Raw genomic sequence first — 46,676 nt, 5'->3', positions numbered from 1 at the left:
GGCGCCGAGCAGGCAGACGAACTCACCGGGGGCGACGGTCAGGTCGATGCCGTCGAGCACCGGGGCACCGCCCCGGAAGGTCTTGCCGACCCCGGTGAGACGGACAGCCGGCGAGAACGTGCCACTCTCGCCGGAAACGGTGGTGTCGAGGGTGGCCGTGGCGGTGCTCTCGACTGTTGCAGCGGTCATGGCTCTCTCTCCTTAGCTTTCTGGCGGCTGCTTGGCAGCTGACTGGTGGCTGATTAGCGGCTGGTTGGCGGTTACTTGGCGGCCAGGCCGCCGTCGGACGCCGTGGCCAGGCCGTCCTTGGCCAGTTCGGTGTTCAGCAGCGTCAGGTCGAAGATGCCGTGCAGATCGGTCTTCTTCAGAAGGCTGACAGCCACGGCGTGGTCGGACGAGGCCTGCAACGTGGACGCGTTCGGATCGTCGGTGACCTGCTGCTCGGTGAAGGCGCGCTGGATCTCGGCGGCGGACAGGGCCTTGCCGGTGAGCGCCTTCAGCTGGTCGTTGACCAGCTTCTGGGCGTCGGCGGGATCGGCGGTGATCCACTGGTTGGCCGCGATCTGCCCGTCGATCAGGGCCTTGACGGTGTCCGGGTGCGCGTTCAGGAAGGTCGTGGACACCACCAGGTTGGTGGTGGCGAACTGCCCGTTCGGCCACAGGCTGCGCTCGTCGACGAGCACCTTCGCCCCGGCCTCCAGCACCATCCGCGAGGCCCACGGCTCCGGCAGCCAGGCACCGTCGATGTGCCCGGCCTTGAACTGGTCCAGGGTGGTCGCGTTGTCCTGCGGGTCCACCGAGACGTCGCCGGTGCCGTCGGCGTTGGCGGTCAGGCCGTTCTGCTTGAGCCAGTAGCGCAGCGCGACGTCCTGGGTGTTGCCCTTCTGCGGCGTGGCCAGCACCTTGCCCTTCAGATCGGCTGCCGAGCCGATGGACGGCTTGACCACCAGCTCCGCACCCCCGGTCGTGGCCCCGGCGACGATGCGCAGCGCCTGGCCGTGCGACGTCACGAACGCCGACAGCGCCGAGGACGGTCCGACATAAGCCGCATCCAGCTGGCCGCCGAGCAGCGCGGTCATCTCCGCGGGGCCGGCGTTGTAGAGCTGTGTGGTGAGCTTGGTGGAGCCCAGGGCCTTGGCGAAGTCGCCGTGGGCGACCCCGACCACCGCGGAGGCGTGCGTGACGTTCGCGAAGTAGCCGAGCCGCAGTTCGTCGGCCGCCGTGGATGTGGTGGTCGAGGACGTGGTGGTCGAGGACGCGGCCGATCCAGACGAGTGGCCGGAGGCCGAGACGTACGCGGCGAGCACGATCACCAGCGACACGGCCATCCAGCCGGCAGCGACCGTGGCGAGGATCGCGGAGAGGGCCTTACGCATCAGCACATTCTCCAAACGGGATCGAGAAGACTCCCAGCGGATCGCCGGACATCCCGGCGGTGAGCGTGTCGCCGCTGGCGGGGTCGATCAGCAGGAAGCTGCCGGTCTCGCGGTCGGCGGCGTAGGGCTCGAGCAGGATCGGCGAAGCCGTGCGCAGGACCACGCGGCCGATGTCGTTGGCGTGCAGGATGTGCGCGGCAGTCTCGGAGGGAGCGGAGGCGGCGACTCCGGCGGCGGCAGCAGTGGCGGTCGCGGCGGTCGCGGCGGTCATGGCGGTCATGGCGGTCGTGGCGGTCGTGGCGGTCGTGGCGGTCATGGCGGTCATGGCGGTCATGGCGGCGTCAGCATCGTGTGCGTCGAGCGGGTTGGAGATGTCCAGCTTCGCCGAGATCTCCTTCACAACAGCCTTGACCGTGCGAGTGGTGTGCTTGAGCAGGACCCTGTCTCCCGCAGCCAGCGGCTTCTCCGACAAGTGGCACACCGTGGCCACCACGTCCTGCACCGCAGCCGGTACATCATCGACCGGGGCGATCAAATCGCCGCGGGAGACGTCGAGTGCGTCGGCAAGCAGGATGGTGGCGGCTTCGCCGGCGGCGGCGCGTTGGGCGGGGCAGCCAAGGAGGTCGATACCCGCGATGGTCGAGCGCTGACCGGACGGCAACACCACAATCTCCTCGCCGACTTGCAGGTGGCCGGAGGCGATGGTGCCGGCATAGCCCCGGTAGTCCGCGGACTGGTGCCGGATCACGTACTGCACCGGAAACCGGCCGGCCGGACGCCGCTCGGCCTCCACCGGCACGTTCTCCAGATACTCCAGCAGTGTGGGACCTTCGAACCAGGCCAGATCCGCCGACGGCTCCACGACGTTGTCGCCGCGTAGGGCTGAGACGGGTAGCGCGGCACAATGCTCGATGCCGAGTGCGGTGGTGTAGGCGGCGAAGTCGGCCTCGATCTCGCCGAAGCGGTCCTTGTCGAAGTCGACCAGGTCCATCTTGTTCACCGCCAACAGCACCCGCGGCACCCGCAGCAGCGCCGAAACAGCAGTGTGCCGGCGGGTCTGCTCGGCAAGGCCCTTGCGAGCATCGACCAGGATCACCGCCAGTTCGGCAGTGGAGGCACCGGTGACCATGTTCCGCGTGTACTGCACATGCCCCGGCGTGTCGGCCAGGATGAACCGGCGACGCGGCGTGGCGAAATAGCGGTAGGCCACATCGATGGTGATGCCCTGCTCCCGCTCCGAGCGCAGGCCATCGGTCAGCAGCGCCAGGTCCGCCTGCTCCAGGCCACGGTCGCGCGAGGTGCGCTCCACAGCCTCGAACTGATCGGCCAGCACCGACTTGGTGTCATACAACAGCCGGCCCACCAACGTGGACTTGCCGTCGTCCACCGAACCGGCGGTGGCCAACCGCAGCAGTCCTGCCGTCCGGGTGTCCTTCGCGGTCGGCGCATCCAGCAACGCGGTCATCTAGAAATACCCCTCTCGCTTGCGGTCCTCCATCGCGGCCTCCGACATGCGGTCGTCGGCGCGGGAGGCGCCCCGCTCGGTGATCCGCGACGCCGTGATCTCCTCGATGACCGCACCGACATCGGCGGCAGAAGAGTCCACCGCCCCCGTGCACGACATGTCCCCGACGGTGCGGTAGCGCACCACCCGGGTCTGCAACGCCTCGCCCTCGCGCGGGCCGCCCCAATCACCGGGGGACAGCCACATACCGCCGCGGGCGAACACCTGCCGCTCATGCGCGTAGTAGATCTCCGGCAGCTCGATCTCCTGCTCGTCGATGTACTGCCACACATCCAACTCGGTCCAGTTCGACAGCGGAAACACCCGCACATGCTCACCCGGGCGATGCCGGCCGTTGTACAACCGCCACAACTCCGGACGCTGCCGCTTCGGATCCCACTGCCCGAAATCATCACGCAGCGAGAAGACCCGCTCTTTCGCGCGGGCCTTCTCCTCATCACGCCGACCGCCACCAAAGACCGCATCGAACCTGTGCGATTGGATCGCATCCACCAACGGCACCGTCTGCAACGGATTCCGCGTCCCATCCGGACGCTCCACCAAACGGCCGTCATCGATGTAGTCCTGCACATGCGCCACATACAGCCGCAACCCGTGCTCGGCCACCGTCCGATCCCGCGTAGCCAGAACCTCCGGGAAGTTGTGCCCGGTGTCCACATGCAACAGACCGAACGGCACCGGCGCCGGCGCGAACGCCTTCAACGCCAGATGCAACATGACGATCGAGTCCTTGCCGCCGGAGAACAACAACACCGGCCGCTCGAACTCCGCCGCCACCTCGCGAATGATGTGGACCGCCTCAGCCTCCAGCCTCCGCAGAGTCATCACGGGATCATCCGAGGACATCTGTACGAGCTGCATTACCGAACCTCACCTCTGACTCGCCAGGGGCCGACGGCTGATAGCCGGCCGGCCCCTGCGAATGTCTCGTCTCGTGGACTGCGTGCCGAGGATTCAGATCATTGACACCTCATTTATCAGAATTCTGATAGTGCTGATCGAAAATCATATGCAGAACCCGGCATTCGGGCCACAGCGCGGGGCGAGCGTGTGTGTCCAAGTGTGCCCAAGGCACGGTTGAACGGAAGCGGCGGAATCAGTACTTGTCCAGGAACTCGATCATCGCTGCGTTGACTTCGTCGGGTCGTTCCAGATAGCCGAGGTGCCCGCAGGAGGCGACCTCCACGTAGTCGCAGTCCGGAATCGCGTCGGCCACCTCCTCGCCCAGATGCGGCGGCGTGATGCGGTCGTCGGCGAAGGCGATGACGCGGCAGGGCGCGGTGATGCCCTTCAGCGCTGCGCGGCGGTCCTCCTCCGGGGTGGCCCAGGCCTGGCCGCCGGCGGCGCCACCGCTGCCCGACAGCTCGAACAGGTCCAGCCACACCTCGACCGCGCGATCGTCGTCCAGCGTCGCCGGCGAGAACATCCGCACCACCTCGCCCACCGCACCGTACAGCGGCGGCAGGCCGAGGCCGGCCTCGGCCAGGGCGCGGTCGGCCATCGTCATGGCCCTGCGAAAGGCGTCGGAGCGAGCCCGGGTGGCGATCAGCACGGCGCTGCGCACCAGATCCGGCCGGACGACCGCCAGTTCCTGGGCGATCATCGCCCCCAGCGACGTCCCGACGATCCGGCACGGTCCCAGCTCCAGCGCCTCGATCAGTCCGATGGTGTCGCCGACCAGATCGGCCGCCGAGTAGCGGCCGGGCGGGGCGTCCGACGGCGCGATGCCGCGGTTGTCGAACGTGACGGTCTCATAGCCGGCCCGCTGCAGCGCGGGCGTCTGGTACATGGTCCAGACCCGGCCGGCCGCGCCGGATCCCATGATCAGCAGGACCGGTTCGCCCGAGCCCGCCCGCTCGTAGGCCAGCCGGATTCCGCGGACGTTCAGCATCGGCATGACAGCTCCACAGATCGGGTTCCCATCAGAGTTCTCATCAGGGTTCGATGTCAGTGGGCGAAGACCCGGCTAGGTACCGGACGACCGTGGCCGTCCGCGGGGGTTCAGGCCCACGCCGCGCCACTATGGCCGAGTCCGCCCCGCCCCATCAATACTCGATTCCGATCTCGGAGTCCGCGCACCGATGGTGCGAGCGCGGCTGTTCAACCGCGTCCCGGGCCCAGTTGAACATTCACCACTTGTCAAGGAGAGAGATCGGATGCGAGCCAAGCAGGTACCGCCATGTCGATAGGCGCCTTCCAGATGCGGCCACGCCTGGACGAACCCCTGACCCGGCAGCAGATCCGGCCGGGCACCGTCCGCCGCATCCTGCCGTACACCGCCCCGTATCGCTGGGCCCTGATTCTGCTGGTGGCGACCTCGGTGGTGGACGCCCTCATCACCGCTGCGACCCCGCTGATCCTGAAGTGGGTGGTCGACGACGGCATCGCGCACCGCCGCCCCGGCGTCCTGCTGGGCTGGTCGGCGACCCTGGCCGGCCTGGCCTTCCTCGACGCCGGCGCGGTCTACGTGCAGGCCTGGTTCTCCGGCCGGGTCGGGCAGGGCATCGTCTACGACCTGCGCACGCGGGTCTTCGACCACGTGCAGCGCCAGCCCCTGGCGTTCTTCAGCCGGGCCCAGACCGGCGCGCTGGTCAACCGGCTGAACGCGGACGTCAACGGGGCCCAGCAGGTGGTCGGCACCGCGCTGACGCAGACCGCGTCCACCGTGCTCACCCTGGTGTTCACGCTGGCGATGATGTTCTACCTGTCCTGGCAGCTCAGCGTGATCATGCTGGTGCTGCTGCCGGCGTTCTTCGTCCCGGGCAAGCTCGTCAGCCGCCGGATCGCCCGGCTGGCCCGCCAGGAGATGCAGCTCGGCGCCGAGATCGGCACGCAGATGAACGAGCGGTTCAACGTGGCCGGCGCCATGCTCGTCAAGCTCTACGGCCGCCCGGCGCAGGAGTCCGGGGCCTTCGCCGACCGGGCCGGCCGGGTACGCGACATCGCGGTGGTCACCGGCGTCGTCGGGCGCATCTTCGTCATCATCATCTCCCTGCTCATCGCGCTCACCTCCGCGATCGTCTACGGGGTCGGCGGCGAGCTGGTCATCCACGGCGTCGTGCCGATCGGCACGCTGGTGGCGATGGCGGCCCTGCTGCTGCGCTTCTACGCGCCGCTGAACCAGCTCACCAGCCTGCAGGTGAACATCACCTCGGCCCTGGTCAGCTTCGACCGCGTCTTCGAGGTCCTGGACCTGGAGCCGCTGATCACCGAGCGGCCCGGGGCGATCGCCCTGCCGCCGGCCGGGCCCGGGCAGCCCGCGCCCGAGGTCGAGTTCGACCGGGTCTGCTTCCGCTATCCGGCGGCTTCGGAGGTGTCGCTGGCGTCCCTGGAGTCGATCGCCCGGCCCGGCGTCGAGCGCGCCTCCCAGGCCTGGACGCTCACCGACGTCAGCTTCCGGGTCCCGGCCGGCGCCATGGTCGCGCTGGTGGGACCGTCCGGCGCCGGGAAGACGACCCTGATCCACCTGGTGCCGCGGCTGTACGACGCGGTCACCGGGACGGTGCGGATCGGCGGCGAGGACATCAGGGACCTGACGTTGGACTCGGTCCACGACACCGTCGGCGTGGTGACGCAGGACGCGCACATGTTCCACGACACGATCCGCGCCAACCTGCTGTTCGCCCGCCCGCAGGCCACCGAGCAGGACCTGGAGCAGGCCTGCCGCGCGGCCATGATCTGGGAGACGATCGCGGCCCTGCCCGACGGCCTGGACACCGTGGTCGGCGACCGCGGCTACCGGCTCTCGGGCGGCGAGAAGCAGCGGGTCGCGCTGGCCCGCCTACTGCTGAAGTCCCCGCCGGTCGTCGTCCTGGACGAGGCCACGGCCCACCTGGACTCCGAGTCGGAATTGGCGATCCAGCAGGCGCTGAAGGCCGCGCTGGCCGGCCGCACCTCGCTGGTGATCGCCCACCGGCTGTCCACCATCCGCGACGCGGACCTGATCGTGGTGATCGAGGCCGGACAAGTCCGCGAACGTGGCACGCACACCGAACTGCTCGCCGCCGAAGGGCTCTACGCGGACTTGTACCGGACGCAATTCTCGGCGCACGACATGGCCGAAGCAGCACGATGAGCGGCGCCGGTGGCGCCACCGGAATAGCAAGACCCAATCCCTTTCCCACGCCTCGTGATTTCCTTGACGTTTCGCAGAGCACAGATATCTACTGGGCCTCCGATCAGGGTTTATTGGTATTCACGGGAAGGCATTCCATGAGTCTGCAGACTTCGCTCAGCGTCACAGAACAACTGCACGAACATTTCGACTCACCCGCATTCCGGGAACTCGTTCCGGCACTGGCCGAACGATTCAAGGAAGACGATTACGTGGAGCTCGAATCCTTCCTCCCGCCGGCCCTGGCACACCGGGCCCAGCAGGAACTGGCCGACCTGTACGACACCCGCAGCCGACGGCGCGACATCCTCGTGCCCTCGACCGGCAACACGCCCCGGAACTTCTCGAACCTCGACCGGGACGTCCTGCTGGCGGGCAGCTCGGTCATCCCGGCGGTCTTCGACTGTCCGGCACTGCTCAAGCGGCTGTCGGAGATAGCCGGCCAGGAGGTGCTGCCGGTGCCCTACGTGCCCGAGGAGTACATCTCGGCACGGATGGACCGCCCCGGGGACGTCCACGGCTGGCACTGGGACGACTACTCCTTCGCCGTGGTCTGGGTGGTCAAGTCGACCCCCGAGGGCTGCGGCGGCGACGTCGAGTACATCCCCGACACCTTCTGGGACAAGGAGAACCCGCGCCTGGAGCACTACCTGGCCACCCGCGAGATCCGCCGGCGGCACCCGGCCTCCGGCACCGCCTACCTGATGCGCACCGACACCTCCCTGCACCACGTGACCCCCATCGCCGAGGGGGTGGAGCGCATCATGGTGTGCTTCAGCTACTGCTCGCTGGAGGACCTCGACCGCGAGGTCACCCACGACACGATGGACCTGCTGCACCCCAACGCCTGACCGGCAGTCGGGCGTACGTTCAGGAGCCCTTTAGCAGGACACGGATAGGCCCGCCGCGCAAAGTGCGGCGGGCCTATCGGCGCTCCTGGTGCGGTTTGTTCGGGGGTGACAGGCACAGGCGTCTCTTGACGGCTTCGCGCAGGGTTTGCGGGATCCGTTGGTGGCGCGGGTCGGGGTGCCGCTGGTTTCGCGGGGCGGCGGTGGTGTGGGTAGGTGGGCGGTTCTACTGCGACAGTCAAGATCAACTGCGACAGTCAGAGGCGACAGTCAAGAGCGCCTCCGGCGGCGCCTGCGCGGCGAGCGGCCTCGCTCCGGGGAGTGGGAGCCGCGCTGCTAGGCGGCGGACGCTGCTTGTGGTCGCCTTCGTCCCGGATTCCCCGCCGCATCGTCGCCTTACGGAAGCAGGCCGAAGCGACGGGGAATCCGGGACAAACCCGCCTGTGGTGTGGACGGGGTCCACTTGGTGAGGCACAGCGGCGGCCAGGCGGTGTGTGCGTGTGGTGCGGGAACCCTTCCCACAGACCGGGGTTGTCCCGGATTCCCCGTCGCTTCGGCGGTGCTTGCACAACCATCCCGGACTGGGCGGTGTCCAGCCGAACCAAACCGGTGGCCAGCAACAGCGATCCGGCTTGACACCGCCCAGGCCGGGATGGTTCCCTCCGGGCGACGAAGCGACGGGGAATCCGGGACAGAGGCGACCACAAGCAACAACCGGCAGCGAGCAGCGCGACCCCCACTCCCCGGAGCGAGGCCGCTCGCCGCGCAGGCGCCGCCGGAGGCGCCCTTGACTGTCGCCCTTGACTGTCGCCCTTGACTGTCGCCCTTGACTGCCGCTTTTTGCTCTTGACTGTCGCAGTAGAGCCGACCAACTGCCCACACCACCGCCGCCCCCCGAAACCAGCACCACCCCCGACCCGCGCCACCAACGGATCCCGCCAACCCTGCGCGAAGCCGTCAGAAAACGCTTGTCGCCTGTCAACCAACGAACAAACCGACCCCCGCCACGTATCAGCCCCCCGCCTCCAGCCACGGCGCGATGGCGGCCCAGACATCGGCCAGGTTCTCCGGCCGCATCATCTCCGCGTGGCCGCAGGGCATCCGGACCGCCGTGAGCTCGCCGCCGATGTAGGGCCGCCAGCCCGCGGCGGGGTCGAAGCCCGCGGCCTTCTCCGCTGTCGAGGCGATCAGCAGTGCGGGGCCCTGGAAGCGGCCGAACTCGTGCGCGTCGAGGATCCGGCCGCTGTTGGCGTAGACGCGGACCATGACCTCCAGTTCCTCGTCGGAGATGACCGGCAGGACCTGGTCCCGTGCGACACGGGCGCCGGCGAGCAGTTGCTCCCACCTGTCCGGGGCGGGCTCGGAGTCCGGGGCGGCGGCATCGGTGTCGTCCGCGTCCTGCTCGGGCGACCGCGGGTAGGTGTCCATGACGATCAGCGACGTGCGTTCGCCGGCCGCCTGCAACTGGACCGCCATCTCGTGGACGACGATCCCGCCGAAGGACCACCCCAGCAGGTGGTACGGGCCGGTCGGCTGCACGGCGCGGATCTGCGCGACGTACTCCGCCGCCATGTCCGGCAGCGAGGCGAACAGCTCGCTGCCGGCCTGCAGGCCGCGGTCCTGGAGCGCGTACAGCGGACGGTCCTCCGGCACCAGCCGCGCCAGGGGCATGTAGCCCCAGCTCATACCGCCTGCCGGGTGGACGCAGAACAGCGGCGGGCGATCGCCCTGGATCCGGATCGGGAGCAGGACGTTTAGTGCGTCCTGCACCGCCGACATGTCCAGCCGGTTCACGAGCGCGGCGACGGTCGGGGCCTCGTACAAGGTCCGGAGCGCGATCCGCACCCCCCACGCCCGCAGCCGCTCAACGAGCGTCATCGCGAGCAGCGAGTGGCCGCCGAGCTCGAAGAAGTTGTCCTCGACCCCGACCCGCTCCAGCCCCAGGACCTCGGCGAACGCCAGGCAGACGGCCTCCTCGACGCGCGTCTCAGGATCCTGGTCCGATCCCGACGCCGCGGCCGACGGCGCCGGCAGGGCGGCCCGGTCCAGCTTGCCGTTGGTGGTGAGCGGCAGCGCGGCGAGCACCACGACCGCCGAGGGGACCATGTACTCCGGCAGGCGTTCCGCGACGAAGGTGCGGACGGCGGCCGAGAGCGCTGCGGCGTCGGTTCCGGCGACCGCGCGCACATCGGCAACGCCGCCAACGGCAGCGACCTCGTCCACACCGACACCGGCGACCGCGTCAGCACCGGCACGAGCACAGGCACTGGCGACCGCGTCCGCACTGGCTCCGGCGACCGCGTCAGCGGTGTCCCCCTCGCCCCCGGCCGGAACCACATAAGCCACCAACCGTCGCCCGCCGGGCCCGTCGTCCCGGACGACCAGGGCCGCCCGGCCGACTCCCGGATGCGCGGCCACGACGGTCTCGATCTCCTGCGGCTCGATCCGGAACCCGCGGATCTTCACCTGGTCGTCGGCGCGGCCGGCGAAGGCCAGTTCCCCGCCGGGCGTCCAGCGCACCAGGTCCCCGGTCCGGTACATCCGCTCCCCCGGCTCGAACGGGCACGCGACGAAGCGCTGCGCCGAGAGCCCGGCCCGCCTCAGGTACCCGCGCGCCAGCCCGGATCCGGCGACGTACAACTCCCCGTCCACGCCGACCGGCACCGGCCGCAGCCGGTCATCGAGCACGTAGACGCGGGTGTTGCCGGTCGGGGAGCCGATCAGGATCTCGGGGGCGTCCGGACGGTACCGCCACACGGTCGCGTCGACCGTCGTCTCCGTCGGACCGTAGCCGTTGAACAGAACTCTGCCCTCGGCCCAGCGCGCCATCAGCTCCGGCGGACACGCCTCGCCGCCGATCTCAAGGACCACCCCCGGTGCGATCGACCCCGGCTCCAGCGTCGCCAGCACCGCCGGGGGCACCGTGGCATGCGTGACCCGGCGCTCGGCGAACACCGCCGCGAGGTCGCGCCCCAGCCGGCGCTCGGCCGGCACGACGACCAGCGCCGCCCCGGACAGCAGCGCCGCCGACCAGTCCGAGCAGAACTGGTCGAAGCTCGCCGACGCGAACTGCGCCACCCGGTCCCCGGCCCCGGCCTCGAAGCGCCGTTGGACCGCCGCCACGAGGTTCACGAAGCCGCCGTGAGACACCACGACGCCCTTTGCCGTGCCGGTGGAGCCCGACGTGTAGACGACGTAGGCGGGGTGCTGGAGCGTCAGCGGACCCGTCAGCTCCGCGTCGTCCAGGTCCTGGGAAACATTGAAGTCGAGGGCCGACGCGTCAACAGAGCTCTGATGATCGACGGCCACGACCGGCGCATCACCGACCCCTGACAAACCCGCCACAGACTCCGCCAGGGTGAGCACACAAGCCGGTCGCGCGTCACCCAGCATGAAGGCGATGCGCTCAGCCGGGTACTCCGGGTCCAGCGACACGTACGCGCCTCCGGACTTGAGCACCGCCAGCAGCCCGACGATGAGCTCGACACCGCGCGGCAGACACAGCGCCACGACGGTCTCCGGCCCGACGCCGAGCCCCACCAGATGGCGCGCCAGGCGGTTGGCCCGGGCGTTCAACTCGCCGTAGGTGATGGTCGCGTCCTCGAACAGCAACGCCGCCGCGTCCGGACGTCCCGCCGCCTGCTCCTCGAACAGGCGCGCCACACTGACCTTCCGTCCCTCGACCGCCGTGGCGTTCCACTCCCCGAGCACCCGCGCCAGCTCGGCGCCGTCGAGGACCTCCACGTCCGCCAGCGGCATATCCGGGTTCTGCTCCAGCGCCGCGGTCAGTCCGTCCAGAGCCGTGCGCAGCAGCGCGCAGATCCGCTCCGGGCCAACCGCGGCCACCGTCTCGACGGTGAGGGAGAACACCGTGCCGGTGTCGTCGACCGCCACGTCGAGCGGGTAGTTGGTGCGGTCGTGCGCGTACTCGGTCCGGATGCCCTCGATGCGGTCGGACCCGGTTCCCTCCGGCGCGGTCCGCCGCTGTTGACCGGCGCGGCGGCTGTGGCGGAAGTTCAGGATCGAGGTGAACAGCGGGGCCGGCGCGACCACGCCGCTGGCCTGCTGCGCGACCGCCAGCGGCGCGTGCTCGTGGACCAGCAGATCAGCAAGTTGCGACTGCATCCCCGACACGGCGTCGGCGACCTCGGCGGCCCCGACCCGGACCCGCACCGGCAGGGTGTTCATGAACATGCCGGGGGTGCGGGCCGCGTCGGCGCCGGCGTTCATCCGGCCGAACAGCACCGTGCCGAAGACGACATCGTCACGCCCGGACGCCGCCGCCAGAACCCGGGCCCACGCGACGTGGAACAGCGTCGCGGCGGACACCCCGAGCAGGCGTGCCTGTTCCCTGACACGCTCGGACAGCTCCTCGTCCAACGCCATCCGGACCTGCGCGGCGGCGGTCCCGTCGCCGTGCACGTCGAGCAGACCGAACGGTGCGGTCGTCTCGGTCACGTCGCCCAGCGCCTCGGCGAAGAACCGGGTGTGTTCCTCGCGCGACACCCCAAACCGTGCGTGCGCCACGAAATCGCGGAAGGGCAACGGCTCGGGCAGCCGGTCGGCCTCGCCGCGCAGGATCGCCGCGATCTCGTCCTGGACGACCTCCCAGCCGGTGTGGTCCTGCTGCATGTGATGGATCTCCAGCAGCGCCAGCCACCGCGGGCCGCCGGGCTCCTGGGCGATGTGGACGCGGATGAGCGGGGCCCGGTCCAGGGGCATCGGCGTACCGGCCGCCGCCCGGAGGAGCCGGGCTGTCACGTCGGAAGCGTCCTGCGGTCCGATGACGGCCTCCGTCACCGGCAGGTCCGCCCGACGCCAGACCACTTGCACCGGCTCGCGCAGGCCTTCCCAGACGACCGCGGTCCGGTAGACGTCGTGCCGGTCCACCACCTGCTGCAACGCCGACAGCACCGCGTCGAGCCGGTCGCGGGAGTCGAAGCCCAGCACCATCGGGCGGACGTAGACATCGACGCCGTCGCCGGCCATCAGGTGGTGGAAGAACATGCCTTCCTGCAGCGGCGCCAAGGGATAGATGTCGGCGACGTTCGCCGCGCCACCGGGCACGGTCGCGACGATCAGGTCCAGTTCGGCCTGGGAGAGGTCGGCGAGCGTGACCATGTCCGGGGTGATGGCCTGCGCGTCGGCGGGGATCCGGTTCGGCGGCACCACCACCTGCGGGACCCCGGCCACCGCCGCGATCCCGGCCGGGGTCGGCGAGGCGAACAGGGCCCTGACACTGGCCGAGACACCGCGCTTGGCCAGCCGTTCCAACAAGGTCACGGCCAGGAGCGAGTGACCGCCGAGTTCGAAGAAGTTGTCATCGACACCGACGCGGTCCAGGCCCAGGACGTCCGCGAACACCGCGCACAGGATCTCCTCGACCACTGTGGAGGGTCCGCGTCCGAGGGTTCGCGACGCGGCGTAGTCCGGGGCGGGCAAGGCCTTGCGGTCCAGCTTGCCGTTCACGGTCAGCGGCAGGGCGTCCAGCACCACGACCGCCGACGGGACCATGTAGTCGGGAAGACGCTCGGCGACTGCCGTCTTCACCGAGGCGGCCACGTCCTCATCGCCGCTGTCGGCCGGGATGACGTAGGCGACCAGGCGCTTGTCCCCGGGCTGGTCCTCGCGGACCAGAACCACGGACTGGGAGACGGCTTCGTGATCGGCGACCACGGCTTCGATCTCACCGAGTTCGATCCGGAAGCCGCGGATCTTCACCTGCTCATCGGCACGGCCCACGAACTCCAGCAACCCGTCGCTGGACCACCGCGCCACATCCCCGGTGCGGTACATCCGCGACTCGAACTCGAACGGACAGGCCACGAACCGCTCCGCGGTCAGAGCTGCCCGGCCCAGATAGCCGCGCGCCAACTGCGCACCAGAGACATACAACTCCCCGGCCACGCCTGCCGGAACCGGCCGCAGGAAACCATCGAGCACATACACCCGGACGTTGGCCATCGGTGTCCCGATCGGCACGACGCCGTCCTCGCCGGTAGTGGTCTGGTAGTCCACACAGCCGACCGTGACCTCGGTCGGGCCATAGTGGTTCACCACCGGAACGCCGCCGGACCAGGCCCGCCACCGCTCCAAACCCTGCGCCGTCAACGCCTCCCCGCCAACCATCAACCGGCCGGCAGGCGCCACAGCAGGCAGAGTCTCCAGCACCGGCAGGTGGCTCGGGGTCGCCTTCACGAACCCCAGACGCTCACCACCCAGCAGACGCGGCAGATCCTCATCCAGCCCGGCGACCACCACCCGGCCGCCAGAGGTCAAACCACCGAACAGACCCGTCACACCGGCATCGAACGACAGCGAAGCATGCAGCAAACTACTGATACCGATCTCCGGATACGCCTGCCGGCACCAGCCCACGTAGTTCGCCAGGCCACCATGCGTAACCTGCACACCCTTCGGACGACCGGTCGAACCCGACGTATAGATCACATACGCCACATGACCAGCGCTCATCGACACCGCGGGCAGGGAGGAGATCAGATCTGGCTGCGACAGCACCCCAGCCACCACCTCAGGCGTGAGCACACACACCGGACCGGCATCAGCAACCATGTAGTCCAGACGGTCCGCCGGATACTCCGGATCCAGCGGAAGATAAGCGCCACCGGCCATCCACACACCAAGCAAGGCCACCACCGCGTCAACACCACGCGGCATCCGCACCCCGACGACACTCTCCGCGTCGACGCCCACGCCGCGCAGATACCGCGCCACACACGCGGCCCGCACCTCCAGCTCCCCATACGTCAGCACCGTGTCCGCCGACACCAACGCCACCGCGTCCGGACGCTGCGACACCCGATGCGCGATCAGCTCCGGCACCAGCGCCGACGACACGACAGCCGCCGTGTCGTTCCACTCGACGACCACGCGCTGCCGCTCCCCGGCGTCCAGCACGTCCACCTGGCCGAGCCGCAGCCCGGGATCGTCCGAGACCGCTGCCAGCACGCGCATCAGACGTCGGGTGATCATCTCAGCGCTCTGCGGCTCGAACAGCGCCGCGGCGACGGTGACGGCCGTCCGCAGCCCCGCCGGGGCGCCGGCCGCGTCGAAGGTCTCGCCGGCGGTCACCCGCACGTCGAACCTGGCCGAGGACTCCCCCGCCGCCACGCCGGACGCCCGCAGGCCCGGCAGTTCCAGCACGCCGGCCTCGGTGTTCTGGAAGGTCAGCAGCACCTGGAACAGGGGGTGGCGAGCCATGGAGCGGGCCGGGGACAGTGCCTCGACCAGGCGCTCGAACGGCACGTCCTGGTTGGCGAACGCCGACAAGCCGGTCTCGCGGACGCGGTCCAGCAGCTCGGCGAAGGTCGGGTCGCCGGTGAGGTCGGTCCGCAGGACCAGGTTGTTGACGAAGAAGCCGACGAGGTCGTCCAGCGCTTCGTCGGTGCGGCCGGCGATCGGCGTGCCGATGGGGATGTCGGTGCCCGCGCCGAGCTTCGAGAGCGTCATAGCCAGCGCCGCCTGCACCACCATGAACAGCGTCACGCCCTGGTCTTTGGCGATGTCGGCCAGGCGGGCGTGGACGTCGGCGGGCACGTCCAGTCCGAACGTGTGGCCGCGGTGGTCCGCCGCCGGCGGACGCGGATGGTCCGTCGGCAGCGCCAGTTCCTCGGGGATCCCCGCAAGGGTGTCCTGCCAGTACGCCAGCTGCTGGGACAGCAGGCTGCCGGCGTCTTCCTCCGAGCCGAGCAGTTCCCGTTGCCACAGCGCGTAATCCGCGTACTGCACCGGCAGCGGCTGCCACACCGGGGCCTCGCCCTGGCATCGGGCGGCATAGGCCTCGGACACGTCGCGGGCCAGCGGGGCCATCGACCAGCCGTCCGTGGCGATGTGATGGACGACCACCAGCAGCGCGTGGTGATCGACGCCGGTCTTGAACAGGCGTGCCCGGATGGGGATCTCGGTCGTCAGGTCGAAGACCTGGCGCGCCGCCTCCTGGATCGCCGCGGAGACCTCGGCCTCGGAGACCTGAAGCACGGGCAGCGTCCAGTCCAGGGCGTCCGCCGATATCACCTGCTGATGCGGGACGCCGTCCACGGCCGGGAAGACCGTGCGCAGGACTTCGTGACGTCCGAGGACGTCGCGCAGCGCCGCTTGCAGGGCACCGGCATCCAGGTCGCCTGCCAGGCGGACTGCGACGGTGTTCACGTAGGTGGTGCTCGGACCTTGGAGCCGGTCCAGGAACCAGAGTCGTTGTTGGGCGAAGGACAGCGGCACCTGGTCCGGACGCGTCCGCGCCGCAAGCCCCATGCGCGCCGGACCGGCCAGAGCCAGCCGGCCCGCCAAGGCAGCAACCGTTGGGGACTCGAACACCGACCGCACCGACACCTCGACGTCGAACACCGAACGAACCCGACTGACCAGACGCACCGCCAGCAACGAATGCCCGCCGAGCACGAAGAAGCCATCATCGACCCCGACACGGTCCAAACCCAGCACCTCGGCGAACACCGAACACAGGATCTCCTCCACCACCGAGGACGGACCCCGACCCGAAGACGCCGACCCCGAGGACGCGAAATCCGGTATAGGCAGGGCCCTGCGATCAAGCTTGCCGTTCACCGTCAGCGGCAACGCATCCAGCACCACCACCGCCGAGGGAACCATGTAGTCGGGAAGACGCTCAGCAAGCGACGCCTTCACCGAGGCAGCAATGTCTCCATCGCTGCTGTCGGCCGGGATGACGTAGGCGACCAGCCGCTTGTCCCCCGGCTGATCCTCACGAACCACCACCACGGCCTGAGACACCAGCGCATGCCCGGCCAGGGCGGCTTCGATCTCACCGAGTTCGATCCGGAAGCCGCGGATCTTCACCTGCTCATCGGCGCGGCCGACGAATTCCAACTGGCCGTCGGCGGTCCAGCGCGCGACGTCCCCTGTGCGGTACATCCGAGACTCGAACTCGAACGGACACGCCACGAACCGCTCTGCGGTCAGAGCTGCCCGGCCAAGGTAGCCACGTGCCAACTGCGCACCAGAGACGTAGAGCTCCCCGGCAACACCTGCCGGAACCGGCCGCAGGAAACCATCGAGCACATACACCCGCACGTTGGCCATCGGTGTCCCGATCGGGACGACGCCGTCCTCGCCGGTGGTGGTCTGGTAGTCGACACAGCCGACCGTGACCTCGGTCGGGCCGTAGTGGTTCACCACCGGAACGCCGTCAGACCAGGCGCGCCACCGCTCCAAACCCTGCGCCGTCAACGCCTCCCCGCCAACCATCAACCGGCCGGAAGGCGCCACAGCAGGCAGAGTCTCCAGCACCGGCAGGTGGCTCGGGGTCGCCTTCACGAACCCCAGACGCCCACCACCCAGCAGACACGGCAGATCCTCATCCAGCCCGGCGACCACCACCCGGCCGCCAGAGGTCAAACCACCGAACAGACCCGTCACACCGGCGTCGAACGACAGCGAGGCGTGCAACAGACTGCTGGCACCGACTTCGGGATACGCCTGCCGGCACCACGCGACATAGTTCGCCAAGCCGCCGTGCGTGACCTGCACACCCTTGGGACGACCCGTCGAACCCGATGTGTAAATCACATAGGCCACATGCTCAGCGAGCACCTGCATCGGCGTCACCGGGTCCGGCCACGCCAAAGCCTCCGCCATCACCTCCGGCGTCAGCACGCACACCGGCCCCGCGTCCTGAATCATGAACTCCAGCCGGTCCGCCGGATACTCCGGATCCAGCGGAAGGTAGGCGCCGCCGGCCTTCCACACCGCCAGCAGCGCGACCACCGCATCGACGCCGCGCGGCATCCGCACCCCGACCAGCGACTCCGGTCCCACACCGGCGGCGATCAAGTAGCCCGCCACACGCGCGGCGGAGGCTTCCAGCTCTCCGTAGGTCAGCACGGCGTCCGTCGACACCAGCGCCACCGCATCCGGATGCTGCGACGCCTGGTCCGCGATCAGCTCCGGCACCGATGCCGACGGCACCACGGCCACCGTGTCGTTCCACTCCCGCAGGACCCGGGTCAGCTCGGCGTCGTCCACCACGGGCACGACACCGAGCGGCGTGTCAGGAGCCTGCTCCAGCGCGGACACCAACTCCCGCATCGCCGTCCCGACCAGACCGGCGACTTGCTCCGAATCCACCGGGGCGATGGCATCGACCGTGATTCCGAAGCCCTGTCCGAGATCGTCGACCGCTATGCCGAGCGGGTAGTTGGTGCGGTTGTGGGAGTAGACCGTGCGGATGCCCCGGACCTGCGCGTCCTGGCTCGGGTCGGGGATGTCGTCGAGGTCCCGGTGGTTGTGGCGGAAGTTCAGGATCGAGGTGAACAGCGGAGCCGGTGCGACCACACCGCTGGCCTGCTGCGCCACCGCCAACGGCGCATGCTCGTGGACCAGCAGATCAGCAAGCTGCGACTGCATCCCGGCGACCGCAGCCGCCACATTCGACCCGCCGACCCGGACCCGCACCGGCAAGGTGTTCATGAACGGACCCGGCACTCGATCCGCGCCCGCACCGGCATTCATCCGGCCGAACAACACCGTGCCGAACACCACGTCCTCGCGGCCCGACACCGACGCCAGCACCCGAGCCCACGCCACATGGAACAACGTCGCCGCCGACACCCCCGACAGCCGTGCCTGCTCCCGAACCCGGGCTGCGAGATCATCGTCCAGCGGCACGCGGGTGCGGACCACCGCAGACCCGTCGCCGTGCACGTCCAGCAAGCCGAACGGCGCGGTCGTCTCGGTCACGTCGCCCAACAGCTCGGCGAAGAACCGGGCGTGCTCCTCGCGCGGGACGCCGAGTCGGGCGTGCGCGACGAAGTCCCGGAACGGCCGTGCGGCCGGCAGCAGATGCCCCTCGCCGCGCAGGATCGCCGCGAGCTCCTCCAGGACGACCTCCTGACTGGTGTGGTCCTGCTGCATGTGGTGCATCTGCAGCAGCGCCAGCCAGCGTCCTGGGGCTGCGGGCTTCTCGGCCACCGACACCCGGATCAGCGGTGCGCGGTCCAGGCTCATGCGCGGTCCCGCCGAGGCCAGCAGCTGCGCGACCTCGTCGGTGCCGGAGTCGGGATCAGTGCCGGAGTCGGGGTCAGTGCCGGAGTCGGGGTCGAGGACCGTCTCGACCACCGGCAGCTCCGCGCGCCTGCTGACGACTTGGACCGGTTCGGGCAGGCCTTCCCACATGACGGCGGTGCGGTAGATGTCGTGGCGGTCCACCACCTGCTGCAACGCCGACAGCATCGCATTCAGGCGATCACGGGAGTCGAACTCGACGACCATCGGCTGCACATAGGCGTCGCCGTCGTCCTCGGCCATCAGGTGGTGGAAGAACATGCCTTCCTGCAACGGAGCCAGGGGATAGATATCGGCGACATTCGCCGCGCCCCCGGGCACCTGCACCACGATGCGGTCGATCTCGGCCTGGGTGAGGTCGATCAGGGTCACCATGTCCGGGGTGATCGCCGCGGCGTCGGCAGGGATCCCGTTCGGCGGCACGACCACCTGCGGCCCGCCGGCCACCGACGCGATACCCGCCGGGGTCGGGGTGCCGAACAGGGCCCTGACGCTCACCGAGACGCCGCGTGCCCGCAGTCGTTCGACGAGCGAGACGGCCAGGAGGGAGTGGCCGCCGAGTTCGAAGAAGTTGTCATCGACCCCGACCCGCTCCAGGCCCAACACCTCGGCGAAGACCGAACACAGCACCTCCTCCACCACCGTGGACGGAGCCCGACCACTCGAGTTCGCCGCATAGTCGGGCGCCGGCAGAGCCTTGCGGTCCAGCTTGCCATTCACCGACAACGGAAGGACGTCAAGCACCACGACGGCCGACGGGACCATGTACTCCGGCAGCCGCTCAGCAGCGGAAACACGCAGGACCGCGACCAGATCGGCGGTCGATGTCTCGCCGTCCGTCGGGACGACGTAGGCGACCAGGCGCTTGTCGCCCGGGACGTCTTGGCGCGCGATGACAGCAGCCTGCGACACCAGCGGGGACGCCGCGATGACCGACTCGATCTCGCCGAGTTCGATCCGGAACCCGCGGATCTTCACTTGATCGTCGGCGCGGCCCAGGTACTCCAGAGCACCCGAGGTCCATCGCACCACGTCGCCGGTCCGGTACATCCGCGACGACGCGTCGAAGGGATTGGCCACGAACCGCTCAGCGGTCAGCCCCGGACGCCCCACATAGCCACGGGCCAACTGGACACCGGCCAGATACAGCTCACCGGCCACCCCAGGCGGCACCGGATTGAGCGAACCGTCAAGCACGAACACCTGCGTGTTCCACACCGGCCGCCCGATCCACACCGGACCGTCGTCCGACACGCAGCGGGAAGCGGTCACGTCGATGGACGCCTCGGTCGGCCCGTACAAGTTCAGCAGCGGCGCCCCGACCACCTCGGCGAAACAGTCCCGCACCAGCGGCGGCAGCGCCTCGCCGGAGCAGAACACCCAGCGAAGTCCGGAGCAGTCCGCGGCTGCGGGCTCCCGCAGGAACACCTCCAGCATCGACGGCACAAAGTGCGCCACCGACACCTGCTCGCGGCGCATCAGATCGGCCAGATACCCGGGATCCCGATGGCCTCCGGGGCGGGCGACCACAATGCCGGCACCCGCGATCAACGGCCAGAAGAACTCCCACACCGACACGTCGAACCCGAACGGCGTCTTCTGCACCACCCGATCCGAGGCGGTCAGCCCATACTGCCCCTGCATCCACAGCAGACGATTCACCACACCGGCCTGCGGAACCATCACCCCCTTCGGACGCCCCGTCGACCCCGACGTGAAAATCACATACGCCGGATGCGAAGACATCACCGGAACCGTCAACGACGCCGCATCCGAACCAGCGAAACCGTCGAGCACCACCACCGGGACGTCGTCCGAGGCCGGCAGGACGCCCCTGAGCGCCTCGACCGTCAGCACACACACCGCGTCGGCATCGGCGACCATGTATCCGAGACGCTCCGCCGGATGCTCGGGGTCCAACGGAAGATAGGCGCCGCCGGCCTTCTGCACGGCCAGCAGAGACACCACCATCTCCACCGACCGCTCCAGGCACACCCCGACCACCGACTCCGGACCGACACCCAGCCCGACCAAGCGCCGGGCCAAACCGCTCGCCCAAGCATCCAGCCGGCCGTAGGTGACAGCAGAGTCCTCACACACGATGGCTATCGCGTCCGGACGCTGCGACACCTGCTCGGCGAACAACTCCGCCAATGACGCGAACGGCACCTCGACCGCCGTGTCGTTCCACTCTCGAAGGACCTGGTCCGCCTCGGCGTCGGTCAAGACCGCGACCTGGCTCAGCCGCAGCGCGGGATCCGCACCGACCGCCGTCAGCACCCGGACCAGACGCCGCGCCAGCAGCTCGGCGCTCTCCGCGTCGAACAGATCCGCCGCAGCGGTCACTGAGGTATGCAATCCGGCGGGAACACCGGCGGCGTCGAAGACCTCACCGACGCCGACCTCCAGGTCGAAACGCGCCGCCAACTCCCCGGACGCCAACCCCGACGCCCGCAGACCCGGCAGTTCCAGCACCCCGGCCTCGGTGTTCTGGAGAGTCAGCAGCACTTGGAACAGGGGGTGGCGAGCCATGGAGCGGGCCGGGGACAGCGCCTCGACCAGGCGCTCGAACGGCACGTCCTGGTTGGCGAACGCCGACAAGCCCGTCTCCCGGACGCGATCGAGCAGTTCGGCGAAGGTCGGGTCGCCGGAGACGTCGGTACGCAGAACCAGAGTGTTGACGAAGAACCCGATCAGATCATCGAGGGCTTCGTCGGTGCGGCCGGCCACCGGCGATCCGATGGGGATGTCAGTACCCGCGCCCAGCTTGGAGAGGGTGATCGCCAGGGCGGCCTGAACCACCATGAACAGCGTCACGCCTCGGTCCCGGGCGATCTCGGCCAGCCGCTGATGCACCTCGGGCGGGACGACCGCGCCAGCCGTGTGACCACGATGGCCGGCCACCGCCGGACGCGCATGATCCGTCGGCAGCGCCAACTCCTCCGGAATCCCCGCCAGAGCCTGTCGCCAATAGTCGATCTCCTGAGACAGGAGGCCGGCCGGATCGTCTTCGGAGCCCAGGAGTTCGCGCTGCCACAGCGCGTAGTCCGCATACTGCACCGGCAGCGGCTGCCAAGCCGGGGCCTCGCCCTGGCATCGGGCGGCATAGGCCTCGGACACGTCGCGGGCCAGCGGGCCCATCGACCAGCCGTCCGTGGCGATGTGGTGGACCGCCAGGACGAGGACATGCTCCGTGGGGCCGACCACGAACAGCCGCGCGCGCACCGGCACTTCGACAGTCAGGTCGAAGACCTGGTTCGCCGCCTCGGCCACCGCGTCGAACAGCCCGTCCTCGGCGACGGCCCGGATCGGCAGCCGCCAGTCCAGGTCCCGCATCGGGACGACGGCCTGGTACGGCTGGCCGTCCGCCATCGGGAAGACGGTCCGCAACACCTCGTGTCGATCGAGCAGGTCTCGCAGCGCCGACTCCAGCGCGTCGGTGTTCAGCTCGCCAGTCAGGCGGACTGCGACGGTGTTCACGTAGGTGGTGCTCGGACCTTGGAGCCGGTCCAGGAACCAGAGTCGTTGCTGGGCGAAGGACAGCGGCACCTGGTCCGGACGCGTCCGCGCCACAAGCCCCATGCGCGCCGGACCGGCCAGAGCCAACCGGCCCGCCAGAGCGGCAACCGTCGGGGACTCGAACACCGACCGCACCGACACCTCGACGTCGAAGACCGAACGGACCCGACTGACCAGACGCACCGCCAGCAACGAATGCCCGCCAAGCGCGAAGAAGTCATCATCGACCCCGACACGGTCCAAACCCAGCACCTCGGCAAACACCGAACACAAGATCTCCTCAACCACCGAGGACGGACCCCGACCCGAAGACGCCGACCCCGAGGACGCGTAATCCGGGGCAGGCAGGGCCCTGCGATCAAGCTTGCCGTTCACCGTCAGCGGCAACGCATCCAGCACCACCACCGCCGAGGGAACCATGTAGTCCGGCAGACGGTCGGCGACCGAGTCCTTCACCGAGGCGGTTAGTTCCTCCGGAGACCGGTCGCCGTCAATCGGGACGACATAGGAGACCAGGCGCTTGTCCCCCGGCTGGTCCTCGCGGACCAGAACCACGGACTGGGAGACGGCTTCATGGCCGGCGACCACGGCTTCGATCTCACCGAGTTCGATCCGGAAGCCACGGATCTTCACCTGCTCATCGGCACGGCCCACGAACTCCAGCAACCCGTCGCTGGACCACCGCGCCACATCCCCGGTGCGGTACATCCGCGACTCGAACTCGAACGGACACGCCACGAACCGCTCCGCAGTCAGACCAGCCCGACCCAGATAGCCGCGCGCCAACTGCGCACCGGCAACGTAGAGTTCGCCGGCCACGCCTGCCGGAACGGGACGCAGGAACCCGTCGAGCACATACACCTGGACGTTGGCCATCGGCGATCCGATCGGCACTGTCCGGTCGCCGACGCCTTCGCTGACACCGGTTCGGTAGTCCACGCAGCCGACCGTGACCTCGGTCGGGCCGTAGTGGTTCACGACCGGAACGCCGTCAGACCAGGCGCGCCACCGCTCCAGAGCCTGTGCCGTCAGCGCCTCGCCACCAACCATCAACCGGCCGGCAGGCGCCACAGCAGGCAGAGTCTCCAGCACCGGCAGGTGGCTGGGGGTCGCCTTCACGAACCCAAGACGCTCACCACCCAGCAAATGCGGCAGATCCTCGTCCAGACCTGCAACGACCACCCGGCCGCCAGAGGTCAAACCGCCGAACAGGCCCGTCACGCCAGCGTCAAACGACAACGAGGCATGCAACAGACTGCTGATACCGATCTCCGGATAGGCCTGCCGACACCAGCCCACATAGTTCGCCAAGCCACCATGCGTGACCTGCACACCCTTCGGACGCCCGGTCGAACCCGATGTGTAGATCACATACGCCACCTGGCCAGCGCTCATCGACAACACCGGCAGGGGCGAGATCAAATCTGGCTGCGAGAGCACTTCGGCGACAACTTCCGGTGTGAGCACACACACCGGACCGGCATCAGCGACCATGTAATCCAGACGGTCCGTCGGATACTCCGGATCCAGCGGAAGGTACGCACCACCGGCCATCCACACACCGAGCAACGCCACCACCGCGTCAACACCGCGCGGCATCCGCACCCCGACCAGCGACTCCGGTCCCACACCGACGCCGATCAAATAGCTCGCCACACGAGCTGCGGAGGCTTCCAGCTCCCCGTAGGTCAACACCGTGTCCGCCGACACCAACGCCACCGCATCCGGATGCTGCGACGCCCGATCCGCGATCAGCTCCGGCACCAGGGCCGGCTGCACCACGGTCGCCGTGTCATTCCAGTCGCACAGGAGCCGATCCAACTCGACGTCGTCCAACACCGGCACCACGCCGAGCGGCATGTCGGGTGCCTGCTCCAGCGCGAACACCAGCTCCCGCATCGCCGTGCCCACCAGGCTGGACACCTGCTTCGCATCCACCGGCGTCACCGCGTCGACCGTGATCGCGAACGCCTGGCCCAGGTCGTCGATCGCCACGCTGAGCGGATAGTTGGTGCGGTTGTGGGCGTAGACGGTCCGGATGCCGCGCAGACTGCCGTCGGCCTCGGCCTGGCTCCGGTCGGCGGCCGGTCGGCTGTGGCGGAAGTTCAGGATCGAGGTGAACAGCGGGGCCGGCGCGACCACACCGCTGGCCTGCTGCGCCACCGCCAACGGCGCATGCTCGTGGACGAGCAGATCAGCAAGCTGCGACTGCATCCCGGCGACCGCAGCCGCCACGTTCGACCCGCCGACCTGAACGCGCACCGGCAGGGTGTTCATGAACGGACCGGGCACTCGATCCGCGCCCTCGCCGGCGTTCATGCGGCCGAACAGCACCGTCCCGAAGACGACGTCCTCACGACCCGACACCGACGCCAGCACCCGAGCCCACGCGACGTGGAACAACGTCGCCGCCGACACCCCGAGAGCCCGGGCCTGCTCCCGGATCCGGCCGGCCAGTTCGTGATCCACCAGCGCTCGGGTCCGCGCCACTGCCGATCCGTCACCGTGCACGTCCAGCAGACCGAACGGCGCGGTCGTCTCGGTCACGTCGCCCAACAGTTCCGCGAAGAACCGGCTGTGCTCCTCACGAGAGACTCCCAGGCGTGCGTTCCCGACGAAGTCGCGGAACGGCAACGGCTTCGGCAGCCGGTCGGCGTCGCCACGCAGGATCGTCGAGATCTCGTCCAGCAGGATCTCCTGACCGGTGTGGTCCTGCTGCATGTGGTGCATCTGGAGCAGCGCCGACCAACGTCCCGTGCCCGGCTCCTCGGCGACGGACACCCGGATCAGCGGGGCCCGGTCCAGGTCCATGTGCGCGCCGGCCATGGCCTGGAGCCGGGCTGTCGGGTCGGCGTCGGCATCGGCATCGCCGTCCGGGGCGAGTTCGGTGACGGGAACGACGGCCTGGCGGCTGACGACCTGGACCGGCTCGGGCAGGCCTTCCCACATGACGGCGGTGCGGTAGATGTCGTGACGGTCCACCACCTGCTGCAACGCCGACAGCATCGCGTCCAGGCGATCACGGGAGTCGAACTGGACCACCAGCGGCTGGATGTACACGTCCGCGCCGCCGGCGTCCTGCGCCATCAGGTGATGGAAGAACATGCCCTCCTGCAACGGAGCCAGGGGATAGATGTCGGCGACGTTCGCCGCGCCGCCGGGCACCTTGGCCACGATCAGGTCCAGCTCGGCCTGGGTGAGGTCGACGAGCGTGACCATGTCCGGGGTGATGGCGGTGGCCTCGGCGGGGATGCGGTTCGGCGGCACCACCACTTGCGGGATTCCAGCCACGGCCGCGATCCCGGCCGGAGTCGGCGAGGAGAACAGAGCCCTGACACTTGCCGAGACACCGCGCTTGGCCAGACGCTCCAGGAGCGTCACCGCCAGCAGCGAGTGCCCGCCGAGCTCGAAGAAGTTGTCATCGACCCCGACCCGCTCCAGACCAAGAACCTCGGCGAACACCGAACACAGGACTTCCTCCACCACCGTGGACGGAGCCCGACCACTCGAGTTCGCCGCATAGTCGGGCGCCGGCAGAGCCTTGCGATCCAGCTTCCCGTTCACCGACAACGGCAGCGCATCCAGCACCACCACCGCCGAGGGAACCATGTACTCCGGAAGAGACGCTGCGGCCAGTGCCTTCACCGCGGACGGCAGCCCGGCCGACAGGCCCTCGTCGGACGGGTCGGTGGCGACGATGTAGGCCACCAGACGCTTGTCGCCCGGCACGTCCTCCCAGACCACGACAGCTGCCTGCGACACCAGATCGTGCCCGGCCACCACGGTCTCGATCTCGCCGAGTTCGATGCGGAAGCCGCGGATCTTCACCTGGTCATCGGCGCGCCCCAGATACTCCAGGCCGCCCGAACCCCAGCGCACCACGTCGCCGGTCCGGTACATCCGCGACGACGCGTCGAAGGGGTCGGCCACGAACCGCTCAGCGGTCAGCCCTGGACGCCCCACATAGCCGCGGGCCAACTGGACACCGGCCAGATACAGCTCACCGGCCACCCCAGGCGGCACCGGATTGAGCGAACCGTCAAGCACGAACACCTGCGTGTTCCACACCGGCCGCCCGATCCACACCGGACCGTCGTCCGACACGCAGCGGGAAGCGGTCACGTCGATGGACGCCTCGGTCGGCCCGTACAAGTTCAGCAGCGGCGCCCCGACCACCTCGGCGAAACAGTCCCGCACCAGCGGCGGCAGCGCTTCACCGGAGCAGAACACCCAGCGCAGATCGGCGCAGTTTGCAGCCGCAGGTTCGCGCAGGAACACCTCCAGCATCGACGGCACGAAGTGCGCCACAGAGACTTGCTCGCGGCGCATCAGGTCGGCCAGATATGCGGGATCACGATGGCCTCCGGGGCGAGCCACCACAATGCCGGCACCCGAAATCAACGGCCAGAAGAACTCCCACACCGACACGTCGAACCCGAACGGCGTCTTCTGCACCACCCGATCCGCGGCAGTCAGCCCATACTGCCCCTGCATCCACAGCAGACGATTCACCACACCGGCCTGCGGAACCATCACCCCCTTCGGACGCCCCGTCGACCCCGACGTGAAAATCACATACGCCGGATGCGAAGGCAGGACGGCGACATCCTCGAACGGCGTCGCAGACCCGCCCTCGAACAGGTCCGCTTCATCGAGCACCACCAGCGGCACGTCCCCGACCGGCACGGAACCGGCAAACGCCGACGTCGTCACCACGCACACCGGACCGGCGTCCTGGACCATGAACCCGAGGCGGTCGCTCGGATACTCCGGATCCAGCGGCAGGTACGCACCTCCGGCCTTCACCACGGCCAGCAGCGCGATCACCATCTCCACCGACCGCTCCAGGCACACCCCGACCACCGACTCCGGGCCGACACCCAGGCCGACCAGATGCCGCGCCAGACGACCAGCCCGGGCATTCATCTCGCGGTAGGTGACAGCAGTGCCCTCACACACCACCGCGACCGAGTCCGGATCCGACGCGACCTGCTCGGCGAACAGCGCCGCCAGCGACGCGAACGGCACCTCCACCGCCGTGTCGTTCCACTCCAGCACCACCTGACGACGCTCGGCGTCGTCCAGCACCTCGACCCGACCGAGCCGCGTCCCCGGGTCCTCGGCCACCGCCGTCAGCACCCGCACCAGGCGTTGTGCCAAGGCCTCCGCGCTGTCCACATCGAACAGATCCGCCGCAGCGGTCACACCGGCATGCAACCCCGCGGGAGCGCCGGCGGCGTCGAAGACCTCTCCGACCCCCACCTCCACGTCGAACCGCGCCGCCAACTCGCCCGACGCCAACCCCGACGCCCGCAGACCCGGGAGCTCCAGCACCCCGGCCTCGGTGTTCTGCAGGACCAGCATCACCTGGAACAGCGGATGCCTGGCCATGGACCGAGCCGGGGACAGGACTTCGACGAGCCGTTCGAACGGGACGTCCTGGTTGGCGAACGCCGACAGGCTCGTCTCCCGGACCCGCTGCAGCAACTCTTCGAAGGTCGGGTCGCCGGAGACGTCGGTGCGCAGAACCAGGGTATTGACAAAGAAGCCGATCAGGTCGTCGAGGGCCTCATCCGTCCGGCCGGCGATCGCCGAACCGATCGGTATGTCAGCACCCGCACCCAGCTTCGACAGCGTCACCGCCAAAGCCGCCTGCACCACCATGAACAGCGTCATGCCCCGGTCCCGGGCGATCTCGGCCAGCCGCCGGTGCACCTCGGCCGGCACGAACGCGCCGGCGGTGTGGCCGCGATGGCTGGCGACCGCCGGACGCGGACGATCCGTCGGCAGCGCCAGCTCCTCCGGAATCCCCGCCAGAGCCTCCCGCCAATACCCCACCTGACCGGACACCAGACTGTCCGGGTCCTCCTCCGACCCCAGCAGTTCCCGTTGCCACAGCGCGTAGTCCGCGTACTGCACCGGCAACGGCGCCCACACCGGCGCCTCACCGCGACAGCGCGCGGCGTACGCCTCGGAGACGTCCCGCGCCAGCGGGCCCATCGACCAGCCGTCCGTGGCGATGTGGTGCACCACCAGGACGAGCACGTGCTCCGCCGGGCCGACGACGAACAACCGCGCCCGCACCGGCGCCTCGGCGGTCAGATCGAAGACATGGTTCGCCTCCGCCACCACCAGTTCGGACAGGTCGCTCTCGCCGGCCGCCACGATTGGCAGCGCCCAGTCCAGCTCCTCCGGGGACAGGACGTGCTGATACGGCTGGCCCTCAGCCATCGGGAACACGGTGCGCAGCACCTCGTGCCGTGCCACGACGTCCCGCAGCGCCGCCTCCAGCGCCAAGGAGTCCAGCTCGCCCGTCAACCGCAGCGCGGTCGGCAGGTTGTAGGTCGCGCTGGGGCCTTCGAGCTGTCCCAGGAACCACAGCCGCCGCTGGGCGAACGACAGCGGCACGTGCTCGGGCCGCACGCGGGCCGAGAGCCCTGTGCGGGCCGGGCCGGCCAGCGTCAGGCGCCGGGCCAGACCGGCCGGGGTCGGGGACTCGAAGACAGCGCGGACCGACAGTTCGGCGTCGAACACCGAACGGATGCGGCTCGCCAGCCGGGTCGCCAGCAGCGAATGGCCGCCCACCGTGAAGAAGTCGTCGTGGACGCCGACCCGGGCCAGGCCCAGGACGTCGGCGAACACCGAACACAGGACTTCCTCGACGACCGTGGCCGGTGCCCGGTCCGTCGAGGCCGACGCCGCGTAGTCGGGGGCCGGCAGGGCTTTGCGATCCAGTTTCCCGTTGACCGTCAACGGAAGAGCGTCCAGCAGCAAGACGGCAGCCGGGACCATGTACTCGGGCAGATGCTCGGCGGCGTAGGTCCGCACCGCCGCCGGCAGATCGGCAGGCATGTCGGCGGGCATGTCAGCGGGCATGTCGGCAGGCGGCTCAGAACTGCCAGCCGGAACGACATAGGCGACAAGACGCTTGTCCCCCGGCACGTCCTCCCTGGCCACCACGACGACGCGGTCCACCGAAGGATGGGCGGCCACGACCGACTCGACCTCACCCGGCTCGATCCGGAACCCGCGGATCTTCACCTGGTCGTCGGCCCGGCCGGCGAACGCCACCTCGCCGTCGGCGGTCCAGCGCGCCACGTCCCCGGTCCGGTACATCCGGGTGCCCGGTTCGAAGGGGTTGGCCACGAACCGCTCCGCGCTCAGGCCCGGGCGGCCCAGATAGCCGCGCGCCAGCTGGACGCCGGCGATGTAGAGCTCCCCGGCCACGCCGGCCGGCACCGGGTGCAGGGCGTCGTCGAGGACGTACGCGCGGGTGTTCGGCAGCGGCGAGCCGATCAGGACCTCCGGGGACTCCGCACGGCAGCGCCAGACCAGCGCATCGACCGTGGACTCGGTCGGGCCGTAGGAGTTGAACATCACGCGGCCGGACGCCCAGCGGGCCATGACCTCCGGCGGGCAGGCTTCGCCGCCGACGTCCAGCAGGACGCCGTCGCCGATGGCGCCGGGCTCGACGTCAGCCAGCACCGCCGGCGGCATCGGCACGTGCGTGGCCTGCTGCTCGGCCAGCAGCGCGACCAGATCGGGGCCCAACCGCCGGTCCGAGGGCACGACGACCATGGTCGCGCCCGCCGTGAGCACCGCGGTCCAGTCCGAGCAGAACTGGTCGAAGCCCGCCGACGCGAACTGCGCCATGCGGTGCCCGGGCGCCAGGCCGAAGCGCCCGGCGACCGCCTTCGCCAGGTTCACGAACCCGTGGTGCTGGATCACCACGCCCTTGGGGCGACCGGTCGATCCGGACGTGTAGATGACGTACGCCGGATGCGACGGGAGCACAGGAGCAGACCGGTCTTCGTTCGTCAGGTCCTCGGGGCTCAGCACCGCCAACCGATCCGCCAGATCGGCGTCGAGGGTCACCCGCGGGACGTCGCCGATCGCGGACGACGCCGGCTGCGAGCCGTCCGCGACCACCACGCACGCCGGACGGGCGTCCTCGACCATCGCGGCGATCCGCTCGGCCGGATAATCAGGGTCCAGCGAAAGGTACGCGCCCCCGGCCTTGAGTACGGCCAGAAGCGAGACGATGAGTTCGGGACCGCGAGGCATGCACAGCCCGACCATGCTTTCCGGTCCGACTCCGAGGCCGACCAGGTGGCGCGCAAGACGGTTGGCTCTTGCGTTCAGCTCGCCATAGGTGAGGACCGTGTCATCGCAGAGCACTGCCGCCGAATCTGGGGTGTGCCCCGCGTGCGCGGCGATGAGCGCGTGCACGCCCTCCGCGGCAGGCACGGCGACCGCGGTGTCGTTCCAGGACCGCAGGACCGTTTCACGCTCGTCGGCGTCCATCACCTCCACGGCGCTCACCAGCGACGAGGGGTCCTGGGCCATCGCGTCGAGCACGCGCGCGAACCGCTCCGCGAACGTCTCAGCGCTCTGCGGATCGAACAGGTCGGCGGCCATCGTCACCTCGCCGAGCAGGCCGCCGGGCCGGCCGTCCGCGCCGAACAGCTCCCCGACCGTGACGTCCAGGTCGAACCGGGCCGCCGGGTCGGCGCCGGCTATGCCGGAAGCCTTCAGGCCGGGCAGCTCCAGCACGCCACCCGCCGTGTTCTGGACGGTGAGCATCACCTGGAAGAGCGGGTGGCGCGACATCGACCGGGCCGGGGACAGCAGCTCGACCAGGCGCTCGAACGGCACGTCCTGGTTCTCCAGGGCGGACAGGCTCGCCTCGCGCACGCGCTGGAGCAGCTGCTCGAACGTCGGGTCGCCGGAGACGTCGGTGCGCAGAACCAGGGTGTTGACGAAGAAGCCGATCAGATCGTCGAGCGCATCGTCCGTCCGACCGGCGATCGCCGAACCGATGGGTATGTCAGTACCCGCACCCAGCTTCGACAGCGTCACCGCCAAAGCCGCCTGCACCACCATGAACAGCGTCACGCCCCGGCGGAGCGCCAGCGCCGCGAGCCGCTCATGGGCTTCGGCCGGGATGCGCAGCTCGGCGGTGTGGCCCTGATATCCGCTGACCGGCGGACGCGGATGGTCGACGGGCAGGACCAGTTCCTCCGGTGCGCCGGCGAGCGCGTCCCGCCAGTAGGCGACCTGCTGCCAGATGACGCTCTCGGGATCGTCCTCGGACCCGAGGACCTCCCGCTGCCAGAGCGCGTAGTCCGCGTACTGCACCGGGAGCGGCTCCCACTGCGGCGCCTCCCCTTGGCACCGCGCCGCGTAGGCGAGGGAGACGTCCCGGGCCAACGGACCCATCGACCAGCCATCGGTCGCGATGTGGTGCACGGTGAGCGCCAGGACGTGCTCCTGCGGACCGAGGCGGAACAGCCGCGCCCGCAGCGGGACCTGCGACGCCAGGTCGAAGGGCTGCTCCACGGCGGCCACCAGCTCCCCGGGCAGCTCCGCCTCGGTGACGGCGGCGACGGGAAGGTCCCACGCCGCGATCTCCTCGGCGGGGAGCACCGACTGATACGGTTCGCCGCCGTCGGACGGGAACACCGTGCGCAGCGCCTCGTGCCGGAGCAGGAGGTCGCGGAACGCCGCGGTGAGCGCGGCGGCGTCCAGTTCCCCGGACAGCCGCACCACGACCGGGTTCACGTAGGAGGAGCCAGGACCGTCGAACTGGTCCAGGAACCACAGGCGACGCTGAGCGAACGACAACGGGATCATCAGAATTCTCCATTCCCACGGCGCGGACGCAGCGCCGGCCTGGCCTTCTTCACCGCGGTCTCCTTCGGCGCGGCCAGCCGCTCTGCCAGGCCGGCCACGGTCGGCTTCTCGAACACCGCCCGGATCCCCATCTCGACGCCCAGCTGCGAGCGGATCCGGCCGACCAGCCTGGTCGCCAGGAGCGAGTGCCCGCCGAGGGCGAAGAAGTCGTCGTCGGCGCCGACCCGCTCCAGTCCGAGCACTTCGGCGAACAGCGAGGCCAAAGCCTCTTCCAACGGAGTGGACGGGGCACGCCCGGTCGACATCGCGCCGTAGTCGGGTGCCGGCAGGGCTCTGCGATCGAGCTTCCCGTTCACGGTGAGCGGGAGGGCGTCCAGGACGACCACCGCCGACGGGACCATGTACTCGGGCAGCCGCTCGGCCGCCGAGGCCTTGATGTGGGCCGGCAGACCGGTGAGGAGATCGTCCCAGTCCTCCTGGCCCGGGTCGGCCGGGACGATGTAGGCGACCAGGCGCTTGTCCCCGGGGCTGTCCTCGCGGGCGATGACAGCGGCCTGCGACACCGGCTCCAGGTCGGCCAGAACCGCCTCGATCTCCCCCGGCTCGATCCGGAATCCGCGGACCTTCACCTGGTCGTCGGCCCGGCCCAGGAACTCCAGCACCCCTTCGGCCGACCATCGCGCCAGGTCACCGGTCCGATACATCCGCGCCGAGGCCTCGAAGGGGTCTGCCACGAAGCGGCCGGCGGTCAGTCCGGGACGGCCTCCGTAGCCGCGGGCCATCTGCGCACCGGCGATGTAGAGCTCCCCGACCGCGCCCGGCGGTACCGGGAGCAACCCGCCATCGAGCACGTACATGCGCATGTTCGCGATCGGACGGCCGATCGGCACCGAGTCCGGCACCTCGTCGCCGGTGCCGACCAAGTACACGCAACAGCCGACCACGGTCTCCGTCGGCCCGTACTCGTTGACCACCACCGACCGCGGAGAGGCCGCCAGCCAATCACGCACCACCGAGCCCGGCAGCGCCTCGCCGCCGACCACCATGGTTCGCGCCGCCGCCGCCAGTCCCGAGGCCGGAACCGAAGCGCCCAGCAGCGGCAGGTGTCCCGGAACCACCTTCAGGACACCGAATCCGCCGCCGCGGGCCAGCACTCCGGCCAGGCCCTCCACCCCGCCGACGGCGTCCACGGTCACCGCCGAGCCCGACACCAACGGCACGAACACGCTCGTCACCGTCAGGTCGAAGGCCAACGAGGAATGCAGTACCGCGGAGCGCTGCCCCGACGCGCCGTACGCGCCCGCGGCCCACACCACGTAGTTCGCCAGACCGCCGTGCGTGATCTGTACGCCCTTCGGCCGGCCCGTCGACCCCGACGTGTAGATCACATAGGCCAAAGCATCAGCGGACCGCGGCAAAGCCTCCAACGGAGCCGAGGACAGACTCTGATCCGCCACCGCGCCGGCGACGGCATCAGCCGTCAGGACGCAGGCCGGAGCAGCATCGGCGATCATGAATTCCAGGCGCTCGGCCGGATAGTCCGGATCCAGCGGGAGATAGGCGCCCCCCGCCTTCCACACGCCCAGAATCGCCACCACCATCTCGACGCCGCGCGGCATCCGCAGCGCCACGACCGACTCCGGTCCGACGCCGACACTGCGCAGATGACGGCCGAGGCGGTTCGCGCGGGCGTCGAGTTCGCCATAGCTGACTGCGATATCCCCACACACCACGGCCGCGGCCTCGGGACACTCGGCTACCCGCTCGGCGAACTGCTCGGGCACCAGGGCCCACGTCACCGGGACCGCCGTGTCGTTCCAGGCCTCCAACACCTGGGAGCGATCGGCGCCGGCGAGGGTCGCGACGGCGACGAGGGACGTGTCAGGAGCCTGTTCCAGCGCGTCGAGCAGACCATCCACCGCGGTGTGCAGCAGCGCCGAGACCTGCTCGGGGCCGACCGGCGCCGTGACGGCCACGCCGATGACGAACCCGGTGCCGACGTCGTCGACCGTCACGCTCAGCGGGTAGTTGGTGCGCTCCCGCGCGTAGACGGTGCGGATGCCCTTGACCTGGGTGTCCGCGCTCGGCTCGTGGCCGTTGTCGGTGTTGCGGTGGCTGTGGCGGAAGTTCAGGATCGAGGTGAACAGCGGAGCCGGCGCGACCACACCACTGGCCTGCTGCGCGACCGCCAACGGCGCGTGCTCGTGGACGAGCAGATCAGCAAGCTGCGACTGCATCCCGGCGACCGCTGCCCCGACGCTCGACGCGCCGACCTCGACCCGCACCGGCAGCGTGTTCATGAACGGTCCGGGGACGCGGTCCGCGCCTTCGCCGGCGTTCATCCGGCCGAACAGCACGGTGCCGAACACCACGTCGTCCCGCCCGGACACGGACGCCAGAACCCGGGCCCACGCCACGTGGAACAGCGTCGCCGCCGACACCCCGAGGACCCGGGCCTGCTCCCGGATCCGGCCGGCGAGCGCGTCGGCGACAGCGAGTTCGACCTCTTCGACGTCCTCGCCGTCGCCGTGGATGTCCAGCAGGCCGAACGGTGCGGTCGGCTCCGTCACGCCGCCGAGCAGTTCCGCGAAGAACCGGCTGTGCTCCTCGCGGGAGACGCCGAGCCGGGCGTGCGCCACGAAGTCCCGGAACGGCCGTGCCGCGGGCAGCAGATGGCCCTCGCCGCGCAGGATCGCCGCGAGCTCCTCCATCAGGACGTCGTGGCTGGTGTGGTCTTGCAGGAGATGGTGGATCTGGATCAGCACGAGCCACTGGTCGGTCCCCAGATCGCGAGCGGTGACCACCCGCAGCAACGGAGCCCGGTCCAGGTCCATGCTCGGCCCGGCCGCCGCGAGCAGCTGGGCGATCGCGTCGCAGTCCCCGCCGTCATCGAGAACGGTCTGCATGACCGGCAGGTCCGCGCGTCGGCTGACGACCTGGACCGGTTCGGGCAGGCCTTCCCAGATGACGGCGGTGCGGTAGATGTCGTGACGGTCCACCACCTGCTGGAGCGCCGCCAGCATCGTGTCCAGGCGATCGCGGGAGTCGAACTGGACCACCAGCGGCTGGATGTACACGTCCGCGGTGCCGGCGTCCTGGGCGAGCAGGTGGTGGAAGAACATGCCTTCCTGAAGCGGGGCCAGCGGATAGATGTCGGCGATGTTCGCCGCGCCGCCGGATGCCTTCGCGACGATCAGATCGATCTCGGCCTGCGACAGGTCGACGAGCGTGACCATGTCCGGGGTGATCTCTTGCGCGTCCACCGGGATCCGGTTCGGCGGCACCTTCACTTGCGGCACACCGGCCACGGCCGCGATCCCGGCCGGGGTCGGCGAGGCGAACAGGGCCCTGACGCTGGCCGAGACCCCACGGTTGGCGAGGCGCTCCAGGAGAGTCACGGCCAGCAGCGAATGCCCGCCGAGCTCGAAGAAGTTGTCATCGACGCCGACCCGCTCCAGACCCAGCACCTCGGCGAAGACCGAACACAGGACCTCCTCCACCACCGTGGACGGAGCACGACCAGTCGAGTTCGCCGCGTAGTCGGGCGCCGGCAGAGCCTTGCGATCCAGCTTCCCGTTCACCGACAGCGGAAGGGCGTCCAGCACCACGACGGCCGAGGGAACCATGTACTCCGGCAGCCGTTCAGCAGCAGTCGCGCGGACCGCGGCGGCCAGATCGCCATCTGGTGTCCCACCGTCGGCGGAGACGACATAGGCGACCAGGCGCTTGTCGCCGGGGACGTCCTCCCGGGCGATGACAGCAGCCTGTGACACCAGCGGGGAATCCGAGACGACCGACTCGATCTCGCCGAGTTCGATCCGGAAGCCGCGGATCTTCACCTGGTCGTCGGCGCGGCCCAGGTACTCCAGGCCGCCGGAACCCCAGCGCACCACGTCCCCGGTCCGATACATCCGGGTACCCGGGTCGAACGGGTTCGCCACGAAGCGTTCCGCCGTCAGCCCGCTACGCCCGGCATAGCCGCGCGCCAGCTGCACGCCGGCCAGATACAGCTCACCGGCCACGCCCGGCGCGACCGGGTTGAGGGCCGCGTCCAGTACGAACACCTGCGTGTTCCACACCGGCCGACCGATCCACACCGGACCGTCGTCATAAGCACACCGAGAGGCGGTCACATCAACGGAGGCTTCGGTCGGCCCGTACAAGTTCAGCAAAGGCGCCCCGACGACTTCGGCAAAACGGTCCCGCACCGATCCCGGCAACGCCTCGCCGGAGCAGAACACCCAGCGGAGTCCGGAGCAGTCCGCAGCCGCCGGCTCCCGCAGGAACACCTCCAGCATCGACGGCACGAAGTGCGCCACCGACACGTGCTCACGGCGCATCAGACCCGCCAGATACCCCGGGTCGCGGTGACCGCCGGGCCGAGCCATGACCAGGCCCGCGCCCGAGATCAGGGGCCAGAAGAACTCCCACACCGACACGTCGAACCCGAACGGCGTCTTCTGCACCACCCGATCCGCGGAGGTCAGACCGTACTGCCCCTGCATCCACTGCAAGCGGTTCACCACGCCTGCCTGCGGAACCATCACGCCCTTCGGGCGCCCCGTCGACCCCGACGTGAAGATCGCATACGCCGGATGCGAAGGCAGGACGGCGACGTCCTCGAACAGCGAACCATCCGCCTCTGGCTGCGACGGCAACTCGTCCAGCACCACGATCGGGACGTCGTCCGAGGCCGGCAGCACAGCCCTGAGCGCTTCGCTCGTCAGCACACACACCGCGCCGGCGTCCTGAACCACGAACCCGAGACGGTCGGCCGGATACTCCGGGTCCAACGGCAGGTACGCACCGCCGGCCTTCAGCACAGCCAGCAGACAGACCACCATCTCCACCGACCGCTCCTGGCACACGCCCACCACGCGCTCCGGCCCCACACCGAGACCCGCGAGATGCCGCGCGAGACGAGCAGCCCGAGCATCCACCTCGCGATAGGTGACAGCAGAGTCCTCACACACCACCGCGATCGAGTCCGGGTTCGACGCGACCTGCTCGGCAAACAGCGCCGCCAGCGACGCGAACGGCACCTCCACCGCTGTGCCGTTCCACTCCTCCACAACTCGCCGGCGCTCCACGGAGCCGAGCACATCGACTTGCCCGGTCCGCAGCCGCGGTTCCGCGGCGACCGCCGTCAAGACCCGCACGAACCGATCCGCCAGCACCTCCGCGCTCTGCGCGTCGGCCAGGTCGGCCGCGGCCGTCACCGAACCCCGCAGTCCCGCCGGGTTCCCGGCCTCGTCGAAGGTCTCGGTGATGCTCAGTTCCAGGTCCAGGCGCGCCGCGGGCTCGCCCGCGGGCATCCCGGAGGCCTCCAGGCCCGGCAGCTCCAGCTTGCCGGCCTCGTTGTTCTGCACGACGAGCATCACCTGGAACAGCGGATGCCGCGCCAGCGACCGGGTCGGGGACAGCGCCTCCACCAGGCGCTCGAACGGGACGTCCTGGTTCGCCATCGCCGACAGCGTCACCTCGCGGACCTGCTCCAGCAGCTGCTCGAAGGTCGGGTCGCCGGAGACGTCGGTACGCAGAACCAGGGTGTTGACGAAGAAGCCGATCAGGTCGTCGAGGGCCTCATCGGTACGGCCGGCCACCGGCGAACCGATGGGGATGTCAGTGCCCGCACCCAGCTTGGAAAGCAGCAGGGCCAGCGCGGCCTGCATCACCATGAACAGCGTCACGCCGCGGCTCCGGACCAGCTCCGCCAGATCGGCGTGGACCTCGGCGGGCACCGCCAGACGAGCCGTGTGGCCCCGGTGGTCGGCAACCTCCGGCCGTGCGTGGTCCCGGGGCAGCTCCAGCTCCTCGGGCGCTCCGGCCAGCGCCTCGCGCCAGTACGCGATCTGGCGGGACTGCACGCTGTCCGGATCGTCCTCGGAACCCAGCAGTTCACGCTGCCACAGCGAGTAGTCCGCGTATTGCACCGGCAGCGGCTCCCAGACTGGCGCAGAACCCTGCGACCGTGCCGCGTACGCCACCGACACGTCCCGCGCCAGCGGGCCCATGGACCAGCCGTCCGTCGCGATGTGGTGCACCACCACGACCATCACGAAGTCGCCCGGTCCGGCCTCGAGGAGCCGCACCCGCAGCGGGATCTCGGTCGCGAGGTCGAACGGCTGCCAGACCGCCTGGGTGATCGCCTCGGGCAGGTCCGCCTCGGCCACCTCGGCGGTCGACATCTCCCAGTCCAGGTCCGGCATCGGGATGACGGCCTGGTACGGCCGGCCGTCCCAGGCCGGGAAGACCGTGCGCAGCATCTCGTGGCGTTCCAGCACGTCCCGGAACGCGGCGGCCATGGCAGCCGTGTCCAGCCCGTTCACCCGGACCACGATGGGGACGTTGTACATCGACCTCGACAAAGCCAGCTGTTCGAGGAACCACAGCCGCTCCTGGGCGTAGGACAGCGGGATCCGCTCCGGGCGTGCCCAGGGCGCGAGCGCGACCCGGGCCGCTCCGGCCCCGGCCAGCCGCCCGGCCAGGTCCACGACCGTCGGCGCCTCGAACACCGTCCGCAGCGTCAGCTCGACGTCGAACACCGAGCGGATGCGGCTCACGAGGCGCACCGCGAGCAACGAGTGGCCGCCGAGCTCGAAGAAGTTGTCGTCCACCCCGACCCGCTCCAGGCCGAGGACCTCGGCGAACACCGAGCAGAGGGCCTCTTCCGCGGCCGTGGTCGGGGCGCGGCCGGTCGAGTTCGCGGCGTAGTCCGGTGCCGGCAGAGCCTTGCGATCCAGCTTGCCGTTCACGGTCAGTGGCAGGGCCTCCAGGACCACCACCGCCGAGGGGACCATGTATTCGGGCAGGCGCTCGGCGGCCGAGGCCTTCACGGACGACGGCAGGTCGGTCGGCGGGTCGGTCGGCAGGTCGGTCGGCGGGTCGGTCGGCGGGTCGGTCGGCAGGTCGGTCGGCGGCTGCGATTCGTCCGGATCCGTGGCGACGACGTAGGCGACGAGACGCTTGTCTCCCGGAGTGTCCTCGCGGACCAGGACAGCAGCCTGCGACACCGACGCGTGGTCCAGGACCACGGCCTCGATCTCACCGAGCTCGATCCGGAAGCCCCGGATCTTGACCTGCTCGTCGGCACGGCCGACGAACTCCAACACGCCATCAGAGGTCCAGCGCGCCACATCGCCGCTGCGGTAAAGCCGTGAGCCACCGTCCTGGAACGGGTTGGCCACGAACCGGCCCGACGTCAGCCCCGGCCGGCCGAGATAGCCCCGGGCGAGCTGGGGTCCGGAGACGTACATCTCGCCGGCCACGCCGACCGGCACCGGCTGCAACCGGTTGTCCAACACGAACACCCGCAGCCCGGGAAGACCCAGACCGATGACAGAGCCGGATCCGCCATCGCGGGCCAGTTCCTGGAAGGTCACGTGCACGGTCGTCTCGGTGATCCCGTACATGTTCACCAGACGCGGCCCCTCAGGATGCCGGGCCCACCAACCAGCCAATCGCGCCGGGTCCAACGCCTCCCCGCCGAACACCACCGCCCGGACATCGGCGACGACGCTCCGCGCGCATCCGGCCTCGGCATCCACCAGTTGGTAGAACGCCGACGGCGTCTGGCTGAGCATCGACACCCGAGAACGGCCCAGCAGTCGCACAAACTCCTCAGGCGAGCGCGACACCGCAAACGGCACCACAACCACCCGACCGCCATGCAGCAGCGCGCCCCACAACTCCCACACCGAGAAGTCGAACGCGAACGAGTGGAACCAGCTCCACACGTCATCCGCGCCGAACTCGAACAGCCCTTGCGACGCGGCGAACAGTCCCACCGCGCAGGCATGATCGACCATGACGCCCTTCGGGCGGCCCGTCGAGCCCGACGTGTAGATCACATACGCCGGATGCGACGGCAGCAGACCAGGCGCGAGCAAGGTCTCCGGGGTGTCTTCGGCCTCTGACTCATCCGCCACGTCCAGGAGAAGCAGCGGCACGTCGCCTGAAGGAACGGAGTCGGTCAGCTCCGACACCGTCACCACACAGACCGCCTTCGCGTCCTGGACCGTGTAGGCCAGCCGATCGGCCGGATACTGCGGGTCCAGGGGCAGGTAGGCGCCGCCGGCCTTCAACACGGCCAGCAAGGCCACGATGGTCTCGACGCCGCGCGGCATGCACACGCCCACGACCGATTCCGGTCCGACTCCCAGGCCGACCAGACGGCGCGCCAGCCGGCCGGCCCGGGCGTCCAGCTCGCCGTAGGTGACGGCGGCGTCCTCAGACTCCACCGCGACCGCGTCCGGACGCGCCGCGACCTGCGCGGCGAACAGTTCCGGCATCGTCACGGGCGAGGCGTCCACCGCCGGGACGGACCACTCCCCCAGCACCTGGGACCGCTCGACCTCGCCCAGCACGGGCACGTCGGTGAGTTCGATCCCTGACTCGTCCTGCAACGCGGTCACGATGCCCTCGACCGCCGTGAGCAGCAACCGGCACACGCGGTCCGCGTCCACCGGCGCCACCGCGTCGACGACCGCGGTGAACCCGGTCTCCACGTCGTCGACGGCGACGGTGAGCGGGTAGTTCGTGCGGTCGTGGCTGTAAACCGTGTGGACGCCGTCCGGCACGCCGTCGCTGCGGTCGGCGCGGCGCTGGCCGAAGTCGCGGCTGTGCCGGTAGTTGAAGATCGAGGTGAACAGCGGGGCCGGCGCCACCACGCCACTGGCCTGCTGCGCGACCGCCAACGGCGCGTGCTCGTGGACCAGCAGATCAGCAAGCTGCGACTGCATGCCCGACACGGCCGCCTCAACGGAACCGTGGTCGGTGCGGACCCGCACGGGCAACGTGTTCAGGAACGGACCGGGAACGCGGTCCGCGCCGGTCCCCGCGTTCATCCGGCCGAACAGCACGGTGCCGAAGACCACGTCCTCGCGGCCCGAAACCGACGCCAGGACCCGAGCCCACGCGACGTGGAACAGTGTCGCGGCCGACACCCCGGAGCGACGGGCCTGCTCGCGGATCCGGGCCGCGAGCGGGGCGTCCAGCGGCACCCGCGCGTGCTCGACGTCGGAACCGTCACCGTGCACATCGAGCAGGCCGAAGGGCGCGGTCGTCTCGGTGACGTCGCCGAGCAGCCCGGCGAAGAACCGGCCGTGCTCCTCCCGCGAGATCCCGAGTCGGGCGTGCGCCACGAAGGCCCGGAAGGGCAGCGGCTCGGTCAGCGCCGCGTCGTCGCCGCGCAGCACGGCCGCGATCTCCTCGAGGAAGACGACACGGCTCGTGTGGTCCTGGAGCAGGTGGTGCATCTGCACGAGGACCTGCCACTTCCCGGTGCCGGGCAACTCGGCCACGAAGGCCCGGATGAGCGGTGCCCGCTGCAGGTCCATCCGGGATCCGGCGGCCGCGAGCAGCCGGGCCGCCATCTCGGTGTCACTGTGGACTTCGGTGTCGCTGTGCGCTTCGGTGTCGCTGCCGGCCTCGATGCCGGACCTGTCGGCGGCGTTGCCGGCGCTCTCGGCGTTCTCGGCGTCTTCAGCCAGCAGCACCTCGGAGACCGGCACCTGGGCGCGCCGGTTGACGACCTGGACCGGTTCCGAAAGCCCTTCCCACACCACGGCGGTGCGGTAGATGTCGTGCCGGTCGACGACCTTCTGCAGCGCGGCGAGCATCTCGTCGGCCTGGTCCCGGGTGTCGAAGCCCAGGACGGTCGGCTGGAGATAGACGTCGCCGCCGCCGTTCTCCCCGCCGGTCATCATGTGGTGGAAGACCATGCCTTCCTGGAGCGGGGCCAGCGGATAGATGTCGGCGACGTTCGGCGCACCGCCGGGCACCTTGGCCACGATCAGATCCAGCTCGGCCTCGGACAGGTCGACGAGCGTGACCATGTCCGGGGTGATCGCCGCGGCGTCCGCGGGGATCCGGTTCGGCGGCACGACCACCTCCGGCACCCCGGCCACCGCCGCGATCCCGGCCGGAGTCGGCGAGGCGAACAGAGCCCTGACACCCACCGAAACACCCCGGGCCCGCAGCCGCTCGACCAGCGACACCGCCAGCAGCGAGTGCCCGCCGAGCTCGAAGAAGTTGTCCTCGACGCCGACCCGGTCCAGCCCCAGCACCTCGGCGAAGACCGAACACAGGATCTCCTCCACGACCGTGGCGGGAGCCCGGCCGTCCGCCGGCGACGCGGTGTAGTCCGGCGCCGGCAGAGCCTTGCGATCCAGCTTGCCGTTCACGGTCAGTGGCAGGGCCTCCAGGACCACCACCGCCGAGGGGACCATGTACTCCGGCAAGCGCTCGGCAGCCGAGGCCTTCACCCAGGAGGGCAGGTCGGTCGGCGGCTGCGAGTCGTCCGGATCCGTGGCGACAATGTAGGCGACGAGGCGCTTGTCTCCCGGGGTGTCCTCGCGGACCAGGACAGCAGCCTGCGACACCGATGCGTGGTCCAGGACCACAGTCTCGATCTCGCCGAGCTCGATCCGGAAGCCCCGGATCTTGACCTGCTCGTCGGCACGGCCGACGAACTCCAACACGCCCTCGGAGGTCCAGCGCGCCACGTCGCCGCTGCGGTAGAGCCGCGAGCCGCCGTCCTGGAACGGGTTGGCCACGAACCGGCCCGACGTCAGCCCCGGCCGGCCGAGATAGCCCCGGGCGAGCTGGGGTCCGGAGACGTACATCTCGCCGGCCACGCCGACCGGCACCGGCTGCAACCGATTGTCCAACACGAACACCCGCAGCCCGGGAAGACCCAGACCGATCACGGAACCAGACGAAGCACCGGCGTCGCGGGCCAGTTCCTGGAAGGTCACGTGCACGGTGGTCTCGGTGATCCCGTACATGTTCACCAGACGCGGCCCCTCGGGATGCCTGGCCCACCAACCGGTCAGCCGGCCCGGGTCCAACGCCTCCCCACCGAACACCACCGCCCGGACATCGGCGACCACGCTCGGCGCGCACCCGGCCTCAGCATCGACCAGCTGATAGAACGCCGACGGCGTCTGACTCAGCATCGATACCCGAGACCGACCCAGCAACCGCACGAACTCCTCAGGCGAGCGCGACACCGCAAACGGCACCACAACCACCCGGCCGCCATGCAGCAGCGCGCCCCACAACTCCCACACCGAGAAGTCGAACGCGAACGAGTGGAACCAGCTCCACACATCACCCGCACCGAACCCGAACAGATCCTGCGACGCAGCGAACAGTCCCACCGCGCAGGCGTGATCGACCACGACACCCTTCGGACGCCCCGTCGAGCCCGACGTGTAGATCACATACGCCGGATGCGACGGCAGCAGACCAGGGGCGAACACCGCCTCCACCGCGTCTTCGGCCTCTGACACATCGGCCGCGGCCAGCTCCGACGCCGTCAGCACACAGACCGCCTTCGCATCCTGGACCATGTAGGCCAGCCGGTCGGCCGGATACTGCGGGTCCAGAGGCAGGTAGGCACCGCCGGCCTTCAACACGGCCAGCAAAGCCACGATCAGCTCCGCCGACCGCTCCAGGCACACGCCGACGACCGTCTCCGGGCCCACGCCCAAACCGGTCAGGTGCCGGGCCAGGCGGTTCGCCCGCGCGTCCAACTCGCCATAGGTGATGGCAGCGTCCTCACACTCCACCGCCACCGCGTCCCGACGCGCCGCGACCTGCGCGGCGAACAGCTCCGGCATGGTCACCGACACCACCGGCACCGCCGGGACGGACCACTGCTCGACCACCTGCGACCGCTCGATCGCACCCAGAACCGGCACGGCGGCCAGCGACGTCGCGGTGTCGTGTTCCAGCGCCGCGACCAGTCCTTCGACGGCCGTGAGCATCAGAGCGCACACCCGGCCCGCGTCCGCCGGCGCCACCGCGTCGACGACGATCTCGAACGCTTCGCCGATGTCGTCGACCGCGCCGCTGATCGGGTAGTTGGTGCGCTGCCGGTTCAGGCGGACCTGGATGCCGTCCGCGACCGTGCTCTGCGCCGAATCGGCTCCGTCCTCGCCGGGCCGACGGCTGTGGCGGTAGTTGAAGATCGAGGTGAACAGCGGGGCCGGCGCCACCACGCCACTGGCCTGCTGCGCGACCGCCAACGGCGCGTGCTCATGCACCAGGAGATCAGCCAACTGCGACTGCATCCCCGACACGGCCGCCTCGACCGATATGGCGTCAGTCCGAACCCTGACAGGCAGCGTGTTCAGGAACGGCCCGGGCACCCGGTCCGCACCCGCACCGGCATTCATCCGGCCGAACAGGACCGTGCCGAAGACCACGTCCTCGCGCCCCGACACCGACGCCACCACCCGAGCCCACGCCACGTGGAACAACGTCGCGGGAGTCGTGCCGAGCACGCGGGCCCGCCCCCGGACCCGGCGGGACAGGGCTTCGTCGACCAGCAGCGTGGCCTGGGCGGCGTCCGCGCCGTCGCCGTGCACGTCGAGCAGACCGAACGGCGCGGTCGTCTCGGTCACATCGCCCAGCAGCTCGGCGAAGAACCGGCTGTGCTCCTCGCGCGAGACGCCGAGACGGGCGTTCCCGACGAAGTCCCGGAAGGGGTGCGGAGCAGGAAGCGAGTCCCCGTCACCGCGCAGGATCGCCGCGATCTCCTCCATCACGACTTCCCAGCCGGTGTGGTCCTGGAGCATGTGGTGCATCTGGAGCAGGGCCGACCACCGGCCGGTCCCGGACTGCTCGGCCACGAACACCCGGGTCAGAGGTGCGCGCTGGAGGTCCATACGCCCGCCGGCGGCCGAGAGCAGCCACCCGGTCATGTCAGGACTCTCATGCGCCGCCAGCTCGACGATCGGCAGGTCCACCCGACGGCACACCACCTGGACCGGTTCGCGCAGCCCTTCGGAGATGATCGCGGTGCGGTAGATGTCGTGGCGGTTCACCACCTGCTGCAAGGCCGCCAGCACGGCGTCCATCCGCTCCCGGGAACCGAATTCCACGACCATCGGCTGGACGTAGGCGTCGCCGCCGTCCTGGGCCAGCATGTGGTGGAAATACATGCCTTCCTGAAGCGGTGCGAGCGGATAGATGTCGGCGACGTTCGCGGCGCCGCCGGGCACCTTCGCGACGACGGCGTCGATCTCGGCCTGCGACAGGTCCACGAGCGTGACCAGGTCCGGGGTGATCGCCGTGGCGTCCTCGGGGATCAGGTTCGGCGGAACCTCGATCCGCGGACCGCCGGCCACCGCCGCGATCCCGGCCGGCGTCGGCGAGGCGAACAATGCTCGCACGCTCACCGGGACACCGCGCGACCGCAGCCGCTCGACCAGCGACACCGCCAGCAGCGAATGGCCGCCGAGCTCGAAGAAGTTGTCCTCGACCCCGACCCGCTCCAGCCCGAGCACCTCGGCGAACACCGCACAGAGCAGTTCCTCGGCCGCCGTGGCCGGGCCGCGGCTGGTGGAGGTCGCCGTGTAGTCCGGAGCCGGGAGGGCCTTGCGGTCGAGCTTTCCGTTGGCGGACAAGGGAATCGCGTCCAGGACGACGACGGCCGAGGGGATCATGTGTTCCGGCAGGCGCTCGGCCGCCTGGGCCTTCACCGCGGCCGGCAGTCCGGCGACGAGATCCTCGTCGGCCGGGTCGGTGGCCACGACGTACGCGACGAGGCGCTTGTTCCCGGGACTGTCCTCGCGGGCGATGACAGCGGCCTGCGACACCAGTTCGTGGTCGGCCACAACGGCCTGGACCTCGCCGGGTTCGATGCGGAAGCCACGGATCTTCACCTGCTCGTCGGCGCGTCCGGCGAATTCCAGGCTGCCGTCGGCGCCCCAGCGGGCCAGGTCGCCCGTCCGGTACATCCGGGAACCGTCCGCGTCGTCGAACGGGTCGGCGACGAAGCGCTCGGCGGAAAGACCGGGACGGTTCGCATAGCCGCGCGCCAACTGGACGCCGGCGACGTACAGCTCGCCAATGACTCCGGCGGGCACCGGTTCCAGGAAGGCATCCAACACATAGGCCCGCATGTTGGCGATCGGGGAGCCGATGGCCGGTATCCGACCGGATTCGGTGTCCACGTCGCAGCAGGACACCATGACGGTGGCTTCGGTCGGGCCGTAGGTGTTCACCACACGACGGGCACCCTCGCCCCAGGCAGCGGCCAGTGACGCCGACAGCGCCTCGGCACCGGACACGACCGTGCGCAGCCCCGGAACCGAGGCCGGGTCCCACACCTGAAGCAACGAGGGAACGACACTGGCCACCGACACCCCGGCCGTGCGGACCAAAGCCGACAACAGATCCGGCTCCGAACGCTCCCCCGGACCAGCGACCACCAACGTGCCGCCACCAGCCAGCACCACCGCCACATCGAACACCGACGCGTCGAAACTGAACGACGCGAACTGCAACACCGAAACACCAGGTGCAACGCCCAACTCGGCACCGAACGCAGAAGCCAGATTCAGCACACCGCGGTGACCGACCTGGACGCCCTTCGGAACACCCGTCGAACCCGACGTGTAGATCACATAGGCCAAGCCGTCAGCGGTGACACGCACCGCCGGGGCATCCGAGGACAGCGAGGAATCAGACCACACCTGCGCCAGCGACTCGGCCGTGAGCACACAGATCGGAGCCGCGTCGGCGACCATCAGATCCAGACGCTCAGCCGGGTACTCCGGGTCCAGCGGCAGGTACGCGCCACCGGCTTTCCA

General features: G+C 69.8%; 7 protein-coding genes and 4 pseudogenes (1 of these 11 running past the window's edge). 2 read left to right on the top strand and 9 right to left on the bottom strand.

Features of this window, described 5'->3' with window-relative positions:
* The 5 genes and pseudogenes from ABIA35_RS23075 to ABIA35_RS23055 form a co-directional block, all read right to left on the bottom strand.
* Positions 1 to 189: pseudogene (locus ABIA35_RS23075) on the bottom strand (ABC transporter ATP-binding protein); the annotation flags it as partial.
* 71 nt (positions 190 to 260) lie between these two features.
* Positions 261 to 1,376 (bottom strand): ABC transporter substrate-binding protein, encoded by a 1,116-nt coding sequence (locus tag ABIA35_RS23070; protein ID WP_370359260.1) that lies wholly within the window; start codon positions 1,374 to 1,376, stop codon positions 261 to 263.
* Complete coding sequence (locus ABIA35_RS23065; RefSeq protein WP_370359259.1) at positions 1,369 to 2,841, bottom strand: sulfate adenylyltransferase subunit 1; 1,473 nt, start codon at positions 2,839 to 2,841, stop codon at positions 1,369 to 1,371. Before ABIA35_RS23065 ends, ABIA35_RS23070 begins: the two co-directional genes overlap by 8 nt.
* A complete protein-coding gene (cysD, locus tag ABIA35_RS23060) occupies positions 2,842 to 3,762 on the bottom strand; it encodes a sulfate adenylyltransferase subunit CysD (RefSeq protein ID WP_370359258.1) in 921 nt (306 codons plus the stop codon). It abuts the gene before it with no gap.
* A 235-nt stretch (positions 3,763 to 3,997) separates the two neighbouring features.
* On the bottom strand, positions 3,998 to 4,798 hold the full coding sequence (locus tag ABIA35_RS23055) for an alpha/beta fold hydrolase (protein WP_370347352.1): 801 nt from the start codon (positions 4,796 to 4,798) through the stop codon (positions 3,998 to 4,000).
* Positions 4,799 to 5,080: 282 nt separating this feature from the next.
* On the opposite strand from ABIA35_RS23055, the gene ABIA35_RS23050 reads away from it, so the two are divergent.
* A complete protein-coding gene (locus ABIA35_RS23050) occupies positions 5,081 to 6,976 on the top strand; it encodes an ABC transporter ATP-binding protein (RefSeq protein ID WP_370347351.1) in 1,896 nt (631 codons plus the stop codon).
* Between the two features lie 137 nt (positions 6,977 to 7,113).
* The gene (locus tag ABIA35_RS23045) at positions 7,114 to 7,866 is read left to right on the top strand and encodes a hypothetical protein (RefSeq protein WP_370359257.1); all 753 of its coding nucleotides are present in this window, start codon (positions 7,114 to 7,116) and stop codon (positions 7,864 to 7,866) included.
* Between the two features lie 1,008 nt (positions 7,867 to 8,874).
* On the opposite strand, the pseudogene ABIA35_RS23040 reads toward ABIA35_RS23045, so the two are convergent.
* The 4 genes and pseudogenes from ABIA35_RS23040 to ABIA35_RS23025 all read right to left on the bottom strand — a co-directional run.
* Positions 8,875 to 9,567, bottom strand: a pseudogene (locus ABIA35_RS23040) (alpha/beta fold hydrolase); the annotation flags it as partial.
* A 90-nt stretch (positions 9,568 to 9,657) separates the two neighbouring features.
* A pseudogene (locus ABIA35_RS23035) lies at positions 9,658 to 10,050 on the bottom strand (phosphopantetheine-binding protein); the annotation flags it as partial.
* 108 nt (positions 10,051 to 10,158) lie between these two features.
* Positions 10,159 to 32,073: pseudogene (locus ABIA35_RS23030) on the bottom strand (non-ribosomal peptide synthase/polyketide synthase); the annotation flags it as partial.
* On the bottom strand, positions 32,073 to 46,676 hold the final stretch of the coding sequence (locus ABIA35_RS23025; protein ID WP_370359256.1) for a non-ribosomal peptide synthase/polyketide synthase. 17,616 nt of this gene lie beyond the right edge of the window; 14,604 of the gene's 32,220 nt are visible here — the last part of the coding sequence; its start codon lies off the right edge, out of view; its stop codon occupies positions 32,073 to 32,075. The gene ABIA35_RS23025 and the pseudogene ABIA35_RS23030, both read right to left, overlap by 1 nt.

It is taken from the genome of Catenulispora sp. MAP12-49 (assembly GCF_041262705.1).
Taxonomy (GTDB): domain Bacteria; phylum Actinomycetota; class Actinomycetes; order Streptomycetales; family Catenulisporaceae; genus Catenulispora.
Note: the sequence above shows the minus strand (reverse complement) of the source record. Positions and strands in the feature narration are given on the sequence as shown.

Bases quoted from the DNA above. Each gene is read 5' to 3' on its own strand.
- ABIA35_RS23070 (WP_370359260.1), bottom strand. From the start codon at position 1,376: ATGCGTAAGGCCCTCTCCGCGATCCTCGCCACGGTCGCTGCCGGCTGG.
- ABIA35_RS23065 (WP_370359259.1), bottom strand. From the start codon at position 2,841: ATGACCGCGTTGCTGGATGCGCCGACCGCGAAGGACACCCGGACGGCA.
- cysD (WP_370359258.1), bottom strand. From the start codon at position 3,762: ATGCAGCTCGTACAGATGTCCTCGGATGATCCCGTGATGACTCTGCGG.
- ABIA35_RS23055 (WP_370347352.1), bottom strand. From the start codon at position 4,798: ATGCCGATGCTGAACGTCCGCGGAATCCGGCTGGCCTACGAGCGGGCG.
- ABIA35_RS23050 (WP_370347351.1), top strand. From the start codon at position 5,081: ATGTCGATAGGCGCCTTCCAGATGCGGCCACGCCTGGACGAACCCCTG.
- ABIA35_RS23045 (WP_370359257.1), top strand. From the start codon at position 7,114: ATGAGTCTGCAGACTTCGCTCAGCGTCACAGAACAACTGCACGAACAT.